Here is a 57,671-nt window from a genome sequence, read left to right as displayed (position 1 = left end):
CGCGAAAGACACCCGCCAAGCACTCGTGAATAGCTCGTTCCAAATTGAGCTTGGTTTGGGAAGACAGGCTATTCCCATCTCGGGATACGGTGATACGGATAAACACCAAATGGGGTGAGTAGATCTGCCCATAGAGGTTGATACCATGCACCGACAGATTAAAGGCAGTGAGTACCCCAAACAGATCGCTGAGCAGGGAAGGTTGGTTGCGATAGGCCAGACAAACCACCGTTTTGCGCCGTTCGTCCTGCATTTGCACTACGGCCTTACGGGTTTGATAGAGGGCATAGGCTAAACGCAGATTTTGTGCCTGCACCTCACTACTGACAAACTGGCTGTAAAAAGAGGGAAAGCTTTGGTTGAAGCGCCGCATCAGGGCCGAGCGAGTGCTGACTTTGATCGGCTGTGGTTCTACATTGGCGACCATTTTCCTGATCTCCCGCTCTTCAGCAACCCGCAAAGGGGCGACTTTGGGTTTTAGGGTGCTCTGCTGTATCGACTGCTCGGCTGACATCAACCTTGCCACCTGCATCTGCCCTCACTCCATCGACGCTCAGTACACTCAACCTGCCTAAGAAAGGGGCAACTGAACCCCAGCCATCCGCAAGATCACCGAGGTTCAATCAAGAATGCCAACAATGGCTCCAATTCTTTTAATTTACTTTATCTCATGAGGCTAAGCTGGGTATCAAAAGAGCAGGTGCGGGCTATCCCCTAATCGGGGGGATCCGGGCGGTTACTGCTCTCTTAGTCGAGCTAGATTCTAAGGCTCTGCCGGTTTTGCCTGGCTCTTGTGGCTCAGCCTCTATGTGTTTGTTTTTTCCCTTTTGTCTGTTGAAGGAATCCCTGTGAGCGCGACTGTTGCCGATCCAACCTTGACCGCACCTGTTCACTCCCCGGATCCCAGTGCCGCTTGGTGGGATCTCAACCTAATTGCTGCTGCTCCCCAAGAGGATCTGATCTTTTGGCGGCTGGAAAGCTTTGGTTCTCAGGGCATGACCAGCCAAACCTATGGGGAAGGACAGTTGAGCATCCACGCCTATTTGCCTTGGCCCCACACCACTCTCTTGGATTTAGCAGCCCTCTCCCTACGTCTACGGCAAGATGCCCTGATCGCCGGTCACCGTACCCCACAACTGCGTTGGGAACGCCTAGAGCCGGAGGATTGGAGCAGCACCTGGAAGCGCCATTGGCAGCCGCAGGCTATTGGAGACAAGTTGCTCATTTGTCCGGCCTGGTTGGATCCCCCACCTCATCCCGGTCGTCACCTGTTGCGCATGGATCCGGGTATGGCGTTTGGTACGGGCATACACCCCACCACCCAGTTATGCCTGGAGTCGCTGGAAATGCGCCTGGAAACCTGGGGAGAGGTGCGCCAGGATCCGGTGCATGAGGATCCCCCGGCGGCGACTTTGGCGGATGTGGGCTGTGGCTCTGGTATTTTGTCGTTGGCGGCAGCTCTGTTGGGGGCGAAGCAGGTGTTTGCAGTGGATACGGATCCGGTAGCGGTACAGGCGACGCTTCTCAACCGCGATATGAATGGGTTGACGGATCGCATCGCGGTGGCCCAGGGCAGCTTAGAGCATATTCCCCAAATGGTGGATGGGCTGGTGTGCAATATTTTGGCGGATGTGATTTTGGATATGATCCCAGAGTTTCGCCTGGTGGTGAATGAGGGGGGATGGCTGATTCTCAGCGGTATTTTGATCGATCAGGCCAAGTTTGTGGCGGAAATGTTGGAGGCCAACGAATGGTTGGTGGCGGCCCTCTGGAGACGGGGGGAATGGTGTTGTCTGAACGCACGCATGACCTAAGTGCCCTGCCCCGGCTGGCGATTGCGCCCGAGCAACGGGATCCGGCGGGCAACTTGAACTTAACTGGCTCTCAACAGCACTATTTACAGCGGGTACGCCGCCTCAAGCTCGGGGATCCCTTTCTGGTCTTCGATGGCTCTGGGATCCTATGGTTGGCCCATTGGCAGCCGCAGGGATCCCGGATCGCGGGATGGGTGGAAACCCGACCACGGGAGTTGCCGATTCACATTCATCTGGGACTGGCCGTCGTCAAAGGGCCGAGCTTTGACGAGGTGTTTCGTCAGGTCACGGAGCTAGGGGTGGCCCAGATCACCCCTTTGCTGACGGAGCGAACCGTATTGGAGCCGGGGTCAGGGCGGCAGGAACGCTGGCAAAAAATTGTGCAAGAGGCCGCAGAACAATGTGAGCGCTTGCGCTGGCCCCAGATTGATTCCCCTACCGCCTGGACGGACTGGGTCAGGGAGCTCAGGGCCAACTGGTGGGGGGTTACTGTGGCTCGCCAAGAGGCTCCTTTCTTGCTGCAGGCTTTGCCTAAATCGGTGGTGGCTGCGGATCCCGTCTTTCAGGTGGCTATTGCCGTTGGCCCCGAGGGAGGGTGGACGGCAGCTGAACTCCGGCAGGCCCAAGCGCGGGAGGGAGTGCCCGTCTCGCTTGGGGCGACAATTTTGCGGGCCACCACCGCTGCGGTTGTCGCTACCAGCCAAATCGCTGCTGCCTATCCTTGTGCGCTGGATCCTGGCGCACCTGGCTCGGAACTTCAGCCCCAGAGAAACTGATCCGGTCAGCAGTCCGCTGGCGCTATGGTTGAGAATGGGTGAGCAATGGCGCGGACGAACCCGCCCGAGAGAGGGAGATAAGGGATGGAGATTATCCAGGCGGTGCGGGGCACACGGGATATTCTGCCGGAGGAGGTGGGGATTTGGCAGCAGGTGGAGGCTAAGGCCCGCGAGATCTTGGGTCGGGCCAGTTACCAGGAAATTCGCACCCCCATTTTTGAGTTGACGGAGCTGTTTGCCCGTGGCATCGGCAGCGCCACCGATGTGGTGGGCAAGGAGATGTACTCCTTCAGTACCCGGGGTGAGCAGGAGGTGAGCCTGCGCCCGGAGAATACCGCCGGGGTGGTGCGGGCCTATATCCAACATGGCTTACAGGCGGCGGGGGATGTGCAGCGCCTTTGGTACTGTGGGCCGATGTTTCGCTACGAGCGCCCGCAGGCGGGCCGGCAACGCCAGTTTCATCAGTTGGGCTTGGAACTGATCGGCAGCCGGGATCCCCGCGCCGACGCGGAAGTGATCGCCCTGGCCTGGGATCTGTTGCAGGCGGTGGGGGCGGAGAACCTAACCTTGTTGCTCAACTCGATTGGGGATCCGCAGGATCGGCTCGCCTATCGCCAAGCGCTGGTGGACTATTTCACCCCGTTTCGGGAGGAACTAGATCCCGATTCGCAAGACCGACTCACCCGCAACCCGCTGCGCATTCTCGACAGCAAGGATCCGCGTACCCGCGAAATTGCGGATCGGGCACCAAAACTGCTGCAGCACCTCAGCTCAGACTCCCAAGCCTTCTTCGAGCAGGTACAAGCCCAACTGCAAAGTTTGGGGATCCCCTATGAGTTGGATCCCTATTTGGTGCGGGGCCTCGACTACTATACCCACACCGCCTTTGAGATCGTCTCTCCCGATTTGGGAGCCCAAAGCACCGTCTGTGGGGGCGGTCGGTACGATGGCTTAGTGGCGGAACTGGGTGGCCCCTCTACCCCGGCAGTGGGCTGGGCCATGGGCATGGAGCGGCTGGTCTTGCTGTTGCAAAAAAAACAAGGAAGGGTTGCCTCTGCCCCAGTTCAGGTTTATGTCATCTCGCGCGGGGCGAAAGCAGAGGCCCAATCTCTACAAATTGCCCAATCTCTACGCCAAGCCGGTTTCCACACCGAACTGGATCTGAGTGGCAGTGCCTTCGGTAAACAGTTCAAACGAGCCAGCCGCAGTGGGGCCATTTGGGCTGTTACTCTGGGGGATGCGGAGGCTGTCGCCGGAGAGGTGCAGCTTAAGCATTTGCCTACAGGTGAACAGCAAACCCTCTTGCAAGCCGATTTGGCGAATTATTTGGGATCCCAGTTGGAGAGGTGACGGAGTTATGTTGAGCTTTTGGGTTAGGCGTGAAGGCCAGGAAATCTGGGAACCGGTGCCAGCAGAGGGAACGGTGCTGGAGGAAGACACCTACACCATCGTGGCCCGCTCTCCACAACCTCACTTCACCATTACAGTCGAGGTACGCCAATACCCACTTGCTCCAGGGGAGAGCTTACCAACTTCACCCGCTTCCAAAGAAGATCTCAACACCACGCCTGCCCAAACCCAAAGTCGTTCTGTTCGCACCAACGATGAAGGCATTGGCATTATTCTTCCGGCTAGCCACCTCACCCCGGGCTTTTGGGAACTGCACTGTCGGGATGCCGACTTAATTGCCGAGCTGTTTGGCGAAGCCGAAGCGGAAAATTGTCTGCGCTTCCAGGTGATGCCGAGTGGATTGGGTTCTAGTCTGCCAATGGGTAGGCCCCTAGAGATGGCGCTACCCCCTCTGGCTGAGCCGGAGCCTGTGCCCCCTGCTAACCCGCAAGATGCTTTGCCAGAACGGGTTCCCTTCTCCCCCGAATCGACACCGGAGCCCACCCCAGAATGGGCGGCAGAGCTGTTTTCCCTCATGCACACGGAGTTAGAGGGATCCCCAGATGAAGTGCTGGTGTTGACGGGTCGGATTGGCTGTAGTGGCGAGCTGCGGGTTCAGGTTTGGCAGCAAGGGAAAGATCTACCGATTTTTGAGGGGCAACGGCTGATCCAATTTCCTCCCGAGGCTCGCACGGCGGTGTTCAGCATTCCCATTACCTTGCCCAACCACACCTGGACACGCCCCCTGAATGGGGAATTGGTCTTAACCCCCACCTCCACAGGTTGGCGGGATCCGAACAGCCCCTCCCAGCCCCTGACGATTGCCTTTTCCATTCGCTGTCGGGGGGAAAGTGATAGCCTCAACTCTCCTCCCGCAGAGGAAGCCTCTGCCCCAAGCCCTGGGATCCCGCTCACCCGTTTGCGGGAAGGAGCCGCCCAAGCCGCAAGCAGCCGTCGTTCCTCTACCACAACTCTTCTTTCTCCCGAGCGTACCCTGCAAAAGTTGCTCCGCATTTGGCAACAGAGCACCCCTATGCGTGAGGGGGATCCCACTCCACCTGTCCTTCAGGTTGCCGAACCGATTGCCACCGAGCCAGAAACGACAACTCCCGCTCAGCCGCAAGTAGTTGCTACCGCAACTTCCCCAGCCACCGAGCCACAAGCCCTCCAACTCCCCTCCGCAGACCTTAGTCCGCAACTTACCCCCGAGCCGGAGCTGAGTCGGATCCCTGTGGCCGAACTAGAGTTGCCAGCTCCTACCCCCGAGCTGCCCTCATCCGAAGGGGTTTTCCCGCCAGACGTGGTTGCTGCTCCCATCGGTGAGTCTCTTCTCCCTCCCCATCCGCCCGGACTTTGCCCCACCCCTCAACTGTTGGTACCAGAGCAGCTCCGAGCCGGAGATAACTTCGATGTGGTGCTGCGGTTACCCGCCCTCGCCGAGCCTCCCCCCAGTGGATTTACCCATCAGGCCCCCTTTTGGATCAAGTTTTGGGTGAAGCATGGCCGCACCCGCTCTTTGGTGGATGGCCCCCGCTGGCTGTTGGATTTTTCTTGTGATGAACAGGGGCAGTGGCAAGCTCTCACTCGCATGACCATCCCGCCGGGAGTACCAGAGCTCATTTTTGAAGCCTGGGCCGTTAGCCCGGATCGACAACAACAAAGTGATAGAGTCACGGAGCGCCGCCTGATTCAGCCCTGAGTTCATGAAGGGATATTCACAGATTGCGGAGACTGTCCTTGAACAAGCCAAGCGGAAAGGAAAAATCGAGGGTAACAACCAGATGGGATCCCATATTCTCGAGATCTAAGGAGGCTCTAGATGACAGCCACCAGTGAGCCCACTCTTAGAGATGTGCTGAGCGCGATCGAAGGGATCCGCCAGGATGTCGAAGGGATCCGCCAGGATGTTGCCAGGACAAACGAGCGGCTGGAAATCGTCGTGGTAGATCAAGCGCAACGCTGGACTGAGCAGGAGACAGAGAACCGAGTGATTTTGGATCGGATCGACTCCTATCAGAAGGCAAGTACCCAGGTGGTTAATCTTGCTTTTGCCCTGATTGGAGCTGCCACCGTTGCTTTGGTCGGTATCGTCCTGAGACTTGCTGTCAACCTGTAGAGGGTATTCCCCTAGAAGCGGGATGACCGCCCTTCGACAGTATTTCTCGGCTTCTAGGGTTCCTAGGAAACGGAAGGGGTGGGATTCGAACCCACGGTGACCTTGCAGCCACAACGCTTTTCGAGAGCGCCACAATCAACCACTCTGCCACCCTTCCAGGGTGAAACTCAGCCTACCCGATCTTACGATCTTAATGGTAAAGGGAGTCTCCCGTCTGGCCACAGTCACCCCCAGCAGGATCCAGTTGATGAGATCATGAAAGTATGGCTGCCCTTTCCATTCACCACTTTCGTCGAGCCAAGCAGGATGGCCAACCTTTGGTTGCTCTGACGGCTGCCGACTATGCCATCGCGCAAATTTTGGATCAAGCAGGGATCGATTTGATTTTGGTGGGCGATAGCCTAGCCATGACCAGTTTGGGGTATACCAGTACCTTACCCCTCACCCTCGAAGAGATGCTGCATCATGCACAGGCGGTGCGCCGCGGGGCACAGAGAGCTTTCTTGGTGGCGGATTTGCCCTTCATGACTTACCAAGTCCACAAAGAACAGGCCCTCCTCTCAGCAGGACGGTTGATGAAAGAGGCAGGCGTAAATGGAGTCAAGTTGGAAGGGGGCTACCCCGACATGGTGGAAACGGTGGCCTTTTTGGTTCAGCGCGGCATCCCGGTCTTGGGGCATATTGGCCTCACCCCACAGGCCAAACATCAACTGGGGGGCTATCGTCAGCAGGGCAAAACCTCTCCAGAAGCGGAGCGTTTGCGGCAGGAAGCCCTGAACCTAGAGCAGGCAGGGGCATTTGCCCTGGTTTTGGAACACATGCCCACGCAATTGGCTGCCCAAATCTCGGAACAGGTGGGGATCCCCACCTTGGGGATTGGCGCTGGGCCAGACTGTGATGGGCAGATCCTGGTCACCCACGATTTGTTGGGGCTAAGCGAGCGGATCCCACCCTTTGCCAAAGCCTATACCAACCTACGGCAGGTCATCCTAGAAGCGGTACAAGCCTTTGCCCTCGATGTCCAGAAAAAGGCTTTTCCGCCCGGCTAACGGATCCTACCCCTTGAAGTCAGGGCAATTGATCGCAGATTCTGTTAGGGCGTGACGAGGGTGTACTGTACATTTCAAGTAGGGATCCCCGCTGTAAAACCTGCAGTTGTGGCAGGGGATGCGGTGCATTTGTTGGGCTTGATGCAGAATGGCGGCAATCGCTCTGCCAACGGTCCATAGAGGCAGCAGCAGCAACAGCCAGGCAATCATCATGCTCAGGGGAGGTGGAAGAGACATCGTATCAGCCCTCAGAGGCCAAAGGATTCATCGAATGGGCCAAGGGGATTTCTCCCAGCCCACGCCAAAACTCTAGTATTCGCGATGCCACTCTGTGGGGGAAGAAATAGTGGAAAAAATGTCGACCCGCCGGACAGCTCCATAGGTGATCCTCCTGCTTGAGGTGATCCTGCCACTGCGCTAACCCAACTGGATCCACAATCGGATCATCTTGGCTGCCACACACCAGCATGGGCACCCTGACCAGGGGAACAGGGATCCCAACTACCCGAAATACAGAATGAGGCACGGGAGAAGTATCCAGCTCCTTGGCCAAAGCCATGGCCAGAGGTCGTACCCGTTCCCACCCTTGTTCAGCCAGAAGGATTTTTGCGGTGCGAATGAGCAACTGTTCCCGGCTACAGGGCAACAATTGCCGCTGCACATAGAAATGAGCATGCCAAGTGGCCATGGGCTGTCCAGCCACCGCTAGCACTGTTAAAGAGCGTACCCTTTCCGGGTGCAGTGCCGCCAAGAGTAAGGCCAGTACCCCACTCAGGCCATGACCGATGACATGCACCGGTTGTGGCAAAGTGTGCAGGTGCTCGCACAGTAAGACTAGAGCCGTCTCCAGACCACTGGGCTCATCCTGGCTCTGGTGATACTCCCAGTGCGCAATAGGGCAAGAAGTTCGCAAGTACTGCAACAACGGCTGATCAAAAAGCTTCAGACTGGGTGACACACTTAACCACAACACCCCTGCTGGCTTCGGTTCAATCAAGCTCAAACTCATACCCATACCTCGAATGCGGTCAAAACAGAGGATAGGGATCCTACTGGCCCACAGCCGCTTTATCCCCATCCTCAAGAACGTCCCGATCTCTAAGGACTAGCCCTCAAGAGGAGGCTGACTCTGGTACACTCAAAGCGCGCTCCACCCGTTTGAAATCGAAGCCCATGGCTCGCAACGCATGCCACAAATGCCCCTGCAAGAAAAAGAAGGCCAAGAAAAAGTGAGCATTGGCCAACCAAGCACGGGCGGTATGAGCACCTAGAGGCAGCTTGATCGTGTCAGCAAAATAAGGTGCAATGCCCAATTTCACCGTGAGAGGAGGACCATAAAATTCCGGCGGATAGGCCAGGGTATTGACTGCGCAAAAGTAAGCAGCCACGAATCCCGCCAGGGCAATTCCCCCCAAGGAATAGGACAAAATCGCTTCCCCAGAAAAGATCAACACCCGCTTGGCCCAGGGTAACGGTGGCGTGAGGATATGCCAGATCCCGCCTGCCAACAAGAGGATCCCGACAAAGAGATGCCCCCCCACCAAGTCTTCCAAACTGGTGATGCTGGCAAAGTGGGTTTGATAGCCATAGATCACCCAAGGATCCAATGTCGGTTGGGTGACGGTGCGAACCACCTGCTGAGTTGAGTCGTACAATCCACCCCAGTACATGGCTTTACCCACCAATAGCAAAGCACCTGCCCCCAGAAACAGCAGATGATGCCCGAGAATCATGCCCAACTGGGCCGGGTCATTCCACTCAAAGTGAAACCGTTTGGCTCTTCCCTCGGCATCTTTGAGGTTTTCTGGCCCCTTGATGGTGTGAAAGAGTGCACCCGCCCCCAAAACGGCGCTGGAAATCAGGTGCAGCACTCCGATGACAAAATAGGGGTAGGTATCGAGGATCTGCCCCCCTTCACCCACTCCAAATCCCAACGTGGCCAGATGGGGCAGCAAAATCAACCCCTGTTCCCCCATCGGTAGCTCGGGATTGAAGCGCGAGATCTCAAACAGGGTAAAAGCCCCCGCCCAAAGAGTGGTCAGGGCAGCTTGAGCCACATGGGCAGCGATGAACAGACCCGATAAATGGGCGAAACGAGCGTTGCCCGCGTACCACTCATAGGTGACCTGCGGGTTGTCGTAGGTTTGCATGGTGACAACTCCTAATAGTATCTAATGTCAGTTTTGAGGGATCCCAATCGCTTGACCAAAGCTGACCTTTCTCACCCTTTAGAGTGAAAAGCTGGACAGAGAGGCGACAAAAGACAGCCGCTGGATGAAACAGAGGCGGTAAACCTTAGCTTCGACAGAGGCTAAATGAGAAGTACACTCAATAAGCTGACCTACGCTAGGGTACGCTTATTTGAGAATTAGTTTCAATAGACTGGCTGTAAATCTTTGTTTCGGGTTTGCTCAAGTGTGGAGATTCAGATCAACTCAGATCAATCAGATCAATTCGCTAATCGGGAAGCGATCCAACATTTTTTGAGCTTGGCGAGCATTCTCCCGGAGCTCCTGCGGCAGATGGGGTACGTGGGGAATCTGGGAGAGTAAATCCAAGGTGCGGCGAATCAAGCGAACCAGGTCTCCGGCATCTAGGTTGGTGTTGGCTTCCAGGGTTTCCCAAGGGATCCCTTGGGCCCAATGTTCGACGATCCCTGCCAAACTCGGCTCAAACCAAATCGGCATATGGAACACCTGATGCTGCCGTTGGCTGCGAAACAGTTGCCGTCGCAAGCCCCGTAACCCGTGCAACACATCCTCTACCAGCCCAGAAGTGTGCAGCCGACTGTAGGTGCCCGAACGGGGGGATTCTGTGACCAGAGCCGCCACTACCCCCGCCAAATGATGAGGCTCACAACCCTGGCATTCCCCAGACAACAAAGCCAACGCCAGCCACAGCTCATTATCCCCCCGCAAAGCCGCCACCACTTCTCCACTTGCAGTGGGTTGGGGTTGGGGATCCCCTTGGTTTTCCAAACAATCAAAATCCTGCAACACCTGCACCAAAGCCATGAATTGCTGCCAGCGCAGCTCCTGAACCGAATCGCTTTGTCGTTCTAGGTGTTCGAGGCGTTTCAGCAGCCGTTGTCGTTTTTCTTGCAGGCCTAATAGTTTTTTACCGACTTTGTGAGCCGGATTGGATCGAATTTGGGTTTCCAGGGCACGGATTTTCTCTTCTTGTGCCTGAATATGGGGCAAAGCCAGCAATCGCAGGGTGGGATCCGGCTCTGCTTCCCGTTGTTTCACCAGATACCGCAGAACACGCCGTTCTTCCCGCCGTTGAGCCTGCATCTTCTCGTAGCGGGTGACATCTTCACTGGAAATATCCCCCAGGGTGCGATCCAGCTCCTCTAGCTCGGCACGGGTGTGCTGGAGTTCGTGTTGTTCGGGCAACTTTTGCAACGAGAGCAAATACTGGCCAAAGCTGCGGTTGATCAGATCCCGAGCCGCCTCCAGGGAGTGCTTCTGTAGCAGGTTCAGCACCATGCCATAGGTGGGGGTAAATTGGCTCACCAAGGGATCCGCCCCAGCGGTGGCTAGCCGCGCCGCTTCTTGCGCCCCTTCAAAGGGAGATTGCACCGTTACCACATGCCCGAGCACATCCTTCCCTCGTCGTCCGGCCCGCCCCGACATTTGCATAAACTCAGAAGCGGTTAGAAGCCGATGGCCTGTATCGGTGCGTTTGGAGAGGGAGGAGATGACTGTGGTGCGGGCAGGCATATTGATCCCGGCAGCCAAGGTTTCTGTGGCAAAGACAATCTTCACCAACCCCTGCTGAAACAGATGCTCCACCAACCCCTTCCAAGCAGGCAACATGCCGGCATGGTGGGCGGCGATGCCGCGATAGAGGGCATTGAGGTGATCTTGACGAACCGCTTCTGGGGTTTCCCGACAAAATTGGTCGATCTGCTGAGCCAGCCGCTGCCGTTCTGCCGGGGTAGCGATCAAATCCAAAGCACCAACACTGGCCACCGCTGCATCGCAGCCTTTGCGACTGAAAATGAAATAGATAGCTGGCAACATATCCCGCTGACGTAAGTTTTCCAACACCTGCGTCATATCCGGCACCCCAGATCGGGAACGCTCGTGGGGGATAGGCCGTTTGCTCCGCAAGCGGCGATTGCGGATCCATTGGCCCGACTCGGTTTGCTCCAGCAAGGGGAAAAGCCCTTTGTGATTGGCAAAGTGAAACTGCAGAGGAACGGGGCGATGGTCAGAGTCAATCAAATGGGTGGGGCCATGTACATGGTTCATCCAATCTGTCAGTTGGTCGCTGTTGGCAATGGTGGCAGAGAGGGCAATGAGCTGGATGGTGGGGGGACAATAGATGATCGATTCTTCCCAAACGGTGCCCCGCTGCTGGTCGTTCATGTAGTGGCATTCATCCAGGATCACCGCCTGCACATCCTGCAAGGGATCCCCTGTCATCGCTTCCGCCACATCTTCATCGGCCATTCGCGTCAGCGTGCCGCAGGCATAAACCGCCAAGGATACCGGCGTGCCGTAGAGCATATTACGGAAGATTTCGGTGGTCATCACCAAAACAGGGGCTTCTCGGTTGATGGAGATATCACCAGTGAGCAAACCAACCCGTTCTGAGCCAAACTGCTGGCCAAAATCTCGAAATTTTTGGTTGGAAAGGGCCTTGAGGGGCGTTGTGTAGAAAACTCGCTTGCCTTGGGCGAGAGCCCGATAGATGGCATATTCCCCAATTAAAGTTTTGCCGGATCCCGTTGGGGCGCACACCACCACCGATTCTCCTGCTGCCAGGATTTGCATGGCCTGGATCTGAAAGTCATCCAGCGCAAAAGGGAAAAGCTCTCGCAACTCGTCCAGCAAATCGGTTGCTGGGGAGAGAAGCGCACTCATGGGATCCAAATCAACATAAGCAACCAACAAGGATAGCTCGAGCTTGACCCACTGATTTCTGCCGGGGCCGCTTAACCTCTAGGATACAAGCTTTCTCCGAGTGGCTCCATGGTCATCCTATCCAATCAGCGCACAAACCTGAATCTTGTTGTGAAGATGATGCCATAGTGATAGGTGCATCGGTTGCAGGAGAGATTAAACCTGGGATCCCAGTTGACGCAGCGCCTCAAACAGGGCAATCGCTACGGCATTACTCAAGTTTAGGCTGCGCACTGGCCCACTCAAGGGGATCCGCACGCTGGGGTAGTGCTCCAAAAACACTGGATCTAAGCCTTTGCTCTCGCTGCCAAACACCAGCCAATCGTCGGGCTGATAGGCCACTTCTGTATAAGGCTCCTTGCCGCGTACGCTAAAACACCACAGACGTGCCTCAGGGTGAGTCTGGGTAAAGACCTGCCAGGAGGGGTAACGTTGCAATTGGACGTGCTCCCAATAGTCCAGTCCGGCCCGTTTTAGGTAGCGATCCGAGAGGCGAAAACCCAGGGGATCCACCAAATGTAAAGATGTATCGGTGGCTGCACAGGTACGGGCGATATTGCCGGTATTGGCAGGGATCTCTGGTGCAACCAAAACAATGTGGAGAGGCATTGGGTTCCTAACCGTTCTCACTTGCCTCCAAAACCGCGGTTGCCACCGCCCTTTTTACCGCCGCCTTTGCCCGATTTACGGCTGGGTTGCTGCCGAGGAGGAGCGGCTGAGCGCCCGCGCCAACTGGGACCACCACTGGGGAGAGGGTTACGTCCACCGCCCATGCCAGGCAAACCGCCTATGCCGGGAAACCCGCCACCCATGCCCATGTTGCGCATCATGTCGCGCATCCGTTGAAAATCGCTGACCAAACGGCTGACATCCTCCAATTTGTGGCCGGATCCATTGGCCACGCGACGTTTGCGGCTAACACTGCGGGCCAAGAGATCGGGATTTTTGCGCTCTTCTGGGGTCATGGAGTTGATCATCGCTTCGGAACGGGCCAGTTGGTCTTGCCCTTTTTGCAGCTGGTCATCGCTGATTTTGCCCATCCCCGGCATCAATTTCAGTAGCCCCCCCAGGGATCCCATGCGTTTGATCATGCGCATTTGCTTGAGGAAATCGGTGAAATCGAACTGGGCGGTCATCATCTTTTCCGCCATGCTGGCGGCATCCCCCAGGTCAATTTCTTCTTGGGCTTTTTCCACCAGGCTGAGGATATCCCCCATGCCTAAGATGCGCGAAGCCATGCGATCCGGGTAGAAGGGATCCAGTGCCTCGACTTTTTCTCCCACCCCAATGAACTTAATCGGTTGCCCGGACACCTGCCGAATCGAGAGGGCTGCTCCACCGCGGGTATCCCCATCCAACTTGGTGAGGATGGCCCCGGTAATGCCCAGCCGGTCATGAAAGGCTTGGGTGAGATTGGCTGCTTCCTGGCCGATCATGGCATCCACCACCAGCAAAATTTCGTGGGGTTGTACGGTGGCCTTGACCCGCTCCAGCTCCGCCATCATCTCCAGGTCAATTTGTAAGCGCCCGGCGGTATCTAGGATTACATAGTCACAGCCCTGCTGCCGGGCCGCTTCTACGCCTTGGCGGGCAATCTCGACGGGATCCGTTTTGCCCAGATCAAAGACAGGGATCTGAATTTGTTGCCCTAGGGTTTTCAGTTGGTCGATGGCCGCCGGACGATAGATATCTCCCGCCACCATCAGGGGTTGCTTGCCCTGCTTGCGCAGATATAGGGCCAGCTTGGCGCAGGTGGTGGTTTTCCCGGATCCCTGCAAACCGGCCATGAGGATGATGGTGGGGGGCTGCTCCGCCTGGGCAATGGGCACGTTGGCTTCTCCCATCACCTTGACCAATTGGTCGTGGACGATCTTGATGAACTGCTGATCCGGGTTCACTCCCATGATCACCTCAGATCCCAGGGCCGCCTCCCGGACTTCGTCGATAAATCGCTTCACCACCTGCAGGTTGACATCCGCATCCAACAGGGCCCGCCGCACTTCCCGTAGGGCTTCTTGAATGTTGGTTTCGGTGATTTTGTCCTGGCCGCGCAGCTTTTTCCAGGCCAATTCCAATTTCTCGGAGAGGGCATCAAACATGGGTGCTGTTTATCCTGTCAAGGGATCCCGCCCGTTTGGGGCATTTTCTACCATAGTCCAGTTAGGGTGGCTCAATCCCGTGGATCCTCGGGAAAGGGCTGATCCCCACCCGGAGATGCTGGCTACTTTACAAAACTTTAAGCGAAAATGGGAGGCGTTGCTTGCCGTTGAGATCTTCTATGGTCAGTGCCGCTACCTCCACCTACAGCACCGCCGACTGGCAGCTGGGCTACCGCTCTTTGTCCCAAGAGTATGACTACTGGATTTCGGAACTGGAGGGGCGGATCCCTGCCCGGTTGAGGGGTACCCTTTTTCGGAATGGGCCGGGCAAGTTGGAAGCGGGATCCCAGCGTTACGGCCATCCGTTCGATGGAGATGGCATGATCTGCGCCATCACCTTTGTGGATGGGAAAGTCCATTTTCGCAACCGGTTTGTGCGCACCCGCGAGTTTGAGGCGGAGGAAAAAGCCGGACGGGTGCTTTATCGAGGGGTGTTTGGAACTCAAAAGCCCGGCGGCTGGTGGGCCAATTTTCTTGATCTAAAGTTCAAGAATCCGGCCAATACCAATGTGATCTACCAAGGGGAGAAACTCTTGGCCCTCTGGGAAGCCAGTGCTCCCTATCGCCTCAACCCAAAGACCTTGGCGACCGAAGGGATCGAAACGTTTGCCGGAGGCATTGCTGCCCATCAGCCTTTTACCGCTCACCCACGACGGGATCCGGCCACTGGAGATCTGATCGCCTTTGGGGTACGCGCTGCCCTGAACTCGACGCTGTTGTTTTATCGTCTGGATCCGAAGGGACAGCTAACCGAAAAGCGGGAATATCAGATCCCTGGCTTTGCTTTCCTGCACGATTTTGTTTGGACTCCCCATTACCGCATCTTTTTTCAAAATCCGGTAGCCTTTAATCCCTTACCTTTTGTGCTGGGCTGGCAATCTGCGGGGACCTGTCTCACCCTGAAAGTAGGGGATCCCACTCGCATCTGGCTTTTTCCCAACAGCGGCACTCCGATCCAACTGGAAACAGAACCGGGGTTTGTCTTCCACTTTGTCAACGGCTATGAAGCCGGAGAGCAAGTGATCGTAGATGCCATTCTTTATGAGGAATACCCTGCCCTAGAGCCCAATGCCGATTATCTGCAAATTGATTTCACCCAGATCCCGGCGGGCAAGTTGTGGCGGTTTTATCTGGATCCTAAAGCGGGCACGGTTAGCCGCGAACTGCTGTTGGATCGTTCGGTGGAATTTCCGGCCATTCATCCGAATTGTATGGGGGGATCCCATCGCTACCTCTACATCGGCACCACCCATGTCCCTGGTCCCAATGCGCCTCTACAAGCCATTCTGAAGTTGGATACTGAAACAGGCCGCACTCAGCAGTACAGCTTTGCTCCGCGTGGATTTGTCGGTGAGCCGGTGTTCATCCCGGATCCCGATAGCCATGCAGAAGACGAAGGGTGGATAGTCACGGTAATTTTTGACGCTGCCAGCCAGCGCTCTCAGGTGGTGATCCTAGAAGCGCAAGACCTAGCTGCTGGCCCCATTGCGCGGATCCCGTTGCGGCATCACATCCCCTATGGATTGCACGGCAGCTTTACCCCGCAGGTGTGGGTGGAGTAAACGTGAGTTCAGAAAACTTGGGTCGCCTCTTTCAACTGGGCAAGATTAAACTCTTCAACCGTAGATACAGCCCTTTCTCTAGTCATGTAGCATAGCAAATCTTGCCAATCAGTTGCTCATCGCGCCAGCGGGCCGGAGGCCTTGCAGGGGACGCAAGTACAGGCATCGTCACAGGAAACCCGTGAAAGGGCTGTAGGGAGAAATTATCGGGATTGCTATGAATGAATCATATTCTTAAGTGTTTCTTCTCGAATTAGGTCAAAGATCTGACGATTCAGAGACAAAAACTCTCCTGTTAGCTTAACATCAATATATCGTGGCCGAGGCAACGAAATCGGAACCTTAGCTTTGATACGCCCTGGGTTAGTACCCATCACAAAAATCCGATCGCTCAAAAACACTGCTTCATCAATATCATGTGTCACGAAAATGATGGTAGGCTGGAACTCCTGCCAGATATCCAACAGCAACTCTTGCATCATGTGACGAGTTTGAGCATCAAGAGCAGCAAAGGGCTCGTCCATCAACAAAACAGAAGGAGAATTCACCAGAGCACGGATAATACTAGCCCGCTGCTGCATTCCCCCAGAAAGTTGATGCGGAAAAGCATTTCGGTACTTGTAGAGGCCAACCCGATTTAAAAAGTCATTGACTAAATCTGTGCGTTCTTTTTTGGAGACACCTTTGATTTTGAGACCAAACTCAACGTTTTGGAAAGTGGTTTTCCAGGGCAAAAGCGAATATTGCTGAAAGACAAACCCTCGATCCTCACCAGGCCCATCCACATGACGCTTATTGATAAAAACATAACCACTGGTAGGCTTAAGAAAACCAGCAATTACATTCAGAACGGTTGATTTTCCACAACCGGATGGTCCTAACAGACAAACAAACTCTCCTGGATCCAGCTTGAAATTAATGGTATCAAAAACATGAATGATCTCTCCCCGTCGAGAAAATGTCATACTCAAGTTCTCAACCTCCACATATCCTTTTGTGATTGCAGATGTATGTGTGGAGAGTAAGTTAGTCATGGCAATTGACCTCAACAGAGATTCTAATCTTGACCCGAACTAGGACAACATCAAATCAGATCGAAAAAGTGATTTTTATTATTTCGCTCGTTGAACTCTCCAAGGCATTAGCAATCGAGTTAGTTGATCCACACCCCAAGCACTAAATGCCCCCATGAAGCCAATCATCAACATCCCCATGACAATTGGTGGATAGTGGGAGGTTATATAAGACTCCCAAGTAATGTAGCCCACTCCATAACGACCCGCCAAGATTTCAGCTGTGACTAAGCAGAACCAAGAGTTTCCCATACCAATCACCAAACCGCTGGCAATGCTAGGCAAAGCTCCTGGAATGACAATATCTGTAAAAACATGGTGTTGCTTAGCACCTAGGGATTGTCCAACTCGTAACAGTAAGGGATCTGTATCCTCCACCCCGCGAATTTTACTAATCAAAATGGGGAAAAAAGCTCCCACGAATGTGATATAAATCATGCCAGTCTCAGCATTGGGAAACATCAAAATTGCCAGCGGTATCCAGGATACAGCAGGGATAGGACGAAGAAGCTCCAAGGGAATGAAGATCAGATCCTCTATCTTCTGAAACCAGCCAATCAGGATCCCTAAACTACATCCCAGGCCGACGGCAACAAGATAACCAATTAATACCCGACTAATGCTGGCCTTAAAATGTAGCCAGGGATTACGAGATAGAAAGTTAATAGTGGCTTGAAAAACCTGTACGGGTGAAGGAATGAAGCGAAAATTGATAAAGAAATTAAAGTTGATCGTAGACAGAATTTGCCAGATCCCGAAAAAGAGAATCAAGGACAAGACACGCCGAAATTGCCTATTCTCCCATAGAGACATGACTTTTTCTGGAGGATGAAGATAAATGGATTGCTTTTGCTTAATCAGATAGTCTATGCGGTAAGCAACCCCTTTATACAATTGGAGTAGGGGAGACTTGGACTGTGGTATTGTCATCAGATACTCCAAAATAGGTCAAGGACAATTGGGGATTCGAATCTATTGGGGCAAAGCCATTGCCTGCTGAGATTGTTGCAAGGCGCGGAAGCCCATCACAGAAGATCCCACTTCATTGGCAAAAGCCTGAGCGTCTTTCTCCAGCAGGAAGGCGGAAATTTCTTCGCCATTTTGTACAAAGAAAGAATTTTCCGCAAATAGTTTCCAGCCATTGTTGCGATCATGAACAAAGATCACACGGGCTGCTTTACCTTCTGCTCGCAACTCCTGAAGTTTAGTCAGCATATTTTTGATTGAAGCAAAGTTAAGGGTTAGCTCCTCACCACCCACCCACAACTGGGCTGCTATCAAGGGATCCTCAATCAGCTCGCCAGTCAGATCATCCTCGCCCGAGAGGACATAATTCTCGCCAGCCGCCATCCCCCATGTGGTGGCCCATGTTATGCCTCAGGAGACAGCTTTTAATGACCTTAGGGGTTGTCCGGAGAACCCTCACCCTGGCCTCTTCTTTCAAGACATTACCATCCGCTCCGACTGGCTCAAAGAACACCTTTCGACGCTGCAAGGGATCCCGGGTAGTGAAAACCTTGTCGGTATTGATCTGAATTCTTGGATTAGAACAGAGTTTGTGGAAAAGGTACTGAATTGAACTGATAGGTTACTCAGTCCCCGTGAGATCCCTTTAAGATCCCATCGATGCAACTGCTGAAGCAGAACCAAACCGATGGCGAGCCAAACAGAGGTGCAATTCCTGGCTATGGATAGGTTTACTCAAATAATCATTGGCCCCAATCGCCAAAGCCCCTGCTGCACTCAGTTCATCAGGGTGACCCGTGATCATCACAATCGGGATCCGGTCGAAGCGGGAATCGGTACGCACCGCATGGCATAAATCAATACCGGAAAAATGGGGCATTTTGACATCCAACAGCAGCACATCCGGCATGATGGACTGAAGAACGGGCCAAAATTCCCGGGGATCCTGTAAAAACGTGAGCTGGGAAAAGTTCCCAAGCATCACTTTAAGGATTTCCAGAAAATGGGGATCATCATCTACCGCCAGCACGTTCATCCATAGCGGGTTAACCTTCTGGGCAGCGCGCCGCACTGTTTGTAGAAGTAACTCCGGCGGGCAAGGGCTGATCACACACCCGGATGCACCTTTTCGTCGAGCTTCAATTCGTGCAGCCAGTTGATCTTCCTGCAAAACGAGAATGTAAGGGATCCCAAACCGTTTGGCTAATTGGATCCCTTGCTCCTCAGCTTTAGGGTGATCCAAGTCCAATAGTAAAACATTTACGGATCCCATCAGCAACTTGGCATCGCGGGGACAAGCAACTTGTTCCAACCGGATCCCTGATTGGCTGGAAAAACTTTTGAGAATAGCCAGAGTTTCTGGGTTTGAACCGATCAGCAGTAGAGAAAGATCTCTTGGGGACGGATTAGCAAAGGGATCCTGTTCTAGTTCCTTTCTCAGTTGCAGGATCTTCTCCTGTAGCCGTTGTAAAGATTCACTAGAAAAAGACAATCCATCTTCCAGTTCTTGGGCCAATTGAGTCCCTCCAGCAAAACCGAAGGTGCCCAGGGATCCCGCTAGCGTATGGGCGGCAGTGCGAGCTTGTTCCCGCCGATCGGGGGAGAGTTGACCTTTTTCCAAGTGGCCGAGGGCGGTTTCGATCAGTTGAATACGCTCCATCATTTTGGGCTTGAAGCTGGGCCAGGCTTCTTGTAATTGCGACAGGATCGAGGAAGACTCTGAGTTCTTAGGTTCTGCTGTTTCGTAAGTGGGGTTCAGGCGAACCCCTAAGCCACGAATCGCCTCGATGATATCCAGGGGAGCATCAATTTGTTTCAGAGCTTTTCTAAGCCCTTTGATATGAGCTTTTAGGGATTCTTTGTTGGGGGTTTCTTCCAAAGTCCAGAGCTGGTCAAACAGTTGCTCATAGCTAAGTATTTGGCGCCCATGCCGCATCAGAATCTCCAGCAACTTGTATTCTTTGGGGCGTAAGGATACAGGTTTCCCCCCATAGGTGACCGTGGCAGTTTCTGTACTGAGTTCCAACACCCCCCAGGACAACAAAGTGTTTTGCAGTTGCCGAGGTCTGCGGAGCAAAGCCCGCACCCGCACCAGCAATTCCGATATCTGAAAAGGCTTAACCAGGTAATCATCCGCCCCGAGGTTAAACCCCGTCAGCAGATCTGTCTCCCCTCGCCGTGCCGTGAGCAGTAAAACTGGCGCTTGGATCCCTTGTTGCCTGAGGCGCTGACACAGTTGAAAACCATTTAGCTTGGGCAGCTCAATATCGATAATCCAAAGGTCGGCTGCCGTAACGCGAGTCAATTTCAACCCTTCCAGGCCATTGGTGGCCATCTCCACCACATAGTGCTCTTTGCGCAGGCGATCGGAAATAAGCTGGGCCAGAACTTGGTCATCCTCAACCAAGACGATTTTCATATGCCAGGGCAGACCTCGGAATCGAGGGATCGAGTGGATTGAAAAAATTATACAATACCGTAAAAACACGTAAATCAGCGTGTAAGGATTAGAGCTTGGCCTCAGAAATAGACAAGCTGCGGATCCCTGACAGGAGTCCATTCGGGCATCTGTAGATCCCAGATCTATGGCGTATAAGGATCCGCAAAAATGCGTAATCTCTCGCTTTCCCCATTCATTTCCCGGTCTTTTCCCTCATGAGAGCTTAGTCTCGAATTGTACGTAAACATACGCAAAAACGAACACCTTATGTTGCAGCCTCCCCTAGAGCCCTCCGCAGAATTGCCAAAGTTGTCTGAAGCGACAACGGACGAGGTGCAGTCTCACCTGGCTACTCTTTGGGGAACCTTGCGGCTGATTCACCAGGGTCGATTGAACTTGCACTCCCCGAAAGGGCGGCAGCTGCTGGAGGCCGGGATCCAGAATGCTCTGCATCTGCTGTCTTTATTGCGGGGGCCGAGTGTTCCTGAAGGGATTTCTTGCCAAGCGGTGCTCTCCCAAAGCTTAGACAGCGAGATTAAGCTGGCGCTGGGCCGTGGACAACTGCTTCTGCAGTACCAACCCTTTTTCCGCCTGGATTCGGGGGAACTAGTTGGATGTGAGGCTCTGCTGCGCTGGCAACATCCGGAACGGGGGTGGATCCCTCCGAGTGAATTCATTCCGGTGGCGGAGTGTAGTGACTTGATCCACGAGATGGGGATCTGGGTGCTCAAAACCGCCTGCCAACAGATGGTGCAGTGGCAGAAACAACTGGGTCGACCTCTGCAACTGAGTGTCAACCTTTCTGCCCGACAACTGGATCAGCCCGATCTGAGAGCACAAATTAGCAGAGTTTTGCTGGAAACGGGGTTCCCGGCTCGCCACCTGAGCCTAGAACTGACCGAAAGTTCTGCTGTTCAAAACTATGACAAGGCCAGCCAGCAGCTCCTACATCTGCAAAGACTCGGGATCCAAATCGGCCTGGATGACTTTGGTACTGGCTACTCCTCCCTCAGTTGCCTGGATAATTTGCCTCTGAATTTCCTCAAAATTGACCAAAGTTTTGTGGCCAAAGAACGGTGGGACACCTTGCAGTTGATTTTGCTGTTGGCTCAGCAGTTGGATCTGGCGGTTGTAGCTGAGGGTATTGAAACCCCTGAGCAATTAGAGCATCTCCAGAACATTGGCTGCCCGATGGGCCAAGGGTATCACCTATCTTTCCCGCTCACTCCAGAACAGGTGCAGTCTTGGTTACCGACGGTGCCTGTAGCAGCTGCTTGCTTTTGAATAAAACCCCATTCCTTTCACAACTCTCAATCAAACTAAGACAAGTAGGGAAAAAGTCATGAATGCTAGCCCTCTTTTCCCCCGCACTCCCAACTCAGAGCCGATAGATCTCATTCGTTGTGGCGAAGCCCCCCTAGGATCCCTGTTGCAACAATTGAGCGATGAGCGCTTCAGTGGCCGGCTGGATATTTTTGGCATTGGGGAGCTGCGTTGGAGTTTCTATCTCTGCTTGGGGCGTTTCGTTTGGCAAACGGGCGGACACAATACTTACCACCGCTGGCGGCGACTGCTCTCCCAGTATTGTCCTGGGGTGGATGAAATTGAGATTCAAAGCCTGGTGCCTGCTCAAGCTCCGATTCGCGAGTACGCGATTCTATCGGGATTACTGCAACGGCAACAACTAAGCCGCAGCCAATTGGTCGAGCTGATCGAAGCAGGCTTGAACGAAGTGTTGTTCGATCTGCTACAGGATGTGGAGTCCCATGTACAGACTCTTATTGAAGGTGAGGATCGGGTTTCTTACCAACTGAATCACAAAGATGGGGTGCAATCCCCTCTCACCTTGATCCGCTCAGAACTAGCCCTCAGCAAAGCCCGTGAGCAATGGCACCGATGGAAAGCTGCTGGCCTGGCCGCCGTTTCTCCCAACTTAATCCCGAGCATTTGTCGCCCCGATTTGCTCAAACAAGAAGCGCCACTCCACTTTGAGGTGCTCACTCGGTTGATCAATGGGCAACGCACCCTCCGTCATTTGGCCCTGAAGATGCAGCAGGAACTGTTGCCCTTTTGCCAAACCTTGAACGGTTATGTTGCGGTTGGGATCATGAGCTTCTCGGAGTTTCGCCCTGCTCCGGCACTCCCCGCCGAACCGACCACCGAGATCCTGAAAGAGCCGGTGGCGATCGCTCCTCTGAAAACCAACCCGATACCTGCGCCTTCTCCCCATGCCAACAAACCGTTGGTGGTCTGCATCGACGATAGTCCCATTATTTGCAAAACCCTGGAAGGGATCCTCACCCCATTGGGCTACCGGTTTCAGTCAGTGCAGGATCCCCTACAGGCCATCCCCACCCTGCTCAAAGCCAAGCCGGATCTGGTGTTTCTGGATTTGGTCATGCCCATCGCCAATGGCTATGAGATCTGCGCGCAGATCCGACGGGCGGCTGCTTTGAAACAGTTGCCTGTTGTGATCCTGACCGGGAACGATGGCCTGGTGGATCGGGTGCGAGCAGGCATGGTGGGGGCCACCGATTTCTTGGCCAAGCCTGTGGATGCCGAGCGGATTGGGGCGATTTTGCACAAACATCTGCCTCTGAAAAAGTCTGTGTGAGGGTTGTCCACCGTTTTGTTCTCACCTTTGTCCTTACCTGAATGACACTTGCATATCCTTTGGAGAAACCCATGAACAGTGTTTTTGTTGTCGAAGATAGCCGCACCGATGCCGAGTTGATCAGCCTCAGCTTACAAAAAGCAGGGTTCAGTGTATCCCTGGTGGGTAGTGGGGAAGAAGCCGAGCAGAAACTGCAAAACCTAAAGCCCAACTTGATCTTGCTGGATGTGATTTTGCCCGGACAAAGTGGGTTCGAGTTGTGTCGCAAACTCAAGGCCAATCCCGCTACCCAAAATATTCCCATCGTAATTTGTTCCACAAAAGGCACGGATGTGGATAAAACCTGGGGCCGCATGGGTGGAGCGGATGATTACCTGACTAAACCCCTGAACCCAACTGAATTGATCGATACCGTCAAGCGTTGGATTCGCTGAGGAGCAACCCGATGTTGGATCTGCTGACAGAGCTGAGGGGCTCCCAGCTTGTCCCGGAACGGGAACTGGAGCGAACGGAGCGATATTTACAGTTCCAAGTGGAGGACTTATCGCTGTTAATGCCCCTACAGCAGCTACGGGAAGTCTTGCCTGTTTCGCCAGAGCGAATCTTACCGGTACCGGATATGTCCCCGTTGCTGTTGGGCTTGATCAGTTGGCGTAGCGAAGCAATTTGGCTTTTGGATTTGCCCCTTTTGTTGGGGGGATCCCCATTTCGTAGAAATGAACAGGGGCGCGCCAGTGTGCTGTTGGCAGAAGGGCAGGATGTGGCCGTTTCGGCTCCATCGAGCAAGCAGAGCTTAATATTTGGGCTACTGGTGGATTCAGTGCAAACTCTTTTTGCTTTCCCTCCTGAGCGGATTTTGCCCTTATCTCTGGAGGTGGTGAAGCCAGCCCAGAAGCATCTTTTTCAGGGATATTACCTTTCTGAAGCGGGTCAGCCTCTGTTGATCCTGGATGCCCAAGCGATTGCCCAAACCCTGCTGGCCTAAAGATTGGCTCTCAAGTTTTTTCTGCATCAACCCTCGTAATCAATATCAATTGGATGGACACCCATGGTTATCACTCTTCAAGCCCCGACTCGAATCAATGGAACAGTGACTTCATCCAGAAGCCAAATATCGGCGATACTGGCTGAGCTACGGGATCAGCTTGACCAACGGGATGGGGATCAGGAGCGCATGGATCCCCACTGGATCAAGGAGAAGCTGCACCAAGTTAGCGATTTGCTCAGCCATCTGCCCTTCCCAGAGGGATCCGAAGCTGGGTTGGCCCTTACCCAACAACTGCGCCAAAGTGGATCCCTTCTGGAAGAGGCCACCCAACAGGTGCGTGCGACTTTGGGAGCGGATCGCGTCTTGGTCTATCACTATAACCCGGACAAAACCCAGGGATCCGTTGTCGCTGAATCGGTACGGGAAGGATTCACCCCCGCTCTAGGGGAGGCGTTGCCAGCTCTGGCCTTTGGTTTAGCTTCGGCCCCCCTTTACGAGCAGGAAAAAGGCTGTGCCATCGCCAACGTTTATGAGGCGGATTTCACCCCCTACCAGCAACAACTGCAAGAGCGGTTTCAGGTGCGCTCGCTGGTGGCCATGCCCATCAGCACCGAACAGGGATCCTGGGGATTACTGGTGGTGCAGCATTGCATCGGATCCCATGTGTGGTCAGCCCCAGAAATGAGCTTGCTCGCCCAGATTTGCCGTGACCTGGGCTTGCTGATCCAGATTCATGAGTTCAAAGCCCAGTTGCAGGGGCAAAACGAAGAACGGCAACGTATCGAGGCAATCATCGAACGGGTACGAGAACCCCTCAGTCCGGATGAGATCTTCCGGGTGGTAACCCAGGATGTGCGCAAGCTGCTCAACTGTGATCGGGCGGTGATCTACAAGTTCAACCCCGACTGGAGCGGCGACTTTGTGGCGGAATCCGTGGCCGGTGGCTGGGTGCCCCTGGTGGGCCAGAGTGTCAAAGATAGCAACCTGGAACAAACCCAGGGGGGCCGCTACGCCCGCGGCGAGTACCAGGCCATTGATGATATCTACACCACGGGGTTTGATCCCTGTCACCTGCGCCTGTTGGAGCAATTTCAAGCCCGAGCCTACGTATTGGTGCCGGTATTTTCCGGGCAGCGGGTGTGGGGGATCCTAGGGGCCTACCAAAACTCCGAACCCCGCCAATGGCAGCCCAAAGAGATCGACTGGTTGAACCAAATCGGCAAGCAACTGGGGGTGGCCGCCCGCCAAGCGGATGCCCTGGTGGAACTGCAAGGTAAAAATGACTCCCTATCTAAGCTGGTGGAGCGGGAACGAACCCTGGCCACCCTGGTGGATCGGATCCGGCAATCTCTGGATTTGCCCAGTATTTCTCGCACCACGGTGCGGGAGGTACGACGATTTTTGCAGGCGGATCGGGTGGCGATTTTCCAACTGGATCTCAGCACCAGTATGAATGACTCGATCTGCACCGCCGAGGATGTGTTGCCCGGTTTTGGCACTGCCCAGGGATCCCGTGTGCACGACCACTGCCTGGGAGAACAATATGTCCCTCTCTACGCCCAGGGCCGCTACCAAGCGCTGGAGAATGTGCACCAAGCGGGGTTGAGTGATTGTTATCTGGAGATCCTGGAGCAGTTTCAGGTACGCGCCCATCTGGTGGTGCCGCTGCTCAAGGGGGAAAGCGTCTGGGGGCTGCTCTGTGTCCATCAATGCCGGGATCCCCGCGTCTGGCAACCGGAGGAGATCCAGTTTGTGCAGCAGGTGGCCAACCAGTTTGGCATTGCCCTGCAGCAGATTGAGTTTCTGGAGCAGCTGCAACAGAAAAACGCCGAGTTAGCAGTCGCTGCCGAGCGGGAGCGAGGTGCCAAAGAAAACCTACAGCAAGGGGCTTTGCGAGTACTTCAGGCTCTGGCCCCGTCTTTCCAAGGGGATCTGACGGTACGCGCCCCCCTCACGGAAGATGAAATTGGCACCATTGCTGATGGCTACAACACCACCATCCAGAGCCTGCGGGAGCTGGTGCGGCAGGTGAAAGTGGCGGCAGGCAAGGTGGCTCAAACCTCCAGCGATAGTAGCGAGGCCGTCGATGCCCTAGCAGGTCAAGCAGCCCAGCAGGTACAGGAACTGAACCAAGCCCTGGGCCAACTGGACACCATGGTGAACTCCATCGAGCAGGTGGCCCGAGACGCTCAGCAGGTGGAACAGGCCGTACAGGTGGCCAACCAGCGGGTGGAAGCCGGGGATGCCGTGATGGAGCGCACCGTGGACGGGATCCTCGATATTCGGGAAACCGTTTCCGAGACCGCCAAGAAAATTAAACGCTTGGGGGAATCCTCCCAGAAGATCGCCAAAGTGGTGCGCCTGATCGAGAACTTCGCCACCCAAACCAACCTGCTGGCTTTGAATGCCGCCATTGAGGCCACACGGGCCGGGGAATATGGGCGCGGGTTTGCGGTGGTGGCGGATGAAGTGCGCTCCTTGGCCTACCAATCCGCCAATGCCACCAACGAGATCGAGCGGTTGGTGCAGGAGATCCAGGCGGAAACCCAGGAGGTAATCGAGACCATGGAAATCGGCATTTCCCAGGTGGTGGAAGGCACAAACCTGGTTAACGAAACCCGCCAAAGCCTGAACGAGATTGCCGCCGCTACCCAGCAGATCAACCAACTGGTGAGCGGGATCCGCCACTCCACCGCCAGCCAAACCCAGCAGTCAGAAACCCTGAGCCAAGCCATGCAAGCGGTGGCCGTCATCGCCAGCCAAACCGCCCAAGACTCCGATCGTATCGCCCACTCCTTCCAGGACTTGCTGGCCACCTCCGGCGAACTGGAAGCCCACATCAGCCGTTTCCGCGTTGACTAAGGAGGGATCCGAATGACCACCACCATCACCCCAGCCGCCACAAGCCTGCTGCAAACCCTACTGGAGCGTACCTACCAAGTGAACGGGGATCCCCAACCGCTGTATGAACTGCTCCACCAGCACTCCAACCATCTGCCCCAGCTCGCGGAGGAGATTCGTCAATGGGCCAGCGAAAAGTTCCGCAGCAAAAACTTGGCGGTTAGCCGCGCCATTACCCAGCTGTTGCTCAAGTTCAGTCAGTTAGTTCAAAAATGGGATCCCCACCCAGAACTGGATCCGCCCGTTCAACCCCTAGTGATTCTGGAGATCGCCATCGCCTGTTATCAGCAGGCCCTACAGGTGATTTCGCCAGAAGCCTTCCCGGAGGAAGCCGCCCAATTGCAGCAGACCTTGGGGCAAATGCTCACCCTACAGCAACAGTACCAGCAGCTTCAGGCCCAGCAAGCCCAACTGCGGCAGGAACAAGCTCGCCTGCAACAGTCTTGGGAGGAGTTGGCCGCCGTTCGCGTTAGCGAGACGGAGTCCATAAAGGCCAAGCTGGGATCCCTTCAGGAAAGCACCGCCCAATGGGAGCAAGCGGCGGCGGAATGGGCCGAAACCCGCGCCGCTCTAGAGGTTCAAATCCAACAACAGCAAGAACACCTGGAGGCTGCCCAGCAGGCCCTGGCCCAAATCCAAGATCTCGAACAGCATCGGCAATCGGTACTGGCAGATCTGGAGAACCGACGGGCGGCCACAGAACGCGAACTGGCGGAGCAGCGCCAAGCGACCCTCTCCCAGTTGGCGACTCTGCGGGCAGAAGCCGAGACTGAGATCGCTCAACAACGGGAGCAACTGCAAGCGGAAGCCGAAGCGACCCGTGAGGGCATTCAACAAGAAAGTGCACTGCTCCGCGAACAACGGGAGCAAGAGATCGAAACCCTACGCAATGAAGTTCTGGCGGAGCTAGAAACCCAACGGCAAAACATCGAATGCTGGCGGAGTACAGCACAAGCAGAATTGGAAGCCCGCCGGCAAGAGCTGGAAACCTGGCGAGAAACTCTGCAAGCAGAACGAGAAGCAGAGCAACTGGCTCAGCAGCAACGGTTGGCAGAACAAGAGGCTGCCCTGGCGCAACGGGCCAGCGAGATGGACGCATCCTGGCAGGCCCGCCAGCAGTTCCTCGACGAACAAGCCGCCCAGTTCCAGGCCCAGCAGCGGGAGTGGGAAGAGGCCCGTCAGCAGGCTTATCTGGACTTGCAAGCGGAACTGGAGCAACACCGCGACCAGCAAACCGTCGCCCTACAAGAGCAAGCCCGCACTCTAAAGCTGGAGCTGGAGCAAAAACGCCAACAGTTTCAGGGGATACTGCTGCGGGAGTTGCAACAGTTTCTGCACGCTCTTCAGGAGCAACAACAAGCCTGGCAGAGTGAGCTGCGCCATCGCTACGCCCACCTGGAGGAAGACATCGAACAGCAGCACCAAGCAGCCCAAACCCAGCAGGAGCTGATGCGGAGGTGTCTGGAGCAGGAACGGGCTTTACTAGAACACCACTGGCAACAGGAATGGGGATCCCTGCAAGCTCAGCAGGAACAGCACCACTTGGCTCTAGCGAAACTGCAACAGGAGCAACAGGATCTGGAGCGGCAGCGGTATCTGCTGCAACAGGAGCGACAACGGTTTGAGCAGGAATGTCTGGGGTGGCGGGAGCAGCACCAAGCAGAACTTCAACAGCAAATGGAGGCAGTACACATGCATGCCGATAGCCAAATTCAACTGCTGAGCCAAGAATGCGCCGCTCTGCGGGAGCAACTCCAAACCCTGGATCGCATCCTCAATGAATTGGGGGATCCCACCCTAATGGCTGCCCTCAGCCAGATCGAGGCTCTTAAGGCGCAAATTCAGCACTTAGAGCAAGCCCTGTCCGCCCTGCAAACGCTCTCGGATCCGCAACTGGAATACTAACCCCACCCAAGATCCACTAGATCCACAGATCCACGGTTCTGGAGTACCTCATGTCTGTCGATACTCTTAGCGGCACAGAGTCTGTTGATATCCAACAACAGGTTTACCAGTATTTCTTGCTAGAAGCCCCAGAGCTGATCCAAATCATGGAGCAGGATCTGCTGGAGCTGTTGCGGGAACACTCTATCGAGCGGGTTCACAGCCTGATGCGCAATGCCCATACCCTAAAGGGGGCGGCAGCCAGCGTGGAACGGCATACCCTGCGCATGCTGGCCCACCATTTGGAGGATGTGTTCAAAGCTCTCTACGAACCGGAGCGGATGAGCCTTCCCGAGATGGGATCCCTGTTGATGGATGGGTTTGATTCTTTGCGCTTTGCTCTGCAGGCAGAACTGGCGGGTACCCCCATCGACGATGAGGAACTCCTGAACCGAGCGGCAGGCATTTTTGCCCAGTTGCAGAACCATCTGGGGGATGCCTACGGACAAGACGAGGTTTTGCCCAGTTCCGCTGATCTGGGGTTCGATGTGGTGGGATCTCTGTTTAAAGAGAGTGTGTTGGGGGATCTCAACCAACTGGCTTATGTTTTGTCCACCGGGGATCCGCAGCACATCCGAGAGTCTTTTGGGAATCAAGCGGAGTTTTTTGCTGGGCTGGCAGAGTCCTATAATTTGCCCGGTTTGGCGGCAATCGCCTCGGCTACACTGGCAGCCCTACAAGCCCACCCCGAACAAACTCTGATCATCGCAGAACTGGCCCTGGAAGATTATCAACAGGCGCGTTTGGCGGTGCTGGCGGGCGACCGGGAGCGAGGCGGGGATCCCTCGCCGCTGTTGCTGGAGCTGGCTGGACAAAGCCCGGTTCCAGAACAGGTTGAGGATCCGGATCCCATGGCAGCAGAACCTCTGTTCACAGACGGGATCCCTACCGGGCCTGCTTGGCCAGACGTAGATGTGGATTTCGCTCCGCCTGTTCAAGAGCCTGTTGAAGAGGCCGAACCCATTCCAACACTGGGATCCCACCCGGCAGCATCACCCGAATCAGATCCCCTTCCTATCCCCCCGTTCACGTTATCGTGCTCCCCCGGAGGGTCATCGGAACAGAGTCCTTCTGAGCTTCCCCCCTTGGCCCAGATCGAGGCTGTTCTACAAGAGATCGAGGCGGAACTGCAACGGGATCTCCTGCTGGTACAACCGAAAGCCAACGCTTTGGAACAAGCTGGTTCCAGCTCCCTTCAAAGTTCGCAAGAGCAGCCCGGTTCGGGGCTGGATGGGCTGAATATGACTTCTGATATGACTTCTACCGCCCCTGCTGCTCCTAAACCCGCCCCCCAGCGACCCACAAATCCCCGCAGTGGATCCCGTGAATCCATGCCCAAGATCCGAGTTGATCTTCAGCACCTAGAACAGTTGAACCATGCTATCGGGGAGCTGCTCATCGACCACAACCAGCAAACCCAAACCCACCAGCACACCCAAAAAGAGCTACAGGAAACCCTATTCCTCTGGCAAAAAGCCCAGGAACACTTGGAAAAGCTGCAAGACTGGGCTATGACCCAGGTACAACCGACTCCCTCAAGGCCGCCATCCCGGAAAACAACTCAGTCAAATTCCTCTCCAAACCCCAAATCCTTTGACTCACTAGAACTGGATGCCTACAGCGAGCTGCATGTGTTGGTGCAGGCCATCAGCGAAAGTTTTGGCCACATGGAAGATCGGCTACGGGGTTTGCAGGGGCAACACACGGGCTTCGAATTGAAACGGCGCAAAAGGCTCCTGGATCAGGCCCAAGAAGAATTGCTGCGAATGCGCATGGTACCCATAGGAACAGTGTTGCAGCGGTTTTCGCCGGTTTTGGAACAACTGCAAGCCTCCCATAACTCTCCGAGTCGTGCGGAGTACAATCACAAGCCCGTGCAGCTCAGCCTGAGGGGCAGTGACCTGTTGATGGACAAATCCCTGGTGGAGAAACTCTACGATCCGCTGCTGCACCTGGTGCGCAACGCCTTTGACCACGGCATCGAACCGCAATCAGAACGGCTGGAACAGGGCAAACCCGCCATCGGCCAGGTCGCCATTGCCGCCTTCCGTCAGGGCAACCGCACCGTGATCGAGGTGCGAGACGATGGCAGGGGCCTAAACTGGGAGCGGATCCGCCAAAAAGGGATCCAGCGGGGACTGCTCAGCCCAGAAGCTCAGCCCAGCCCAGAGCAACTCCAAGATCTGCTGTTTGAGCCGGGGTTCTCTACGGCTGCTCAGGTGAGCCAGCTTTCTGGTCGCGGCGTTGGCTTGGATGTGGTGCGCAGCCAAATTCAGACCCTACAGGGATCCATTGCCATTCACTCTCAACCGGGGGCGGGCACCACCTTTAGCCTATATTTGCCCCTCACCCTTTCAACAGAGCGGCTATTGGTTTGCCAGTCTGGCGGGATCCCCTATGCGCTGCTCACCGATGCGATTGTGCAGATTGTCTCACCCGACCCGGTAGATGGGACAGAACCCTCGCCGGTGCAGTACTACAAAGGCTTTGTGGGAGAACAACGAGCCTTGCGCTGGAGCGAAGGAGATTCAACCCGCTGGCTACCGATCCGCTCCCTATCCGAAACGCTATCGCATGGCATCCACAGCCCCACAACGAGATCTCTGACCACCAGAAAAGCTCCCTTGATCCTGCTGAGATCCACTGCTGCTGTTCGCATTAGCGGGACGGGATCCTTTGCCGAACGAGTGCCGATTGTGGCCCTAGAGGTGGATGACATTGTGGCGGAACAAGATCTGGTGGTGAAGCCTCTCAGCCCCCACCCCACCCCACCCCCCTATGTACTGGGCTACAGCCTGCTATCAGAAGGGCAACTCTGTCTGGTGATGGATCCGCACCTTTGGCTGGAATCTTCTACTCCATCCACCGCACCCCCTCAAGCAGCTCCCCCGCCTCTATTGTCGCAGCCGGACTCCCCACAACTGCCCCCAGCCTCAACATCAACTCAGGGCTTTGGCAAGCAGGGATCCCCGCGCATTGTATTGGCCGTTGACGACTCCATGACCCAGCGGCTCAGCCTCGCCCTCACTCTGCAAAAAGCCCAATACCAGGTGGTGCAAGCGGGAGATGGTTATGAAGCCTTGAATCAATGTCAGCAGCAATCCAGGATTGACCTGATCCTCTGCGATATCGAAATGCCTCGCATGAACGGGTTTGACTTTTTACAAGCCCGTCGCCAAAACCCGGAACTGCAACGGATCCCGGTAGTGATGATCACCTCTCGCGCCGCCCAGAAACACCGCGACTACGCCCTCTCTCTCGGGGCCAATGCCTATTTGACCAAACCCGTTCAGGAAGCAGAACTGTTGCAGGTGCTCTCCCAAGTGCTAACGTCCCCTCATTCCAATGCGCTCCCCCTCCACTCACCAGGATGAACATGACCAGAATGAACACGATGCCTTTCACCCACCCCCAAACCCCTGCCTTTCCAACCTCTGGCAGGCCAAAACGGTCTTTACTCAGCCGTGAAACTGAAGCGGCTCAAACGCTACGGCTGATGATTTTCTATGTGCAAGAGCGGCTGCTGGGGTTGCCCCTTAGCATGATCTTGAAGGTTTCCCACTGCCCAGACGGGATCCAGATCAACTCCGAGGGGGTGGGTCTGTTGGAATTGCGCACCGGCCTGTCCAGCCAAACCCTTTTGGTGGTGGATCTGGCCCATTTGCTCAGCAACCGTCAGACTGCTCACCCTCTGCAGGATCCATTCCTGATTTTGATTCAAACGGCGCAAGGAGAGCCCTGTGCCCTGCCCCTTCAGATCATGCCCGCTCTGATCGATTTACCCCTTGCAGAAGTCACGCCGCTGCCGTCTGCCCTACAACGGGATCCCGCCTATCGCTTTGTCAGCCACATTGCCACCCTCGCCAACATGGATCCACCACAACGATTGCACATCATTGGGTTGGGGAAAACCCCCTTGTTCACAGATTCTGCTCAGGTTTCAACCCTAATTCTTGCCGATTCCGATCCCTGAGAATTGCGGGCAAGATCTCAATTTCATCTGAACCTTGGTGGAAAACTGCGGCAAAATGAACAGGATCCCTTAGCCAACACTGGTCGTGCAGGAACATCTCAAACCTTATCTGAAAATCCCCTTACGCTGGGTGTTAGTGATTCCCCTAGCGTTGCAGATTGGACTGGGTGGATACAGCTTTGTCCTGTGGTCAGGAACAGAAGATACCCTATCGCAGCCGCTCACCCCCATGTTCAGCGTTCTGGGCCTGATTTTGGCCATTGGAGTAGGCGGAGGGCTGCTGATTTATCGCTGTATAGACCGGGCCTTGAAGTTGCTGACCCAAAGAATTCAGCAAATCGAGCAAGGCCATTTTTCATCTGATCCTCTTCCCACTCATTTCTCAGAATTGGCTCCCCTGGCAGAGGCCATCATGGCCATGAGCTTGAGGGTGCAAAATAGCTTTCGAGAACGGGAGGCAAAATTGAATCTTGTCCTAGCCGCAGGGGAGATGGGCACTTGGCAACGGGATCTATGCACCGATCCGGAACGACAACAGTGGTCTGCAGAAGTTTATCGCCAACTAGGACTCAACCCGGAACAGGTTCCTCAGCCCACCCGCCAGACTTTTCTGAATCGAGTTCATCCAGAAGATCTTCATTTATTTGAAAAATTTGATTGGCTTCAAGAGGAGGAATCCCGTCCTTTCCAACGGGAATTTCGTATCATTAGGCCTAATGGTGAAATACGGTGGATTCGCTCCTTTATTCAAACTATAAAAAATTACCAAGGCAAAAGAATTCAAGTTTTTGGCATCAATAAAGATATCACTCAAGAAAAACAACAAGAAGCCGAGCAGCAGGCTAGATTACAGGCATTGCGAATCAGTGAAGCCCGCCTCAAAGCACTCATTGATAATCTGCCTTTTCAGTTTTGGGCTCGAGATAGCAAAGATATTTTAATTTATCAAAGTAAGTCTGATCAAGAACAATATGGAAATTGTCTTGGTCAACGGATTGAAGATATGAATCTTTCTGAGGAAGACATCTTAGACTGGCAGGACACTGTGGCCAAGATTAAAACTGGAGAATTCATTAAAAGAGAAAAGAAAGTATGTTGCGATGAAGAGGAGAAACATCTTCTGTTTATAGGTGCTCCCATCCGTCAAGAAGACCAAATCATCGGATCCTTGGGAGTGCATGTTGATATTACCGAGCAACGACGAGCTGAAGCGAACCTTGTTCAAGCTCGTTCCCAACTGGAAATAGCCCTCAAAGGGGGAAATATGGGGGTCTGGGAAGCAGATTTGATTACCAGTAAAATGTGGTGGTCACCGGAGCAATATCACATTTTAGGTTTTGTCAGCGATGAACATGGTCATGTTTTGGATCCTCAAGGTCAGGTGGTGGCACCTTATCCCATTAGAGAGCTAATTTTTAATCGCATTCTTCCTTCGGCTCAGAAGGAGTGCCAAGACAACATTGAAAAGGCTTTATCAACAGGACACTACCCTGATTCAGAATACCCCTATATTCGGCCTGATGGTGAATTGCGCTGGCTCCTTTTCCGAGGAAAACTTGACAGCGATGACTCTGGACAAGTCAGGAGACTTCTTGGGGCTTGCATTGATATTACCGATCGTAAACATACAGAGTTACAACTGGAACTTCTGGCGTCTATTGTCCATTCTTCTATTGATGCTATTGTTAGCACCGATTTGAAAGGCGTAATCCTGACATGGAATGAGGGGGCAGAACGTACTTATGGATACCTTGCTGAGGAGGTCATAGGGATCAACATTCGAGATATCCTAATACTAGAACATGGCTTCCCTCCAGAAGACTCTTTTATCAGCCAACACCGATCTAAGGAAGGCCGCTTAATAGATGTCTTCGTGACCATCTCTATTTTGAAGAGTGTCAGAGGGGATCCCTGTGGCACCTCCTGGATTATTCGGGATATTAGCTATCAGAAAGAGTTGGATCGACTCAAAGATGAGTTTATCTCCGTCGTCAGCCATGAATTGCGCACTCCCCTCACCGCCATTCACGGATCCCTGACCACGTTGAATACGGGTATTTTTGGATCCCTGCAACCGATGGGGCAAGAGCTTTTACACATCGCCGAACAAAACATCACCCGCCTGATCCGACTGGTCAACGACATCCTCGATTTAGAACGCTTAAATAACCCCGACCTGCCTCTCGACAGGCAACCGTGCCGGTGTGCTGAGCTTGTGGCCCAAGCCTGTGCCACAATGCAACCTTTGGCCGAGCAGGCGCAGATTCAAATTCAACAGACTCTTACAGACTGTACCTTTTGGGCGGATCCCGACTTAATCGTGCAGGTGCTCACCAATTTGCTCAGCAACGCGATCAAGTTTTCGCCCCCCCACAGCAGCATCCACATTTCCGCTCAACCTCAACAAGACACCCTCCTGATCGCTGTTCGAAATCAAGGCCCAGGGATCCCTGCTGATAAACTGGAGCTGATTTTTGAGCGCTTTCAACAGGTGGATGCCTCGGACTCCCGCAAGAAAGGCGGAACTGGGTTGGGCTTGGCCATCTGTCGGCAAATCGTCCAGCAACATCAAGGTCGGATTTGGGCGGAAAGCCGCTTAGGAGAGGGCAATATTTTTTACATTGCTTTACCCTTACGTGATCCCAGATAATGAATCATAATTTCTCTGTAATTTCCCTCTCCTTAGAGGCAGACTGAGTAATTTATAATACATGCATACGGATACTCGCTCTTAGGGTGGTTTTCTCTTGCATACTCAAACTCTCCTGATTATTGAAGACGATCCTGACTTACTCCGGGTTTTGGCCTTACTGCTCCAGCGGAATAACCTCCAGATTGAGACGACTCAGTCTATTGTCTCTGCTATTGCCTCCTGTCAGCAGCAGTTACCAGACTTGGTCATTCTTGATCTGGGTTTACCCCACAGAGATGGTTTTCAACTGGTGGCCTGGCTGAATGGCTTGAAAAGCCCGACACTACCCATCTTGGTGGTGTACACAGCTCGAGACCTTTCTGAGCAAGAACTGCAACAGCTTCAACCCACAACCCGGTATATCTATACCAAAAGCCGCATTAGCCCTTCTGAATTTAGACAGCAAATCTTTACCCTTTTGGATAATGAGCAGATAGAGCCAAGACAAAGCTAGTCTTTGGGAAAGAGTGTCCTTTCAAGCGTCTTTAAGAGTTACTCTGTACTGAAGCCTGATTCTTGGGCTGAAGTGGTGTAGCCTAATGCACTCTAGACAGTCTACCTATGTGCTCAAAACGAGTCCTCTTGATCGACGATGAACCGGATATTGTCCGCATGGTTCAAATTACGATCACGGCCTTCGTAAATTGGCAGGTTTTGGTGGCCTACGACGGCCCAGCCGGGATCCGCATCGCCCTCACTGAGCAGCCCGATGTCATTTTGCTGGATGTGATGATGCCGGGTATGAATGGCTTAGAAACGCTGCGAAAGCTACAGGAGGATCCGCAAACTGAACAAATTCCAGTAATTTTGCTCACCGCCAAAGTAAGAGGCTCCGACCAAGCCAACTATTCCGACTTGAACGTAGCTGGGTTGATCTCTAAGCCCTTCAACGCCGCCCAACTGCCTCGCCAGATTGCTGCCTATTTGAACTGGCTCTTACCCAACTAGACCCAGAGAGAACCTTTCTCAACCTGACAGGGCAGGATCTGCTTGGACTGAGGCCCTTCTGGATGGGGATCCCTGCTCAGGCCCAAAGAAGTCGTTACAATAGTCAAGAAAGGTGGGTGGATCGGCCCGTAGGGGAAGCGCCACAGGAATAGGCAATGGGAGAGTCCGTCTTTAGCAGACTAGGCCAATGGATCTCAAATACGCCCCTGCGCTCTCTTGAGCAAGCCTACGAGGCCGCCCTTCGCATCAAAGCCATCGAAGATCAACACTTCCACGGGGGATCCATCGGTGGTGATGGGGAATATGGCCAAAATGTCAGTCGCTACTTTCAAATTCAACTGCGACAACAACTCAGCCAGATTGAGCTGCGCCTAGCGGAATTTCGAGCCAGTAGCACCTTTTCGCGCCTGCCGGATCCCAATCGAAATGGAAGCGGCACCACCACCTCTTCTGTCCAAGATGCCCAAGATCAGGACAAAGAACTCCATCCCCCCAACACAAGCGCCCCCGAGAGCAACGGCAAAAGTCCTGAAAACGGTCGCCAAAGCCAGGATCCTTCTATTCTGGAAAAATTGCAGTTTATCGACCAGGTGACCTCCCGCTACAAACGTTCCCCCGGCAAACCCAAATCCATCTCTGCCCCGCCTCAGCCTTCCGAGCAGCCAAAACAACCTGACCCGACCCAACCCAGTTCCTCTGACGAATTAGTCAAAGCAAGTCCAAGTAATGGCAACGCCCCTGTTGCTTCCAAAATGGGGATCCTGCCCCGCTCCATTCTGCGCACCGCTAGCCAGATCCGCCGTGAGCTGAGTTCTCAAGCCGAAGAAGAACTGGTTCGTGATTACCGCAACGCCCGCACCCGCACGTTGGTGTCGGTACGGTTTTTGTTGTTACTGGCGATCTTGCCTTTGCTGACACAAATTCTGTCGAAAAACTTTCTATTTGGGCCATTGGTCGATCACCTCCAATACCAGGATCCCACTGCTATCACCCTCAGCACTGAATTTCAGGAAAAAGCTCTGTCAGAATTCGAGTTTTTTAAGGAGAGAATTGAATTTGAGCGAGTCCTGCACCATCAATCTCCAGAACTGGACTTAGAAGCTGAAGATCAGCTTTCTGCCAAAGCAGAAGAACTGTTACAGAAATACAGCCGTAAGAACTCAGAGGGTCTGAAAAACATCCTGGCTGATCTGTTGTCGCTGATGGTGTTTGGCTGGCTCATTTTCATTGGGCGAGAAGAAATCGAAGTGCTCAAATCCTTTTTGGATCGCCTTATCTATGGCCTGAGTGACAGTGCCAAGGCTTTTATTATCATTCTCTTTACGGATGTGTTTGTGGGTTACCACTCCCCTCATGGCTGGGAGGTACTCCTGAGCAATTTAGCCACTCACTTAGGGGTGCCGGAAAACCGAGATTTGATCTATGGATTTATTGCAACTTTCCCAGTTTTCCTGGATACAGTGTTTAAGTACTGGATCTTCCGCTATTTGAATCGGGTATCGCCCTCTTCGGTAGCTACCTATCGCGCCATGAACGATTAACCCGATCAATTGGGAATGCTTTAGGGAGCCCAAGCTCACCGCTGTGGGCGTACCGATTGCCGATGACAAAACCCGCAGACAAACCAACGCTCCAATTCAGCGGCAGGGGTAGGGCAGTGACAGGTGGGGCAGGGGAACATATTCTGCTGCGTTTGCTGTTGTTTCACCACTCGCACCCAGCGCTCAAAGGCGGTTTTGGCATCCAGTGGCGGCTGTTGCTCTGAAGATTTGGATCTTGAAGGGAGGGGTTGACGATCTTGCTTGGCAAGGCGGGAAACACCATAAAACTTGCCGGTTAGTTCTGCATCGGGATGAAGGTGGGGAGTTGGGCCGGATCCCTCGTGCCAAGCGCCGGGGCTAAAGCGAATATCGCTGATGAGGGGAGTATGAAGGTGGCTGTTCAGTTTTTTGAGGATCAAGTGCCGTTGAAAGGCTAGATTTTGCGCCCAGGCCGGGTTTGAGGTGGCTACCTGGAGTACCTGCCGTCGCACGCTGAGGGGGTAGGTTTGAGCCGCAACAACCTCTCCTACCACTTCAGGCCAGAGTTGTCGCAAAGTTTGCATTTGCTTCAGTTCAGCCCAAAGCGGATGGCTGCCAAAGCTCCTCAAGGTTTGCTCTAACCCTCGCAACATGGTGTCGTCTACGAAAAAACGAAAGAACGAAGATCGCTAGGATGACTCTGATTTTAAGCGCATCAACCAGGTGCCGAGCCCGTTAACCGCGAATCTGTAAACGGGATCCCTGCGGGGAAGGGTGTACCTCGATGCGATGGGAAAAGGCATCCTGCAAGCTGGGGATGTGGGTGATCACCAAAATGCAGGCAAATTCGGGGGCCACGGCATTGATGGCGGCCAAAAGTTGGGCCCGTCCGCTGGCATCCTGGGATCCAAACCCCTCATCAATCAACAGCGTTTGCAAATCGGATCCGGAGCGCTGGGTGAGCAGGCGAGAGAGGGCCAGACGAATAGCAAAGTTGATGCGAAAGGCTTCTCCACCGGAGTAAGTTTCGTAGGGGCGGGTGCCGTGGGGATCCGCAATCAGAATATCGAGGGTATCGATCAACTTGGTTGACCGGCGCCCGGAGCGCTGGGTGATGAATTGCAGGTGCAGGCGGTGCTGGGTGAGGCGAGACAGGATCTGGTTGGCTTGGGCTTCCAGTTCCGGTAGCACATTTTCGATGATTAAAGCGGGGATGCCATTGCGCCCATAGGCGTTGGCCAGCTCTTGGTACACCTGTTGCTGGCGGCGGGCCTGTTGCAGTTGTTGCTCAATCTCCACGCGCTCCGTTTCCCGTTGTGCCACCTGCTCCAGCCGTTGTTGGGTGGCCCCCAGTTGAGAAAGTACCTGGTCGAGTTGCTGGCGGTGCTCCTGAATCGCGCGGCGGATCCCTTGTCGGTGAGCTTCAGAAACACTGGGATACTCCGCCAACTGTTGATGAATCTGTTCTAGCTCTTGGGTGACTTGGGCAAAATGTTGACGGCTTTCCTGGAGCCGTTGGGATAGAGCTTGGCTGCGGGCTTCAGCTTCCGGCAGCTCCTGACAGGCCAGTTCCAAGGCCTGTAGGCGGGCGGGCCACATTTGTGCTTGGGTCAGTTCTGCCTTGAGGCGCTGATGCAAAACTCCGTCGTAGCCGAGATGGTTGAGGGCTTGCTCGATCTGGGCTAACCGTTCGGCGACAGCTGAGGTAGGGGATCCCGTCTGTTGTAGGGTTTCCAGTTGTGCCTGTAGGGCTCGAATCTGCTCACTCAGGTGAGGATGGCGCTCCTGTGCTTTGCGCAAGTCATGAGAACGACCTAGCGCCCAGCGCCAGCGCTCCACTTCCCCCCGTTGCAGGGCGTATTCGCGGTCATCGTAGCCCAACTGCTGTAAGGCTTGTTCAACAGTTTGTAAGTGCTGGTGGGCGGTTTCTGCGTAGGACTTGTTGGCCAGGATCTGTTCCAATTCGGCTAGTTCCGCTTGCCAAGCCTCCATTTGCCGATGGCGCTCCTGTTCTACCTGCCATTGCTGTTGCAAACGTCCCTGGGCTTGTAAGCACTCATCTGCCGTGGCTAGTTCTTGGCTAAGGAGGCGGTACTCCTCCCGCAACAGTTCAATTTCTCGGTCAGCAACTGCCAGTTGTTCGCGGATGACAAACAGTTCTCCGGCAATGTCCTCCTGGTGATCCCGGTGTTTTTTCAGCACCACATCTCGCAAGCGGGGGCTAAGGGGGCGTGTACACAGAGGGCAGATGGAGGGAGAGGCTCCTCCCGATCCCGTCCCGCTGGCGCGCTCGGTGGCGGATCCCTGAGGGAGAGGAAATTCAGAGGCCGGTTCACCGTCGGGATCCCTTTCGGTTTCGGGTTCAACAACAGCACTAACCCCTGCCAAGACATGGGCGGCAGAATCCTGCCCCAGAGCTAGGGGATCCTGAAGTAGCCAACATCGCTCCTCTTCCTGTTGCCACTGTTGCTGGAGAGCCCGTTGACGTTCTTGTAGCTGCTGTACAAACAGTCGCCGTTCTTGTCCTTTTTCCAGTACCCGCTGCTGATAGAGTCGTCGCCGTTCCAGTTGTGCCAGTTTGGCTTCCCCGGCAGCCAGGGCCTGCTGGATCTGCTGTTGTCGTTGGGCCTGGGTATGTTGCGCTTGTAGCTGTTGCCTCAGCAGTTGGGCGCGGGCCTGTAGGCGCTCTTGTTCCCGGTGGATCTGCTCCTGATACTGTCGTTGTTGTTCCAGCAGGGTGGCCGCCTGTTGCTGGTGTTGGCTTAGGGTCTGTAGACGCTCCTGAGCGGAGTGGTAGTTTTGCAGCGCGGTTTCAATGCGGTCTTGTTCTGCCAGCAGTTGGGCATCCGCCTGGGCTTGGGCTTGTCGGTTGGCCAGTTCCTGTTGTAAGCGCTGGAGAGTGTGTAGGTGTTGCTGCTGGTGCTCGGCCTGTTGGGCCTGTAGCCTTTGTCGTTCTTCGAGCAGGTGCTGCTGTTGCTCGAAGAGGTGGTTGAGATGCCGATCTTGGGCTATCAGAATTTGATAGTGTTCGTAGCCTGCCAGAATCGACTCTCTCTGGGCAAGCAGACTTTCGAGTTCCAGCACGTGTTGCCGCTGGGTTCGCCACTGTTGCTCGGTGTGTTGCAGGGTGGCGCTGAGCTTGTGCAGGTGTTGGGTGAGGTGCTGATGGCGATCCTGGAGGGTGCGCCGCTGTTCGCAGCGGTGTTCTAGGGTTTGCAGTTCCTGCTGCTGCTGGGTTTGTAACTGCTGCAGGTAAGCTTGCTGATGTTGCAACTGGGTCAATTCCGCTTGAATTTGCTCTGCTTGGGCTTGCTGTTGGTCGAGCTTGTGCAGATGTTCCTGTAGCAGATCAGCCTTTAGTTTTGCCCCGCGCATCTGTTCTCGACAACGCTCTGCTAGAGGGTCGTATTGCCCCAGTTTCAGCATTTCCGCCAAGATTTGCTTGCGTTCGCCGGGGCGCTTCAGGGTAAAGGCATCCGCTTGCCCTTGGCGCAGGTAGGCGGAATGAATAAAGGTGTCGTAGTTGAGGCTGAGCTGACTTTGGATCGCCTGCTGGGTAGCGCGCATACCGCGCCGGGTTAGAGTACGCCAGCGGGTTTTGCAGCTCCCTTCAAGGGTTTGAATTTGCCACTCCAGGGATCCCTGACCGGAAAGATGGCGGCTGCGCAAGATGCGGTAGGTTTGTCCACGGGAGAGGTAGATCACCTCCACTTGGGTTTGGCTGGCTCCTTTGCGAATCAAATCGCTGTCGTTGCTGGCTCGACTTTGCCCCCAAATGCCCCAGGTAAGGGCATCGAGGAGGGCAGATTTTCCCGCACCATTGGGGCCACAAATACAGGCGGTATGGATCCCACTCAAATCCAAAACCGCTCGAGGATAGCAGAGAAAATCTTGTAGGGTGAGGCGAACCGGGATCACTGAAGACTCTAAAGGACTCTAGGTACTTGACGAGAACAACGACAAAAGGGTGTCCAAAAAATGGGTTTGATCCATAGGGATCCAAAGCTATTCTGGAACTATTCTGGGATGCAAACTAAGCCATAGTTAGGGCTTGTGTCTAGGGTACTCAAAAGGGATCCCTGTTCCAGCGGTTAGCCGGGGTTTTTTGGGGTATTTCCTATGTTTTTTGACCATTCTCTCCTGTGAATGGTTGCTGGGAGAGGGATCCCGATCCCTGCTCTGATCCGATGGTTGCCAGGGGAGGATCCGGTCGCAACAGCCGCTGACACAGTTGGCGAATGGCTGTGGGGCTAGCTTCGTCTAACCAACGGTGAAAGGCTTGGGATTCTTGAATGCAGGCCATCAGGAGGGGAACGATCTCCCTGGAGAGGTCGGAGCCAGATAGGTCTACCAGCCACTCGGTCGGCAAACCTGTTGCCTCCGACAGGTGCTGGGGATCCCGTTGCCCGGATTGCCACAGTTGCATCAGTCGGGTGACTTGAGTGGGAAGCTGCTCCCAACGATGGCCAGTTGCTGCCAAGATCAACTTTTGCGGTTGTACCTGTTGCAGCAGCTGTGCCAGGTCTGCCGGTAGCCAAGGCCAGCGAGTCAAGAGAAGCTCTGGGGAGGGAGGTGGGATCATCCTCCCGTCGTAGCGGCTGGCAGCGCTCACAGGCAGGAGTTCGGGCGAAGAGCTTTGTCGCCGATCCTCCACCTGTAGGCTTTTGGAGGTGGATACTGGAATATGCCAATCGCTGGAGGGCCGCACCGCCAAGACTTTCCCCTGCCAAGGGTGAGGATCCCAGTCGCTAGCCTCCAGGTGTAGGGCGAGATCCAAAGCACGGAGCTGAGCCAGGGTGGCCAGTTGTTCCCCCTCGCGCCAGAACCACAGGGTACGGGATCCCTGAGCGCCGGTCAGTTGAAAGCTGAGGTGCTGGCCATTTTTGGAGGCTTTCGGGTTGGAACGGCTGGGGCGAAAATTCATTAGCGCTACCGTCGGGAGAGGGTTGCCATGCCCAAAGGGCTGTAGAAGCTGGAGTTGCTGGTACAAATCGTCCAATTCTGCCACCGGATCCCGGCCTTGGGACTCCAGCAGGGCTAGATCAATGACAATCTCTAGGCTCAGAGCACGGGTGTGTTGATCCGGGCTGACCCGAGCCGCCAATTCCCGTCGCAGAGCCAGTTGCAAAGTCGGTAGACAGGACAGTTCCACCTGGATCCCTGCCGCCATCGGGTGTCCACCTCCCCCCAACAGCAGCGGCCGCACCGCCTCGATTGCCTCCACCAAGCTCACCCCCGGGATGGAACGGCCCGAGCCATAGCCCCGCCCCACAGCTTCATCCTTGGCGATCAACACCGTCGGACAGCCATACTGCTCCGCCAACCGCCCCGCCGCAATGCCCACCACCCCCTGGCTCCAGCCGGATCCCGCCAAGACAATCGCCCGCTCCTGCGTCAAATCCAGACTGTCCACCTGCTGGCTGGCCTCCTGCACCACCTGCTGGGTGAGGTGTTTGCGCTCCTCGTTGGTGGCCATGAAAAGCTGCACCAGCTCTTGGGCTCGCACCCCATCCGTTGTGGTCAACAGCTCCACCGCTAGGCTGGCATCCTCCAAGCGCCCGATCGCATTCAACTTCGGAGCAAGGCGAAAGCCAATATCCTGAGCAGAAAGCTCCCGCTTGGCCCGGCTCATCTCCTGCTCCAGCAAAGCCCGCAGCCCCAACCGTTGGGTATTGGCCAAAATCGGCAGGCCTCGCTGCACCAAGTACCGACACTCCCGCTGCAGCACCGCTACATCCGCCACGATCCCCACCGCTACCAAATCCAGATGCTGCTCCACATCCGGGATCCCGAGCGCCGCATACAGAGCTTCTGCCAACTTGTAGGCCACCCCCACCCCCGGCAAAAAGCGCAACGGATGCTCGGCAGGCAAGCGTAGAGGGTTCACCACCGCATGGGCTGCTGGCAGCGGATCCGGCAGCGTATGGTGATCCGTCACAATCACATCCACCCCCTGGGCTTGGGCTATAGCGATTTCGGCGGCATTGCCCACCCCACAATCTACCGTCACCAGCACCTGGCAGCCTTGAGCCAAGACCTGTTCTAGCCGTGGCCGGTTCAGTCCGTGGCCTTCTCCACTGCGTAGCGGCAGGGTGAACTGCACCTGAAACCCGAGCGGTCGCAGCGCCGAGAGCAACAGAGTAGTGCTGGTTACACCGTCACAATCAAAATCTCCCCAAATCCAGATCTTCTCCCCCAACTCCAGCGCCCGTAAAAGCCGCTTCACCGCCCGCTCCAGATCCGGCAGGGATCCCGCTGGGGTGGGGATGTAGTGGTCAGGATCTAGGAAAGCCTGCACTTGCTCCCAGGTGTGCAGCCCCCGCAAAGCCAGTAACTTAGCGGCATACTTGCCATATTCGCGGCTCAGCTCCAAGCTGAATTGGGGAGGAGTGGGCAGCAGCTCCCAGCGGTAGTTCATGCAGAAGAAAGCAGGCCACAGTCTGGCCTGCAGAGATAGACCTTCTCAGGAGCCTATCAAAAACTGCCTAATCGCGTCAGTGGGAGGGAGTCCTTAGGATCCCATCACTTGAACCGCCCCAGAGCTAGCACCTCACTGACAGCAATGGGAAGCCCCACAGCAATCGGAAGGGTGCTCATGATTGTGGGTAGCGCAGGCTTCACTGCAATAGAGTTTCCCTTCGTAGGTAAAGCCTTGGCTACTGTCAAAGCTACAGTTGCAATGTTCACAGGCACAACGGACAAGGGTACTGGTGGACATAATGGGTCTCCTCAAATGAAGATCAGACGGGATCCCGAAAATCCCTGCCTCCATACCCTAACGGTTTCTCCCCAGCGATGCTGAAACAAGAATCAGACTCAATGTCAACAACCCCACCCACAAGGGGATGGGGTTTCTCGGAGGTGTTCATGAACTACCACCTGCTAAAGAGCGGGCAGTTTCTAACGCTTCAATGAGCCAGGTTGCTTGAGCAAGTTGTCACTTCAAGGCTTGCCCTGTGTAGTTCTCAATGCAGCGTAGGAACAGCTCGACTCCAATGCCGAGGGCGGATTCATCGAAGTCGAAGCGGGGGTGATGATGGGGGTAGTCTAGACCTTTCTCAGAATTGGCGGAGCCGACAAAAAAGTAGCAGCCAGGTACCTCGTTCATAAAGAAGGAGACATCTTCTCCGCCCATAGTCATTTCGGGAATGATCATCGCCTCCGGGCCAAAGATTTGACGGACAGATTTCTCAACCAGTGCCGCCATGGCCGGATCGTTGTGAACCGCAGGATAGCGCCGCTCAAACTGAAACTCGTAGGTCGCTCCGTAGGCTTGGCAAACACCGGCGACTATTTCTTCGATGCGCCGGGGGATCAACTCCGCCACTTCAGGGTGAAAACTGCGCACGGTGCCCCAAATTTCTGCGCTCGGGGCAATGACATTAAAGGCATCTCCCGCCCGGAAGCGGCCCACCGTGACCACTGCTGGCAACATTGGATCCACGCTGCGGGAGACAATGGTTTGCAGTGCCGAAACAATCTGGGATCCCACCACAATCGCATCCACCGTCTGATGGGGAATGGCAGCATGCCCCCCCCGCCCAATCACCTGAATTTGAAAGCGATCCGCAAAGGCCATCGAGGGGCCACTTTTGACGCCAATGCTACCCAGCGGTCGATTGTTCCACAGGTGCAGGCCGAGGATCCCCTCCACATCGGGATTTTTCAGTACCCCAGCTTCCAGCATCGGCTTAGCTCCTCCGGGGCCTTCTTCGGCAGGTTGAAAAATAACCTTAACCCTGCCCTTCAGGTGTTGGCGGTGCTGTTGCAGCAGCTTGGCAGCACCCATGGCAATGGCGGTATGGCCGTCGTGTCCGCAGGCGTGCATGGTGTTGGGCAGACAGGAACGGTACTCTACTTCGTTCGCCTCTTCAATCGGGAGAGCATCCATGTCTGCCCGCAGCGCCAAGGTTGGCCCCGGCTGTTCCCCTTCGATGGTGGCCAAAATGCCGGTGTGGGCAATGCCCGTTTTGTGGGGGATCCCCCAGCTTTTCAGGCGCTGGCTGATGTAAGCGGCGGTTTGCTCTTCTCGAAAACCCAGCTCTGGATACTTATGAATGTGGCGACGCCAGGTCACCAATTCCGGTTGCAGAGCCTGAACAGCGGAGCGAAGCGAAGGAAGGAGCATGGCTAACCTAAAAAACGTTCAAAGAAGCCCTTCACAGGGGACGTACAGGTTTCATCAGTATGGCAAAGGTTTTGCCGAGGCTATTGAGCCATCGGGTACATTCTTCCCGTTCAAAATCCGCAACTCTTCCTCTCTAGGCCCACTGGGATCCGTTCTCGGGGGGAATATCCTGCCAACGGCCCGGCCCCACAGCCCGCAAAGCTTCCTTCAACTGGATCGCCCCCGAGTAGAGGGCTTTGCCCAGAATGGCCCCCACCAAACCAGACAAGCTTAGCAGGGAGAGCAAATCCGTTAGCGAGCTGATCCCTCCCGAAGCGATCACTGGCAACCGAGAGATGGCGAGGATCTCCTGCAACTGTTCCAGATTGGGGCCGGTCAGGGTGCCGTCGCGGTGAATGTCGGTGTAGATAATGCCAGCGGCTCCCTGTTCGCCGACCTGTCGCACCAAATCGGTGGCCAACAAGGGGGTTGTGCTCAGCCAACCACGGGTTGCGACTTTGCCTTGACGAGCATCGATTCCCACCCAAATCCGACCGGGCAGGGTTTTGGTCATCGCTGCCAAGAGGGTCGGTTCTTCTGCGGCTAGGGTGCCGACGATCACCCGCTCTACCCCCCAATCGATAAGCTGCTGGGCCCGTTCGATGGAGCGGATCCCTCCTCCCACTTGGACTGGGATCGGCACTTGGTTAACGATGCGCTCGATGATGGACAGGTTGACGGGATCCCCGCTTTTGGCTCCATCCAAGTCCACCACGTGCAGACGGGTTGCACCTTGTTCAGCCCAATATTGGGCTTGCTGCACCGGATCGGCAGCCACCTGTTCTGCTTGCCCATAATCCCCTTGGTAGAGGCGTACCGCTTGGCCCCCAAGCAGATCGATAGCCGGGATCACCTCCAGGAAAACAGGTTTGGATGCAGCCTCGGGCATAAGCAGGATCCCTATGGGTCGGCTTTTCCAGTATCGCTTGGGAGGCACCTTTCTCCAGCGGAGATAATGGGAGAACCTTCTGGATCGCTCATGAATGCCCGTCAATTGGCCCTGTTGGCTTTACAGAAAATTGAGCGCCAAAAAGCCTATGCAGATCGGGTACTCGGGCATCTGTTACAAGGTTCAGATCTCATTCCAGCAGAGCGACATCTGGCCACAGAACTGGTGTACGGCATTACCCGCCGCCGCCGCACCTTGGATGCTTTGCTCGAACGGTTTTCCCAGCGTCCTGCCCACAAACAACCTCCCGATCTGCGGCTGATTTTGCAGATGGGGCTATACCAACTGGCTTTTTTGGATCAAATCCCGGCCAGTGCCGCCATTCATACCAGTGTGGAACTGGCCCGCCAGATGGGGCTGGGATCCCTAACGGGGGTGGTGAATGGGATCCTAAGAGCCTATCAACGGCAGGCCCTCCCGGAACCTGAAAGGGATCCCCTCCAGCCTTTACGAGATACCCAGCCTGCAGACCCGATTCAGGCCCTAGGGATTTTGCACAGTTTTCCCGACTGGTTGGTCAGCCTGTGGTGGGAACGATTGGGGTCAACAGAAACGGAGCAGTTATGCCAATGGTTCAATCAACCGCCGCACCTGGATTTGCGGATCAACCCTCTACGGGCGGCTGCAGATAGGATCCGCAAGGCTTTGGCTGAAGCAGGGATCCCCACAACCCCTATCCCAGAGGTGCCAGGCGCTTTGCGGCTACAGGGGCATGCTGGCGAGATTACCGCTCTACCCGGTTTTGCCCAAGGGTGGTGGACCGTGCAGGATGCCAGTGCTCAGCAGGTGGTGCATTGGTTAGATCCCCAACCGGGAGAACGGGTGATCGACTGCTGTGCAGCTCCAGGGGGCAAAACCACCCACATTGCCGAACAGATGCAGGATCAAGGGGAAATTTGGGGCTTGGATCGCTACGCCCATCGCCTTAAGCGCCTAGAGGAGAATGCCCATCGGTTAGGTCTGACGGCGATTCGTTCCTTTGCTGTCGATCTGTTGGAGTTGACCTCGGTTGAAAAACCCCCTGCCCCCTTACCCGTCTGGAACAGTGCCGACCGCGTTTTGGTGGATGCCCCTTGCTCAGGATTGGGAACTTTGCACCGACATACGGATGCCCGCTGGCGACAAACCCCGGACGAAATCAAAACGCTGGCTCAGTTGCAAACTCAACTGTTGGACGTGGCCGCTCGCTGGGTCAAACCGGAAGGACTCTTGGTCTACGCCACCTGCACGCTACACCCAGCCGAAAATGAGCAGGTGATCGAGACTTTTCTGCAAACACAACCCGGTTGGACTGCTGAAGGGGATCCCCTCCTGATCTGGCCCCATCGGCAGGATCGAGATGGATTTTTTGGTCAACGACTCCGCCGACACCCTTAAAGCCAGGCAGGGGATGCACAGCACCCGGCACCCCCCAATGAACGGATTGATGTTCGCAAGCTGCAGACAGATGCAGGATCCCTCACTCCATATCCCGCCGGTTGGGGTTGCGAGAGGGGTCATTGCTCAAGAAACCAAACACAAACAGCCCAACAAAAAAGATCACGACAGCGTAAACAGAGATTTTGAGTAGCAGCATAGTCTCAGTAACCCGTTTCTGATCGAACAAAGTGATAAAGCAATGGTAAAGCAGAGGCGGAACCGCCCAGAGACGGGATCCCGTCAAACCTGAGGCTCCGCAAAACTTCTTCACAAGATCATACCCTGCAGAGCCGCCGGATCCCTCTGGATCAGGACCATTCACTCTAGAAATCCCCCACAGATTGTTGGAGGCAAAACCCATAAGCCTTACACAGCAACCCTGGAGAGGGATCCCTGCCCAGAGAAGCGGTTATTCAGAAATCTATTAAGAAATGTTTAGGTTGGTAGAGGAAGATTACGCCACCTAAGCCACGTCGTCGGAACGGATGTGTGAACATGGGGAGCGTGGCGTTTTGCTGACCCAATAGTGGCTTGATTTTTTGCCTTGGATTTGACCATGCCTTTTGACTTGCCGGAAGTGGGCCGAGAGTTGCCTTTAGCACTGACTCAAACACCCACAGAAGTGACCTATCAACCACATCAGTTGCTTTTATCGGACGGGATCCCGGCTTTTTTGCACCATTGGCCCCAACCGGCAGCACGCGGGCGACTGTTGCTCCTACATGGCAAAGGAGATCATGCGGGTGGATTTGTTGAATTGGCAACCGATTTGGCCAGCCAGGGTTGGGAAGTTTTGGCTCCCGATATGCGCGGGTTTGGTCGCTCCGGTGGGATCCGCTGCTGGATCGACCGCTTCACCCAGTATCAGGCGGATTTGGAATGGATTTCCCGGCAGGTGTGGCCCCAAGATAGGATCCCGCAAATTTGGTGTGGCTACAGTTCTGGGGCCAATTGGGTAACAGAATATGCCCTCGCCCATCCCGAACAGGTGCAAGGATTGGTTCTTCTTTCTCCCGCCTTCCGCATCGATCATTACTTCACGCCCTTCACCGAGCGCCTCTTGCAGCTGTTGGATCGTGTAGCTCCTCAACTGGCGCTCACAGGACGCTACGAACCACCTCGGGTTACCTCTTTGCCAGAACAACAGGCAGCCTTTGCAGCGGATCCCTATATCTGTGGGGTAACCCGGGCCAGATTTACCGCCGAACTGATCCGGAGTGGGCGACGCTGCATTGCCCAGGCGCATCATCTCAACCTGCCGATACTGCTGCTTTACACCTCTGGAGATATTGTGGTGAACCCTGCCGGATCCCTGGAGTTTGCTCGCTATGCACCCAACGCCCAAGTCCAAAACTGTCCCGAGTCTCGCCACGATCTGTTGCACGATCGCCAAGCGGAAGCCGTGAAGCACACGTTGCAGCAGTGGCTGACCCAGCATTTTCCGGTTCATGCTTGATGTTGCATCCTGTTGCGAGGGGAGTTAGCCCCGGACAACCCCCATGGCAGAATGGAAACACGCTTTTCACCGCCTGTTTCCATGAGCCAAGACCTGATCTATCGTCCCCGCCGATTACGGCGCACCGAAGCTTTTCGCAAGCTGATCCAGGAAACCCAACTGCGGGTGCAGGATTTGATTTACCCATTGTTTGTCTTGGAAGGGGAGAACCAGCGGCAAGAAGTGGAGTCCATGCCCGGCTGCTTTCGCTACAGTTTGGACTTGTTGCTCAAAGAAGTGGAAGAAGCAGCCCAGTTGGGGATCCCGGCGGTAGCACTGTTCCCGGTGGTACCGGAAGAGAAAAAGGATCCCACCGGGCGAGAATGCTTCAACCCGGAAGGTCTGATCCAGCAATGTGTGCGGCGGATCAAGCAGGAGATCCCGGAGATCCTAGTTGTGACGGATGTGGCCTTGGATCCCTACAACAGCGACGGTCACGATGGCATTGTGCGGGACGGGGTGATCCTGAACGATGAAACGGTAGAAGTCTTGGTCAAACAAGCCCTCTCCCAAGCGGAAGCCGGAACCGACATCGTTGCCCCCTCCGACATGATGGACGGGCGAATTGGGGCGATCCGCCAAGCCTTGGATGATCAGGGATATACCGACGTGGCCATCCTCGCCTACTCTGCCAAATATGCCTCTGCTTTTTATGGCCCCTTTCGGGATGCCCTCGGCTCTGCTCCCAAGTCAGGCGACAAAAAAACCTATCAAATGGATCCTGCCAACGCCCGGGAAGCGATCAAAGAAGCGGAACTAGACGAGGTGGAAGGGGCGGATATGCTGATGGTCAAACCGGCTTTGGCCTATCTGGACATCATCTACCGGGTTAAAGAATCAACCGATCTACCTGTAGCCGCCTACAACGTCAGTGGTGAGTACGCGATGATCAAAGCCGCCGAACAGAAGGGATGGATCGATGGCAAGAAAGTGATGCTGGAATCGCTGCTGGCCATGAAACGCGCCGGAGCAGACATCATCCTCACCTACTTTGCCAAAGAGGTGGCCTTGATCCTAAAGGCTTGAACTGCGGCAAAACCCCTAAGGGCTGGGCAAAGGGGTCTGTGGATTGGCCAATCCAGGTTTGACTGGCTTCTTCGCCGTCGCTAGCCACTAAGGAGCTGGGATCCACCAGGCGCACTTGTATTTGGTTGGCTGGCACTTTATTGAGGCGTTCCTTGATCAAAGCCTCCTGCTGCAAGGGATCCATACCCCGATCCACACCCTCCTGCAGCCGAGAAACCCGCGTTCCCAAGGCTTCGATTTGCCGCTCTAGAACCTGGAGACGATGGTACTGGGCCAACTGCACAGGTAAGAGCCTATACAGACCACTAATGGCGGCGGTAGCAAACAGTAGATTGACCCCAATACGGCAAGCCACTTCCCATGCCTGCGGATCCTGAGGGGGCAGAGAAGAACGGGAGCGTCGGGTGCGCACAGGAACCGCCCGAACGGTGGCAGCCTGACCGGAGGAAGGGGATCCCGCCAAGAGTTGCAGATCTTCCCTTCGGTTATGGACAAGAGTTTTTCGACCCTGAGAGGAAGAGACAACAGGGATAGAAGCAACATTTAGGTTCAGCCGAGGCCCGGCAACCGGATCTACACGTACGGGTACGCGGCGAGCAGGAATACGGGAAGAAGGCTTGGGTGTCACGGGTGAAGGGAAGAAGGTAAGGGGATGATAAGCCACCTCTGCTGCCAGGAAGCGCAGCTAGGGCCTATTGAAGCCGATTTTTCCAAAAGTGTCAGGCTCTGACACAAAACAATTTTTGAGAAACCTTCTTGTTCCCAATAAAAAAGCCATAAAAAAGCCCACATCAGGGTGGGCCAGAGGAATTCAGAGTGAAATTTGAGGCAAAATCCGCTTTGCAGAAGGATGGGATAGCACCCTTAGCGCCCTGAAAAAGCACAGCAGGAGCAGCTTGACTCAGCCCATCGATCCCGGTGACCTGCTTAGCTACGGGCCAAGCCAGCTCCCAAAAGCAGTGCCATCACTGCAGGAACCAAAGCAATAGCCAAAATAGTGAAGACTTGCGAGTCCGTCATAACCAACTCCCTAACGATGGAATTCCCTTTCGCAAAGGCGAACCCCCTCACTTTACCGTGGCCTCGAGGGGGGCTTCTGAATCGGAAGGAAAAGCTCAAAATTCTTTACAGAGGTTCTGTTGGCCCCGGATCGGGATCCCATTCCATCAGCTTGGGCCAACCATGCTACGATGGCGTGGCGGTTTAGGCCCCTTCAGAAGTTCAGTCCTAGCGTCATCATGGTAGCTGCCCCTCAAAGTCTACAAACCCAACGAGACAGTCTGTCAATTTTGGCGGAAACCGACCCCCTGGTTTTTGGCCTGATTGGGCAAGAGCTGAATCGACAGCGGGATCACCTGGAGATGATCGCCAGCGAGAACTTCACCTCGCCAGCGGTTTTAGCCGCCCAAGGCTCCGTGCTGACCAACAAGTATGCTGAGGGCTTACCAGGGAAGCGCTACTACGGCGGCTGCGAGTTTGTGGACGAGATGGAACAACTGGCTATTGATCGGGCCAAGCAACTGTTTGGGGCTGCCCACGCCAACGTCCAGCCCCATTCTGGAGCCCAGGCCAATTTCGCCGTTTTTCTGGCCCTGTTGCAGCCGGGAGACACGATCATGGGCATGGATCTCTCCCATGGGGGCCATCTCACCCATGGCTCGCCGGTGAATGTCTCCGGCAAGTGGTTCAATGTGGTGCATTACGGGGTGGATCCCCGAAGTGAGCGGATTGATTTTGAGCAGGTGCGTGCTCTGGCGCAACAACACAGCCCCAAGTTAATCATCTGCGGCTATTCTGCCTATCCTCGGGTGATCGATTTTGCCGCATTCCGGTCGATTGCTGATGAGGTGGGAGCCTATTTGTTGGCCGATATTGCCCATATTGCCGGCTTGGTGGCGACGGGCCATCATCCTAACCCTGTCCCTCTCTGCGATGTGGTGACCACCACCACCCACAAAACCCTGCGGGGGCCGCGCGGCGGTTTGATCCTGACCCGGGATCCGGAACTGGGTAAAAAGCTAGACAAGGCAGTCTTTCCGGGCAGCCAAGGGGGGCCGCTGGAACATGTGATTGCCGGCAAGGCAGTGGCCTTCGGGGAGGCTTTGCAATCCGGTTTTTCGGAGTATTCTGCCCAGGTGATCGCCAATGCCCAAGCCCTGGCGGGATCCCTGCAAAAACGGGGGATCCGTCTGGTCTCAGGAGGAACAGACAATCATTTGATGTTGCTGGATCTGCGCTCGGTTTCGACGGTGTTGGAAAAGGGTGGGGCGGCGGATCCCTTAATGACGGGTAAGCGGGCGGATCGGTTGATGGATGAGATTCACATCACCGCCAACAAAAACACCATTCCGTTTGATCCGCAGTCTCCCTTCGTGGCCAGTGGTTTGCGCTTGGGATCCCCAGCCTTGACCACTCGCGGCTTGGGGCCGATAGAATTTGAGCAGATTGGGGATATTATTGCCGAGTGTTTGTTTCACCCTGAAGATGCCGCTGTATTGGCGGCTTGTCGGCAGCGGGTATTACAGCTGTGTCGTTGTTTCCCCCTTTACCCCCACCTGGGATAATCTCTGCGGCTTACCATGCCCTATTTGGTCGCCTTTCTTGCTGCTGCCTGTGTGGTCTTGTGGGCAACCCCCATGGTCAAGGCAGTAGGGATCCGTAGCGGCCAATTGGATCTGCCAGATGAGCGCAAAATTCATCAACAGCCGATGGTGCGCCTAGGGGGCATCTCCATTTTTTGCGGCAATCTGGTGGCTTTGCTGCTGTTGTGGGGGGCGGGGGCCTTTGGGGGCCTGCGCACGGAGCAGGAGTACGAAATTTGGGGGGTGACGATTGGCGGGGTTCTGTTTTTTTTGATTGGCTTGGCGGACGATCTGTTTCGGCTGTCCCCTTTTTCCCGCCTGTTGATGCAGTTCACGGTTGCCACCGCCGCTTGGGGGGTGGGGGTGCGCATTGAGTTTGTCAGTCTGCCGGTCTTGGGTACCTGGTTTTTTCCCGCTTGGCTGAGCCTGCTGATCACCCTGTTCTGGTTGGTGGGCATGGCCAATGCCATCAATTTTATGGATGGGTTGGATGGCTTGGCGGCGGGGGTATCGGGGATTGCGGCAGTGGCGATGTTGATAGTGACTTTGCTGCTGGATCGTCCTTCGGCAGCGATGATTGCAGCCGCCTTGGCAGGGGCTTGCCTGGGGTTTTTGCGCTACAACTTCAACCCAGCCCAGATTTTTATGGGGGATGGGGGGGCCTATTTTCTGGGGTTTACCTTGGCGGGGATCGGGGTGATCGGGGTGGCTAAGGTGGTGACAACCCTAGCAGTGGCCCTGCCCTTCTGTATTTTGGCGGTGCCGATTTTGGATATGTCTACGGTGATCCTCAAGCGGCTATCTAGGGGTCAATCTCCTTTCCATCCCGATAAGGGGCATCTGCACCATCGCCTCCTCAAAGCCGGGCTCTCCCAACGGCACTCGGTGTTGCTGATCTACGCCATGACGCTCTGGGTGGGATCCCTGGCCTTGGCCTTAGCGGGGTTACCCGCAGGAGGCACGTATTTGGGTGGAGCTTCTTTGGTGCTGGGGGGCGTGGCTTGGGGGGCCTGGCAACGGCATCGGCAACCAACAAAACGAATTCAGGGAAGGGGATCCCTGCCTCCTGGAGATAGGGGTGTGGATTCACAACCGGATTCAAAGTCTCATTAACCTTGTCTTGTTCTCACCCCAAGATCTGCCTAGACTGAAGCTATTCAAATCGAGTTTTTGCTGCTGGATCCTGGCAGCCCTGGGCCTATGCACCCGACACCTGAATTGGCCAGCCTGCTGCGGCGTACTGCCGATCGCATCCAGTCGCAGCGATGGGGCTTTTGGGATACAGAATATCGCTGGCAGGATAGCACCCGCTGTAACTGTGGGCTACTGGTGCGTGAAGCCCTGGGTTGGGACGGGGATCAACTGAGCTTGCGCATTCATCGCGGCACCTGGCGTAGCATTGCCCAAACCGCTTACCGGACGGCTGCTCTGACCCTACGGGATCCCCTGCAACAGGAGCAGCGCTGCTCGGTCACGGGCTTGAGGCTGGGGTATGTATTTGCAAAAATGGCGGAATGGGGGTTTGATCGACCGGAAGACTTTGCGGCCTTAGAAGAGCTGAGCGACCCCGTCATCTTGGCACGTCTGGCGGAGAAAGGCCTGGAGCAGGTGCAGCGAAACTCTGCGATGCATGTGGTGCTGTACATGCGAGAACTGGCGGGCTGGATTGACGAACAATTGCAGGCACAGGCTCAGATCAACCGATTGACCCAAACCTTGCATAAGGAAGAAGAGGTTCCTGTTCGGCAGTCGGTGCGCCTCGGTTGACGCAGATCCGGTTTCTACCACAAAATCAGGCTCAGCTTGCTTGAGTTTCCTCCTTATGCTCAGCCCTGCCTCTAGGGATCCCGTCCAGTCGCCTGAGAGTATTGTCAAAGCCTTGCAACGGGTGATCGCCGATTTTCATGCGCGGCCCACCTACAGCGTCACCGGAAAGGGGGGGCGTTCTTTTCAGTTTTTTGCCACTTCGATTACCGACAATATCCCTCCCTTGCATCCGCAGCTCTCGGCAGCCGTGTGTCTGCTCAGCCGTCTACACCTCACCCAAGTTCATCAAGCCACCTTAGGGGTGGGAGAAGAGGATCGGGGTGCCATGATCATCTCCGACATCTTGCTTAGCTACAATTTGCCCCGCACCTTGGCCCGTTGGACCCCCACAGGTGCACCCGGAGAAATCGGGATCCCATTGACCAATGAATATATTCCGGAAGGATCGATTCAGGTGTACTTGAATGGAGTGACCGCAAGGGATCGGGTGGTGCTGGTGGACGATTTGATCAGCACGGGCGGGACGATGGTGGCCTTGATCGAGTCGGTGCGCAACGCCGGAGCAGAGATTTTAGAAGTCTTTACCATTGCCGAGAAAACGGAAAATCAAGGGCGACAATATGTGTATGAGCAAACTGGGATCCAGGTGAAAACCCTGCTGGCTTCCGACATTGAACAAAAGAAAGATGGAACCTTTTCACGAGTGTTGCATTGCAACTTGGGCACTCTCAATGGGCAGATCTTTGAACAGGTGGCAGCTCAGTTTCCGCCAGGGTTTTGTCGGCCAGGATCGGGGGAGAGATGATGGAGGGTCAGGGCCAATAGGGTTTCCAGCAAGCTCTGGCTATCCAGCGGCAAAAGCTCTGCTGCATAGAGCTGGGTAAACGGTAGCGAAATCAGGGATCCTTAAACTCAGGCGGTACTGTCTGGCTTGGACGTGCTCGGAACCTGCTCAAGGGTATCGGGCTGGAGGTGCTGTGGCCCCATACGCTGGCGCTGCTGGGCTTTACCGGGCAGATTCTGTGGATGAGTGTGGCCCGCTCCCGTCAGCAACTGGGCTGAGGGCAGTCTGGACTTGCCATACTGAAAGAAGTCATTACCCTCCGGATCCGTGCGCAAACGAGTCACCCTGATTTTTCCTCGCCACTTGGTGAATGTGCCCCTTACCTATCGGTTAGCCAAGGATTTCGACGTGGCCGCCAATATCATGCGGGCGCGAGTGGCCCCAGATGAAGTGGGCACTCTGGTGGTCGAGCTTTCGGGGGATATCGACCAGGTGGAGGCGGGCCTGGAGTGGGCGCAGTCTTTAGGAATCGAGGTAGCAGAACGGACCAAAGAAATTCAAATTGACCCGGAACGGTGTGTGGATTGCGGATTGTGTACGGGAGTTTGCCCAACGGAAGCCCTGAAGATCTCCGCTCCCGACTGGAAACTAGAGTTTTTACGCAACCGCTGTGTTATGTGCGAACAGTGTATACCCACCTGCCCTGTTGGGGCGATCAGCACCAGCTTGTGACAGGTTGGTGGAGTCGCAAACCTCCCTCAGCCGACAAATCCCTTTACAATGAGTTTGGATTTGACACAAACCCAATACTTGGGAAGCGAACCCACTATGACCTCTACCACGCTGCTGATTTTGATGACTTATGCCGGTTTGGCGGGTCTTTACTTATTGGTGCTGCCTCTGTTGTCTTTGTTGTACGTGGACAAACGCTGGACCTCGGGCGGTGCTTGGGAAAAGGTGTTGATGTTTTTCTTGGTCTTGTTTTTCTTCCCCGGCATGGTGCTCTTGGCTCCTTTCATGACTTTCCGACCCAAGCCCCGTTCCCTGTAAATCGGGTAAATCTCAGCCATGCGCAGACTCGACGTTCTCAACCTGGGTTTAGCCGTGCTTCTGGGAGGAGGGCTCCTCTACGGGGCGTTGCTCTGGGCAGGCCTAGATACGGGTTCGGCGCAAAAAGTGTCGAGCGTGGTGTTTCTGTTGGCTTGCCTAGGTTGGACTTTTGGCTACCTAGGGCGGGTGCTGCGGGGGGAAATGGCCTTGAAAGCACAGCGAGCTAGTTTTGAAGTTCAGCAGATGCAGGAACGCCTAGAAGCCCTCTCGCCCGAGGAATGGCAGACTTTGCAGGCAGAATTGGAAAAATTGGAAAAAGAAGGGAGCCCGGCGGTAGGATCTCCTGAGCAAGAACAGGCTTAGCTGGGAGATAGACTTGAAACTGGTTTGCAGTTGATGTTGAAATCCTAGACAGAGGGTTCGCCAGGAACGAGTCTACAGCCCAACACTGGTATAGCCAATCACTATTTTCTGTCTTCGGAGGTGGTAATTTACCGGCTACATAGGGTTGTGATGTATAACAGGATATCAAGTGGTACAGACCTTTGCTCCCTCTCCTACACACCTATCTTCATCTACCGTGACCAAAACCATTCTG

Annotated in this window: 51 protein-coding genes, 1 tRNA gene and 1 pseudogene (2 of these 53 only partly in view); 31 read left to right on the top strand and 22 right to left on the bottom strand. The window is 55.0% G+C overall.

All coding sequences use genetic code 11. From position 1 onward, the window contains the following. Positions 1–514, bottom strand: partial view of a hypothetical protein gene (locus L1047_RS04795; RefSeq protein WP_235277711.1) — the 5' portion only. The gene continues 320 nt to the left of window position 1, outside the view; only the first 514 of its 834 coding nucleotides appear in the window; it begins with the start codon at positions 512–514; the stop codon falls past the left edge of the window. A gap of 334 nt (positions 515–848) precedes the next feature. Here L1047_RS04795 and prmA point away from each other — a divergent pair, with 334 nt between their 5' ends. The 5 genes from prmA to L1047_RS04770 all read left to right on the top strand — a co-directional run bounded on the left by prmA (position 849) and on the right by L1047_RS04770 (position 6,095). Then, positions 849–1,814, top strand: a complete 966-nt coding sequence (prmA, locus tag L1047_RS04790) for a 50S ribosomal protein L11 methyltransferase (RefSeq protein WP_235277709.1) — start codon at positions 849–851, stop codon at positions 1,812–1,814. Beyond that, entirely contained in the window at positions 1,784–2,590 is an 807-nt protein-coding gene (locus tag L1047_RS04785; RefSeq protein WP_235277707.1) for a 16S rRNA (uracil(1498)-N(3))-methyltransferase, read from the top strand. The genes prmA and L1047_RS04785 overlap by 31 nt, the downstream gene beginning before the upstream one ends. A gap of 84 nt (positions 2,591–2,674) precedes the next feature. Next, entirely contained in the window at positions 2,675–3,940 is a 1,266-nt protein-coding gene (gene hisS / locus L1047_RS04780; RefSeq protein ID WP_235277705.1) for a histidine--tRNA ligase, read from the top strand. Between the two features lie 7 nt (positions 3,941–3,947). Next, a complete protein-coding gene (locus L1047_RS04775; protein WP_235277703.1) occupies positions 3,948–5,678 on the top strand; it encodes a hypothetical protein in 1,731 nt (576 codons plus the stop codon). Between the two features lie 120 nt (positions 5,679–5,798). Beyond that, positions 5,799–6,095, top strand: coding sequence for a hypothetical protein (locus tag L1047_RS04770; RefSeq protein ID WP_235277702.1), 297 nt, complete (start codon positions 5,799–5,801; stop codon positions 6,093–6,095). Positions 6,096–6,165: 70 nt separating this feature from the next. Here L1047_RS04770 and L1047_RS04765 read toward each other — a convergent pair. Next, positions 6,166–6,252 (bottom strand) — tRNA-Ser (locus L1047_RS04765). A 106-nt stretch (positions 6,253–6,358) separates the two neighbouring features. Between L1047_RS04765 and panB the strand changes: the two genes are divergently transcribed. Beyond that, entirely contained in the window at positions 6,359–7,144 is a 786-nt protein-coding gene (gene panB / locus L1047_RS04760) for a 3-methyl-2-oxobutanoate hydroxymethyltransferase (protein ID WP_235277701.1), read from the top strand. A gap of 6 nt (positions 7,145–7,150) precedes the next feature. On the opposite strand, the gene L1047_RS04755 is transcribed toward panB, so the two are convergent. The 6 genes from L1047_RS04755 to ffh form a co-directional block, all read right to left on the bottom strand. Then, on the bottom strand, positions 7,151–7,381 hold the full coding sequence (locus tag L1047_RS04755; RefSeq protein WP_235277700.1) for a hypothetical protein: 231 nt from the start codon (positions 7,379–7,381) through the stop codon (positions 7,151–7,153). Positions 7,382–7,385: 4 nt separating this feature from the next. Beyond that, entirely contained in the window at positions 7,386–8,222 is an 837-nt protein-coding gene (locus tag L1047_RS04750) for an alpha/beta fold hydrolase (protein WP_268836138.1), read from the bottom strand. A gap of 34 nt (positions 8,223–8,256) precedes the next feature. Then, the gene (locus tag L1047_RS04745) at positions 8,257–9,294 is read right to left on the bottom strand and encodes a chlorophyll a/b binding light-harvesting protein (protein ID WP_235277698.1); all 1,038 of its coding nucleotides are present in this window, start codon (positions 9,292–9,294) and stop codon (positions 8,257–8,259) included. 294 nt (positions 9,295–9,588) lie between these two features. After that, positions 9,589–12,015: a DEAD/DEAH box helicase gene (locus tag L1047_RS04740; protein WP_235277697.1), complete on the bottom strand. Its 2,427-nt coding sequence runs from the start codon at positions 12,013–12,015 to the stop codon at positions 9,589–9,591. Positions 12,016–12,210: 195 nt separating this feature from the next. Beyond that, on the bottom strand, positions 12,211–12,663 hold the full coding sequence (locus tag L1047_RS04735; protein WP_235277696.1) for a tRNA (cytidine(34)-2'-O)-methyltransferase: 453 nt from the start codon (positions 12,661–12,663) through the stop codon (positions 12,211–12,213). A 17-nt stretch (positions 12,664–12,680) separates the two neighbouring features. Beyond that, on the bottom strand, positions 12,681–14,153 hold the full coding sequence (ffh, locus tag L1047_RS04730) for a signal recognition particle protein (protein WP_235277695.1): 1,473 nt from the start codon (positions 14,151–14,153) through the stop codon (positions 12,681–12,683). 179 nt (positions 14,154–14,332) lie between these two features. On the opposite strand from ffh, the gene L1047_RS04725 reads away from it, so the two are divergent. Then, entirely contained in the window at positions 14,333–15,775 is a 1,443-nt protein-coding gene (locus tag L1047_RS04725; protein WP_235277694.1) for a carotenoid oxygenase family protein, read from the top strand. A gap of 215 nt (positions 15,776–15,990) precedes the next feature. Here L1047_RS04725 and L1047_RS04720 read toward each other — a convergent pair whose 3' ends face one another. The 3 genes from L1047_RS04720 to L1047_RS04710 all read right to left on the bottom strand — a co-directional run bounded on the left by L1047_RS04720 (position 15,991) and on the right by L1047_RS04710 (position 18,198). Next, complete coding sequence (locus tag L1047_RS04720; RefSeq protein WP_235277693.1) at positions 15,991–16,809, bottom strand: ABC transporter ATP-binding protein; 819 nt, start codon at positions 16,807–16,809, stop codon at positions 15,991–15,993. 78 nt (positions 16,810–16,887) lie between these two features. Then, positions 16,888–17,778, bottom strand: coding sequence for an ABC transporter permease (locus L1047_RS04715; RefSeq protein ID WP_235277692.1), 891 nt, complete (start codon positions 17,776–17,778; stop codon positions 16,888–16,890). 42 nt (positions 17,779–17,820) lie between these two features. Next, positions 17,821–18,198, bottom strand: a complete 378-nt coding sequence (locus L1047_RS04710) for a hypothetical protein (protein ID WP_235277690.1) — start codon at positions 18,196–18,198, stop codon at positions 17,821–17,823. Positions 18,199–18,220: 22 nt separating this feature from the next. Between L1047_RS04710 and L1047_RS04705 the strand changes: the two genes are divergently transcribed. Beyond that, positions 18,221–18,427 (top strand): hypothetical protein, encoded by a 207-nt coding sequence (locus L1047_RS04705; protein ID WP_235277688.1) that lies wholly within the window; start codon positions 18,221–18,223, stop codon positions 18,425–18,427. 33 nt (positions 18,428–18,460) lie between these two features. Here the strand turns inward: L1047_RS04705 and L1047_RS04700 are convergent, their stop codons facing one another. Further along, a complete protein-coding gene (locus L1047_RS04700) occupies positions 18,461–20,233 on the bottom strand; it encodes a response regulator (protein WP_235277686.1) in 1,773 nt (590 codons plus the stop codon). 288 nt (positions 20,234–20,521) lie between these two features. Between L1047_RS04700 and L1047_RS04695 the strand changes: the two genes are divergently transcribed. From L1047_RS04695 to pxcA, 12 genes and pseudogenes are all read left to right on the top strand, one after another. Continuing rightward, complete coding sequence (locus L1047_RS04695; RefSeq protein WP_235277684.1) at positions 20,522–21,538, top strand: putative bifunctional diguanylate cyclase/phosphodiesterase; 1,017 nt, start codon at positions 20,522–20,524, stop codon at positions 21,536–21,538. A 58-nt stretch (positions 21,539–21,596) separates the two neighbouring features. Next, positions 21,597–22,868, top strand: a complete 1,272-nt coding sequence (locus L1047_RS04690; protein ID WP_235277682.1) for a response regulator — start codon at positions 21,597–21,599, stop codon at positions 22,866–22,868. Positions 22,869–22,939: 71 nt separating this feature from the next. After that, complete coding sequence (locus L1047_RS04685) at positions 22,940–23,302, top strand: response regulator transcription factor (protein WP_235277681.1); 363 nt, start codon at positions 22,940–22,942, stop codon at positions 23,300–23,302. A gap of 11 nt (positions 23,303–23,313) precedes the next feature. After that, positions 23,314–23,853, top strand: a complete 540-nt coding sequence (locus L1047_RS04680; RefSeq protein ID WP_235277680.1) for a chemotaxis protein CheW — start codon at positions 23,314–23,316, stop codon at positions 23,851–23,853. 324 nt (positions 23,854–24,177) lie between these two features. After that, positions 24,178–26,718: pseudogene (locus L1047_RS04675) on the top strand (GAF domain-containing protein); the annotation flags it as partial. 12 nt (positions 26,719–26,730) lie between these two features. Continuing rightward, positions 26,731–28,662, top strand: coding sequence for a hypothetical protein (locus tag L1047_RS04670; RefSeq protein WP_235277678.1), 1,932 nt, complete (start codon positions 26,731–26,733; stop codon positions 28,660–28,662). Between the two features lie 50 nt (positions 28,663–28,712). Next, positions 28,713–32,075 (top strand): hybrid sensor histidine kinase/response regulator, encoded by a 3,363-nt coding sequence (locus L1047_RS04665; RefSeq protein ID WP_235277677.1) that lies wholly within the window; start codon positions 28,713–28,715, stop codon positions 32,073–32,075. Positions 32,076–32,077: 2 nt separating this feature from the next. Beyond that, complete coding sequence (locus L1047_RS04660; RefSeq protein WP_235277676.1) at positions 32,078–32,674, top strand: hypothetical protein; 597 nt, start codon at positions 32,078–32,080, stop codon at positions 32,672–32,674. Positions 32,675–33,164: 490 nt separating this feature from the next. Continuing rightward, positions 33,165–35,324: a PAS domain-containing sensor histidine kinase gene (locus L1047_RS04655; RefSeq protein ID WP_235277675.1), complete on the top strand. Its 2,160-nt coding sequence runs from the start codon at positions 33,165–33,167 to the stop codon at positions 35,322–35,324. Positions 35,325–35,421: 97 nt separating this feature from the next. Beyond that, entirely contained in the window at positions 35,422–35,820 is a 399-nt protein-coding gene (locus tag L1047_RS04650; RefSeq protein WP_235277673.1) for a response regulator transcription factor, read from the top strand. A gap of 107 nt (positions 35,821–35,927) precedes the next feature. Then, positions 35,928–36,314, top strand: coding sequence for a response regulator (locus L1047_RS04645; RefSeq protein WP_268836136.1), 387 nt, complete (start codon positions 35,928–35,930; stop codon positions 36,312–36,314). Positions 36,315–36,469: 155 nt separating this feature from the next. Beyond that, the gene (pxcA, locus tag L1047_RS04640; protein ID WP_235277670.1) at positions 36,470–37,855 is read left to right on the top strand and encodes a proton extrusion protein PcxA; all 1,386 of its coding nucleotides are present in this window, start codon (positions 36,470–36,472) and stop codon (positions 37,853–37,855) included. 35 nt (positions 37,856–37,890) lie between these two features. Here pxcA and L1047_RS04635 read toward each other — a convergent pair whose 3' ends face one another. From L1047_RS04635 to hisA, 6 genes are all read right to left on the bottom strand, one after another. Further along, positions 37,891–38,487, bottom strand: coding sequence for a DUF721 domain-containing protein (locus L1047_RS04635; RefSeq protein ID WP_235277668.1), 597 nt, complete (start codon positions 38,485–38,487; stop codon positions 37,891–37,893). 82 nt (positions 38,488–38,569) lie between these two features. Beyond that, entirely contained in the window at positions 38,570–41,752 is a 3,183-nt protein-coding gene (locus L1047_RS16630) for an SbcC/MukB-like Walker B domain-containing protein (protein WP_235277666.1), read from the bottom strand. 199 nt (positions 41,753–41,951) lie between these two features. Then, positions 41,952–44,252 (bottom strand): single-stranded-DNA-specific exonuclease RecJ, encoded by a 2,301-nt coding sequence (gene recJ / locus L1047_RS04625; RefSeq protein ID WP_235277665.1) that lies wholly within the window; start codon positions 44,250–44,252, stop codon positions 41,952–41,954. A 132-nt stretch (positions 44,253–44,384) separates the two neighbouring features. Then, on the bottom strand, positions 44,385–44,552 hold the full coding sequence (locus L1047_RS04620; RefSeq protein WP_235277664.1) for a metallothionein: 168 nt from the start codon (positions 44,550–44,552) through the stop codon (positions 44,385–44,387). Between the two features lie 219 nt (positions 44,553–44,771). Further along, positions 44,772–45,962, bottom strand: a complete 1,191-nt coding sequence (locus L1047_RS04615) for a M20 metallopeptidase family protein (RefSeq protein WP_235277663.1) — start codon at positions 45,960–45,962, stop codon at positions 44,772–44,774. A gap of 133 nt (positions 45,963–46,095) precedes the next feature. After that, positions 46,096–46,860: a 1-(5-phosphoribosyl)-5-[(5-phosphoribosylamino)methylideneamino]imidazole-4-carboxamide isomerase gene (gene hisA, locus L1047_RS04610; RefSeq protein WP_235278863.1), complete on the bottom strand. Its 765-nt coding sequence runs from the start codon at positions 46,858–46,860 to the stop codon at positions 46,096–46,098. A gap of 120 nt (positions 46,861–46,980) precedes the next feature. Between hisA and L1047_RS04605 the strand changes: the two genes are divergently transcribed. After that, complete coding sequence (locus L1047_RS04605) at positions 46,981–48,327, top strand: 16S rRNA (cytosine(967)-C(5))-methyltransferase (RefSeq protein ID WP_235277662.1); 1,347 nt, start codon at positions 46,981–46,983, stop codon at positions 48,325–48,327. An 82-nt stretch (positions 48,328–48,409) separates the two neighbouring features. On the opposite strand, the gene L1047_RS04600 is transcribed toward L1047_RS04605, so the two are convergent. Further along, positions 48,410–48,526, bottom strand: a complete 117-nt coding sequence (locus L1047_RS04600; protein WP_235278862.1) for a photosystem II reaction center protein I — start codon at positions 48,524–48,526, stop codon at positions 48,410–48,412. 399 nt (positions 48,527–48,925) lie between these two features. On the opposite strand from L1047_RS04600, the gene L1047_RS04595 reads away from it, so the two are divergent. Beyond that, entirely contained in the window at positions 48,926–49,825 is a 900-nt protein-coding gene (locus tag L1047_RS04595) for an alpha/beta hydrolase (protein ID WP_235277661.1), read from the top strand. Positions 49,826–49,906: 81 nt separating this feature from the next. Then, complete coding sequence (gene hemB, locus L1047_RS04590; RefSeq protein WP_235278861.1) at positions 49,907–50,890, top strand: porphobilinogen synthase; 984 nt, start codon at positions 49,907–49,909, stop codon at positions 50,888–50,890. Here the strand turns inward: hemB and L1047_RS04585 are convergent. After that, positions 50,847–51,353, bottom strand: a complete 507-nt coding sequence (locus L1047_RS04585) for a hypothetical protein (protein ID WP_235277660.1) — start codon at positions 51,351–51,353, stop codon at positions 50,847–50,849. The two genes, hemB and L1047_RS04585, sit on opposite strands and share 44 nt — an antisense overlap. A gap of 464 nt (positions 51,354–51,817) precedes the next feature. Then, positions 51,818–51,910, bottom strand: coding sequence for a photosystem I reaction center subunit XII (psaM, locus tag L1047_RS04580; protein WP_235277659.1), 93 nt, complete (start codon positions 51,908–51,910; stop codon positions 51,818–51,820). Positions 51,911–52,128: 218 nt separating this feature from the next. On the opposite strand from psaM, the gene glyA reads away from it, so the two are divergent. The 4 genes from glyA to L1047_RS04560 all read left to right on the top strand — a co-directional run bounded on the left by glyA (position 52,129) and on the right by L1047_RS04560 (position 56,044). Continuing rightward, positions 52,129–53,454, top strand: coding sequence for a serine hydroxymethyltransferase (glyA, locus tag L1047_RS04575; RefSeq protein WP_235277657.1), 1,326 nt, complete (start codon positions 52,129–52,131; stop codon positions 53,452–53,454). Between the two features lie 15 nt (positions 53,455–53,469). Further along, entirely contained in the window at positions 53,470–54,585 is a 1,116-nt protein-coding gene (locus L1047_RS04570) for an MraY family glycosyltransferase (protein WP_235277655.1), read from the top strand. A gap of 87 nt (positions 54,586–54,672) precedes the next feature. Continuing rightward, positions 54,673–55,239, top strand: a complete 567-nt coding sequence (locus L1047_RS04565) for a hypothetical protein (RefSeq protein WP_235277654.1) — start codon at positions 54,673–54,675, stop codon at positions 55,237–55,239. Positions 55,240–55,279: 40 nt separating this feature from the next. Next, on the top strand, positions 55,280–56,044 hold the full coding sequence (locus L1047_RS04560) for a phosphoribosyltransferase family protein (protein ID WP_235277653.1): 765 nt from the start codon (positions 55,280–55,282) through the stop codon (positions 56,042–56,044). A 107-nt stretch (positions 56,045–56,151) separates the two neighbouring features. Here the strand turns inward: L1047_RS04560 and L1047_RS04555 are convergent, their stop codons facing one another. Next, the gene (locus L1047_RS04555) at positions 56,152–56,367 is read right to left on the bottom strand and encodes a hypothetical protein (RefSeq protein WP_235277652.1); all 216 of its coding nucleotides are present in this window, start codon (positions 56,365–56,367) and stop codon (positions 56,152–56,154) included. Here L1047_RS04555 and L1047_RS04550 point away from each other — a divergent pair. The 4 genes from L1047_RS04550 to L1047_RS04535 all read left to right on the top strand — a co-directional run. Continuing rightward, positions 56,351–56,755 carry an NIL domain-containing protein gene (locus tag L1047_RS04550; protein ID WP_235277651.1) on the top strand — a complete coding sequence of 135 codons (405 nt, stop codon included), beginning with the start codon at positions 56,351–56,353 and terminating at the stop codon, positions 56,753–56,755. The genes L1047_RS04555 and L1047_RS04550 overlap by 17 nt on opposite strands. Positions 56,756–56,851: 96 nt before the next feature. After that, positions 56,852–57,073, top strand: a complete 222-nt coding sequence (gene ndhL / locus L1047_RS04545; protein ID WP_235277650.1) for an NAD(P)H-quinone oxidoreductase subunit L — start codon at positions 56,852–56,854, stop codon at positions 57,071–57,073. An 18-nt stretch (positions 57,074–57,091) separates the two neighbouring features. Beyond that, positions 57,092–57,436 (top strand): DUF3007 family protein, encoded by a 345-nt coding sequence (locus tag L1047_RS04540; protein ID WP_235277649.1) that lies wholly within the window; start codon positions 57,092–57,094, stop codon positions 57,434–57,436. A 217-nt stretch (positions 57,437–57,653) separates the two neighbouring features. Continuing rightward, a protein-coding gene (locus L1047_RS04535) for a response regulator (protein ID WP_235277648.1) crosses the window boundary here: on the top strand, positions 57,654–57,671 show its 5' portion. The gene runs 585 nt beyond the window's last position; 18 of the gene's 603 nt are visible here — the first part of the coding sequence; it begins with the start codon at positions 57,654–57,656; its stop codon lies off the right edge, out of view.

This window comes from Synechococcus sp. Nb3U1 (assembly GCF_021533835.1).
In the GTDB taxonomy this organism is placed as follows: domain Bacteria; phylum Cyanobacteriota; class Cyanobacteriia; order Thermostichales; family Thermostichaceae; genus Thermostichus.
This window is presented reverse-complemented; position numbering and strand designations above follow the sequence as displayed.

Coding starts and splice junctions, on each gene's coding strand:
- L1047_RS04620 (WP_235277664.1), bottom strand. CDS start 44,552: ATGTCCACCAGTACCCTTGTCCGTTGTGCCTGTGAACATTGCAACTGT.
- L1047_RS04735 (WP_235277696.1), bottom strand. CDS start 12,663: ATGCCTCTCCACATTGTTTTGGTTGCACCAGAGATCCCTGCCAATACC.
- L1047_RS04770 (WP_235277702.1), top strand. CDS start 5,799: ATGACAGCCACCAGTGAGCCCACTCTTAGAGATGTGCTGAGCGCGATC.
- psaM (WP_235277659.1), bottom strand. CDS start 51,910: ATGACGGACTCGCAAGTCTTCACTATTTTGGCTATTGCTTTGGTTCCT.
- ffh (WP_235277695.1), bottom strand. CDS start 14,153: ATGTTTGATGCCCTCTCCGAGAAATTGGAATTGGCCTGGAAAAAGCTG.
- L1047_RS04745 (WP_235277698.1), bottom strand. CDS start 9,294: ATGCAAACCTACGACAACCCGCAGGTCACCTATGAGTGGTACGCGGGC.
- L1047_RS04710 (WP_235277690.1), bottom strand. CDS start 18,198: ATGGCGGCTGGCGAGAATTATGTCCTCTCGGGCGAGGATGATCTGACT.
- L1047_RS04665 (WP_235277677.1), top strand. CDS start 28,713: ATGTCTGTCGATACTCTTAGCGGCACAGAGTCTGTTGATATCCAACAA.
- ndhL (WP_235277650.1), top strand. CDS start 56,852: ATGACCTCTACCACGCTGCTGATTTTGATGACTTATGCCGGTTTGGCG.
- L1047_RS04755 (WP_235277700.1), bottom strand. CDS start 7,381: ATGTCTCTTCCACCTCCCCTGAGCATGATGATTGCCTGGCTGTTGCTG.
- L1047_RS04695 (WP_235277684.1), top strand. CDS start 20,522: ATGTTGCAGCCTCCCCTAGAGCCCTCCGCAGAATTGCCAAAGTTGTCT.
- L1047_RS04645 (WP_268836136.1), top strand. CDS start 35,928: ATGTGCTCAAAACGAGTCCTCTTGATCGACGATGAACCGGATATTGTC.
- L1047_RS04635 (WP_235277668.1), bottom strand. CDS start 38,487: ATGTTGCGAGGGTTAGAGCAAACCTTGAGGAGCTTTGGCAGCCATCCG.
- L1047_RS04700 (WP_235277686.1), bottom strand. CDS start 20,233: ATGAAAATCGTCTTGGTTGAGGATGACCAAGTTCTGGCCCAGCTTATT.
- L1047_RS04615 (WP_235277663.1), bottom strand. CDS start 45,962: ATGCTCCTTCCTTCGCTTCGCTCCGCTGTTCAGGCTCTGCAACCGGAA.
- panB (WP_235277701.1), top strand. CDS start 6,359: ATGGCTGCCCTTTCCATTCACCACTTTCGTCGAGCCAAGCAGGATGGC.
- L1047_RS04725 (WP_235277694.1), top strand. CDS start 14,333: ATGGTCAGTGCCGCTACCTCCACCTACAGCACCGCCGACTGGCAGCTG.
- L1047_RS04595 (WP_235277661.1), top strand. CDS start 48,926: ATGCCTTTTGACTTGCCGGAAGTGGGCCGAGAGTTGCCTTTAGCACTG.
- L1047_RS04570 (WP_235277655.1), top strand. CDS start 53,470: ATGCCCTATTTGGTCGCCTTTCTTGCTGCTGCCTGTGTGGTCTTGTGG.
- L1047_RS04740 (WP_235277697.1), bottom strand. CDS start 12,015: ATGAGTGCGCTTCTCTCCCCAGCAACCGATTTGCTGGACGAGTTGCGA.
- glyA (WP_235277657.1), top strand. CDS start 52,129: ATGGTAGCTGCCCCTCAAAGTCTACAAACCCAACGAGACAGTCTGTCA.
- L1047_RS04600 (WP_235278862.1), bottom strand. CDS start 48,526: ATGCTGCTACTCAAAATCTCTGTTTACGCTGTCGTGATCTTTTTTGTT.
- L1047_RS04670 (WP_235277678.1), top strand. CDS start 26,731: ATGACCACCACCATCACCCCAGCCGCCACAAGCCTGCTGCAAACCCTA.
- L1047_RS04720 (WP_235277693.1), bottom strand. CDS start 16,809: ATGACTAACTTACTCTCCACACATACATCTGCAATCACAAAAGGATAT.
- L1047_RS04750 (WP_268836138.1), bottom strand. CDS start 8,222: ATGGGGATAAAGCGGCTGTGGGCCAGTAGGATCCCTATCCTCTGTTTT.
- L1047_RS04690 (WP_235277682.1), top strand. CDS start 21,597: ATGAATGCTAGCCCTCTTTTCCCCCGCACTCCCAACTCAGAGCCGATA.
- L1047_RS04775 (WP_235277703.1), top strand. CDS start 3,948: ATGTTGAGCTTTTGGGTTAGGCGTGAAGGCCAGGAAATCTGGGAACCG.
- L1047_RS04705 (WP_235277688.1), top strand. CDS start 18,221: ATGCCTCAGGAGACAGCTTTTAATGACCTTAGGGGTTGTCCGGAGAAC.
- L1047_RS04655 (WP_235277675.1), top strand. CDS start 33,165: ATGGGCACTTGGCAACGGGATCTATGCACCGATCCGGAACGACAACAG.
- hemB (WP_235278861.1), top strand. CDS start 49,907: ATGAGCCAAGACCTGATCTATCGTCCCCGCCGATTACGGCGCACCGAA.
- L1047_RS04680 (WP_235277680.1), top strand. CDS start 23,314: ATGTTGGATCTGCTGACAGAGCTGAGGGGCTCCCAGCTTGTCCCGGAA.
- L1047_RS04660 (WP_235277676.1), top strand. CDS start 32,078: ATGACCAGAATGAACACGATGCCTTTCACCCACCCCCAAACCCCTGCC.
- pxcA (WP_235277670.1), top strand. CDS start 36,470: ATGGGAGAGTCCGTCTTTAGCAGACTAGGCCAATGGATCTCAAATACG.
- L1047_RS04715 (WP_235277692.1), bottom strand. CDS start 17,778: ATGACAATACCACAGTCCAAGTCTCCCCTACTCCAATTGTATAAAGGG.
- hisS (WP_235277705.1), top strand. CDS start 2,675: ATGGAGATTATCCAGGCGGTGCGGGGCACACGGGATATTCTGCCGGAG.
- L1047_RS04605 (WP_235277662.1), top strand. CDS start 46,981: ATGAATGCCCGTCAATTGGCCCTGTTGGCTTTACAGAAAATTGAGCGC.
- L1047_RS04785 (WP_235277707.1), top strand. CDS start 1,784: ATGGTGTTGTCTGAACGCACGCATGACCTAAGTGCCCTGCCCCGGCTG.
- recJ (WP_235277665.1), bottom strand. CDS start 44,252: ATGAACTACCGCTGGGAGCTGCTGCCCACTCCTCCCCAATTCAGCTTG.
- L1047_RS04540 (WP_235277649.1), top strand. CDS start 57,092: ATGCGCAGACTCGACGTTCTCAACCTGGGTTTAGCCGTGCTTCTGGGA.
- L1047_RS04565 (WP_235277654.1), top strand. CDS start 54,673: ATGCACCCGACACCTGAATTGGCCAGCCTGCTGCGGCGTACTGCCGAT.
- L1047_RS04685 (WP_235277681.1), top strand. CDS start 22,940: ATGAACAGTGTTTTTGTTGTCGAAGATAGCCGCACCGATGCCGAGTTG.